This is a genomic window from Oryzophilus luti, from assembly GCF_059726245.1.
Genome location: NZ_AP040874.1, coordinates 3,540,021 through 3,597,691, shown reverse-complemented (window position 1 = coordinate 3,597,691; position 57,671 = coordinate 3,540,021). Strand labels below are relative to the sequence as shown.

42 protein-coding genes and 4 tRNA genes are annotated in these 57,671 nt (G+C 57.9%); 17 read left to right on the top strand and 29 right to left on the bottom strand.

From position 1 onward, the window contains the following. Window positions 1–126: 126 nt before the first annotated feature. From tuf to AC6IZO_RS15305, 6 genes are all read right to left on the bottom strand, one after another. Window positions 127–1,314, bottom strand: a complete 1,188-nt coding sequence (gene tuf, locus AC6IZO_RS15330) for an elongation factor Tu (protein WP_497804975.1) — start codon at window positions 1,312–1,314, stop codon at window positions 127–129. 349 nt (window positions 1,315–1,663) lie between these two features. Beyond that, window positions 1,664–1,739: transfer RNA gene (locus AC6IZO_RS15325), tRNA-Thr, on the bottom strand. A 37-nt stretch (window positions 1,740–1,776) separates the two neighbouring features. Next, a tRNA-Gly gene (locus AC6IZO_RS15320) sits at window positions 1,777–1,851 on the bottom strand. Window positions 1,852–1,872: 21 nt separating this feature from the next. Beyond that, a complete protein-coding gene (locus tag AC6IZO_RS15315) occupies window positions 1,873–2,097 on the bottom strand; it encodes a hypothetical protein (RefSeq protein ID WP_497806161.1) in 225 nt (74 codons plus the stop codon). Window positions 2,098–2,106: 9 nt separating this feature from the next. Then, window positions 2,107–2,194, bottom strand: a tRNA-Tyr gene (locus tag AC6IZO_RS15310). Window positions 2,195–2,467: 273 nt separating this feature from the next. Further along, window positions 2,468–2,543 (bottom strand) — tRNA-Thr (locus tag AC6IZO_RS15305). Window positions 2,544–2,812: 269 nt separating this feature from the next. Between AC6IZO_RS15305 and AC6IZO_RS15300 the strand changes: the two genes are divergently transcribed. Then, the gene (locus AC6IZO_RS15300) at window positions 2,813–3,880 is read left to right on the top strand and encodes a hypothetical protein (protein ID WP_497806159.1); all 1,068 of its coding nucleotides are present in this window, start codon (window positions 2,813–2,815) and stop codon (window positions 3,878–3,880) included. 82 nt (window positions 3,881–3,962) lie between these two features. Here the strand turns inward: AC6IZO_RS15300 and AC6IZO_RS15295 are convergent, their stop codons facing one another. The 3 genes from AC6IZO_RS15295 to AC6IZO_RS15285 all read right to left on the bottom strand — a co-directional run bounded on the left by AC6IZO_RS15295 (window position 3,963) and on the right by AC6IZO_RS15285 (window position 8,585). Continuing rightward, window positions 3,963–6,035: a M13 family metallopeptidase gene (locus AC6IZO_RS15295; RefSeq protein ID WP_497806157.1), complete on the bottom strand. Its 2,073-nt coding sequence runs from the start codon at window positions 6,033–6,035 to the stop codon at window positions 3,963–3,965. 115 nt (window positions 6,036–6,150) lie between these two features. Further along, a complete protein-coding gene (locus AC6IZO_RS15290; protein WP_497809976.1) occupies window positions 6,151–7,062 on the bottom strand; it encodes a M23 family metallopeptidase in 912 nt (303 codons plus the stop codon). Window positions 7,063–7,283: 221 nt separating this feature from the next. Continuing rightward, window positions 7,284–8,585, bottom strand: a complete 1,302-nt coding sequence (locus tag AC6IZO_RS15285; RefSeq protein ID WP_497806156.1) for a hypothetical protein — start codon at window positions 8,583–8,585, stop codon at window positions 7,284–7,286. 198 nt (window positions 8,586–8,783) lie between these two features. On the opposite strand from AC6IZO_RS15285, the gene thiL reads away from it, so the two are divergent. After that, entirely contained in the window at window positions 8,784–9,803 is a 1,020-nt protein-coding gene (thiL, locus tag AC6IZO_RS15280) for a thiamine-phosphate kinase (RefSeq protein ID WP_497806155.1), read from the top strand. A 78-nt stretch (window positions 9,804–9,881) separates the two neighbouring features. Here the strand turns inward: thiL and AC6IZO_RS15275 are convergent, their stop codons facing one another. From AC6IZO_RS15275 to AC6IZO_RS15230, 10 genes are all read right to left on the bottom strand, one after another. Further along, window positions 9,882–11,507 (bottom strand): hypothetical protein, encoded by a 1,626-nt coding sequence (locus AC6IZO_RS15275; protein WP_497806153.1) that lies wholly within the window; start codon window positions 11,505–11,507, stop codon window positions 9,882–9,884. Between the two features lie 121 nt (window positions 11,508–11,628). Continuing rightward, window positions 11,629–12,831 (bottom strand): thiolase C-terminal domain-containing protein, encoded by a 1,203-nt coding sequence (locus AC6IZO_RS15270; protein WP_497806152.1) that lies wholly within the window; start codon window positions 12,829–12,831, stop codon window positions 11,629–11,631. Between the two features lie 27 nt (window positions 12,832–12,858). After that, window positions 12,859–14,409 (bottom strand): class I adenylate-forming enzyme family protein, encoded by a 1,551-nt coding sequence (locus tag AC6IZO_RS15265; protein WP_497806150.1) that lies wholly within the window; start codon window positions 14,407–14,409, stop codon window positions 12,859–12,861. After that, complete coding sequence (locus tag AC6IZO_RS15260) at window positions 14,406–15,353, bottom strand: alpha/beta fold hydrolase (protein WP_497806149.1); 948 nt, start codon at window positions 15,351–15,353, stop codon at window positions 14,406–14,408. Before AC6IZO_RS15260 ends, AC6IZO_RS15265 begins: the two co-directional genes overlap by 4 nt. 55 nt (window positions 15,354–15,408) lie before the next feature. Beyond that, window positions 15,409–16,398 carry a 3-oxoacyl-ACP synthase III family protein gene (locus AC6IZO_RS15255; protein ID WP_497806147.1) on the bottom strand — a complete coding sequence of 330 codons (990 nt, stop codon included), beginning with the start codon at window positions 16,396–16,398 and terminating at the stop codon, window positions 15,409–15,411. Window positions 16,399–16,419: 21 nt separating this feature from the next. Continuing rightward, window positions 16,420–17,202, bottom strand: coding sequence for a beta-ketoacyl-ACP reductase (locus AC6IZO_RS15250; RefSeq protein WP_497806145.1), 783 nt, complete (start codon window positions 17,200–17,202; stop codon window positions 16,420–16,422). A 96-nt stretch (window positions 17,203–17,298) separates the two neighbouring features. Then, window positions 17,299–20,592, bottom strand: a complete 3,294-nt coding sequence (locus AC6IZO_RS15245; protein WP_497806143.1) for a TonB-dependent receptor — start codon at window positions 20,590–20,592, stop codon at window positions 17,299–17,301. After that, a complete protein-coding gene (locus AC6IZO_RS15240; RefSeq protein WP_497806141.1) occupies window positions 20,589–21,269 on the bottom strand; it encodes a TetR/AcrR family transcriptional regulator in 681 nt (226 codons plus the stop codon). The genes AC6IZO_RS15245 and AC6IZO_RS15240 overlap by 4 nt, the downstream gene beginning before the upstream one ends. 265 nt (window positions 21,270–21,534) lie before the next feature. Next, window positions 21,535–22,059, bottom strand: coding sequence for a hypothetical protein (locus tag AC6IZO_RS15235; protein ID WP_497806139.1), 525 nt, complete (start codon window positions 22,057–22,059; stop codon window positions 21,535–21,537). Next, a complete protein-coding gene (locus AC6IZO_RS15230; RefSeq protein ID WP_497806137.1) occupies window positions 22,049–22,858 on the bottom strand; it encodes a hypothetical protein in 810 nt (269 codons plus the stop codon). The genes AC6IZO_RS15235 and AC6IZO_RS15230 overlap by 11 nt, the downstream gene beginning before the upstream one ends. A 369-nt stretch (window positions 22,859–23,227) precedes the next feature. Here AC6IZO_RS15230 and AC6IZO_RS15225 point away from each other — a divergent pair, with 369 nt between their 5' ends. Next, window positions 23,228–23,917, top strand: a complete 690-nt coding sequence (locus AC6IZO_RS15225; RefSeq protein WP_497806135.1) for an aquaporin — start codon at window positions 23,228–23,230, stop codon at window positions 23,915–23,917. A 73-nt stretch (window positions 23,918–23,990) separates the two neighbouring features. Here the strand turns inward: AC6IZO_RS15225 and AC6IZO_RS15220 are convergent, their stop codons facing one another. The 4 genes from AC6IZO_RS15220 to AC6IZO_RS15205 form a co-directional block, all read right to left on the bottom strand. Next, window positions 23,991–25,421 (bottom strand): glutamine synthetase family protein, encoded by a 1,431-nt coding sequence (locus tag AC6IZO_RS15220; RefSeq protein WP_497806133.1) that lies wholly within the window; start codon window positions 25,419–25,421, stop codon window positions 23,991–23,993. Window positions 25,422–25,630: 209 nt separating this feature from the next. Continuing rightward, entirely contained in the window at window positions 25,631–26,902 is a 1,272-nt protein-coding gene (locus tag AC6IZO_RS15215) for an ABC transporter permease (RefSeq protein WP_497806131.1), read from the bottom strand. Beyond that, complete coding sequence (locus AC6IZO_RS15210; RefSeq protein ID WP_497806129.1) at window positions 26,899–28,146, bottom strand: ABC transporter permease; 1,248 nt, start codon at window positions 28,144–28,146, stop codon at window positions 26,899–26,901. Before AC6IZO_RS15210 ends, AC6IZO_RS15215 begins: the two co-directional genes overlap by 4 nt. A 112-nt stretch (window positions 28,147–28,258) precedes the next feature. Beyond that, window positions 28,259–28,597 (bottom strand): DUF309 domain-containing protein, encoded by a 339-nt coding sequence (locus AC6IZO_RS15205; protein WP_497806127.1) that lies wholly within the window; start codon window positions 28,595–28,597, stop codon window positions 28,259–28,261. Between the two features lie 78 nt (window positions 28,598–28,675). On the opposite strand from AC6IZO_RS15205, the gene AC6IZO_RS15200 reads away from it, so the two are divergent. Together AC6IZO_RS15200 and AC6IZO_RS15195 are read left to right on the top strand one after the other, a co-directional pair. Next, window positions 28,676–30,310 carry a M20/M25/M40 family metallo-hydrolase gene (locus tag AC6IZO_RS15200; RefSeq protein ID WP_497806125.1) on the top strand — a complete coding sequence of 545 codons (1,635 nt, stop codon included), beginning with the start codon at window positions 28,676–28,678 and terminating at the stop codon, window positions 30,308–30,310. Between the two features lie 822 nt (window positions 30,311–31,132). Next, on the top strand, window positions 31,133–32,599 hold the full coding sequence (locus tag AC6IZO_RS15195; RefSeq protein ID WP_497806123.1) for a hypothetical protein: 1,467 nt from the start codon (window positions 31,133–31,135) through the stop codon (window positions 32,597–32,599). A gap of 399 nt (window positions 32,600–32,998) precedes the next feature. Here the strand turns inward: AC6IZO_RS15195 and AC6IZO_RS15190 are convergent, their stop codons facing one another. Beyond that, window positions 32,999–34,165: a dipeptidase gene (locus AC6IZO_RS15190; protein WP_497806121.1), complete on the bottom strand. Its 1,167-nt coding sequence runs from the start codon at window positions 34,163–34,165 to the stop codon at window positions 32,999–33,001. Window positions 34,166–34,365: 200 nt separating this feature from the next. On the opposite strand from AC6IZO_RS15190, the gene AC6IZO_RS15185 reads away from it, so the two are divergent. Together AC6IZO_RS15185 and AC6IZO_RS15180 are read left to right on the top strand one after the other, a co-directional pair. Then, window positions 34,366–35,766 (top strand): 3' terminal RNA ribose 2'-O-methyltransferase Hen1, encoded by a 1,401-nt coding sequence (locus tag AC6IZO_RS15185; protein ID WP_497806119.1) that lies wholly within the window; start codon window positions 34,366–34,368, stop codon window positions 35,764–35,766. Then, a complete protein-coding gene (locus AC6IZO_RS15180; protein ID WP_497806117.1) occupies window positions 35,763–38,324 on the top strand; it encodes a polynucleotide kinase-phosphatase in 2,562 nt (853 codons plus the stop codon). Before AC6IZO_RS15185 ends, AC6IZO_RS15180 begins: the two co-directional genes overlap by 4 nt. A gap of 173 nt (window positions 38,325–38,497) precedes the next feature. On the opposite strand, the gene AC6IZO_RS15175 is transcribed toward AC6IZO_RS15180, so the two are convergent. Then, window positions 38,498–38,731, bottom strand: coding sequence for a hypothetical protein (locus AC6IZO_RS15175; protein ID WP_497806115.1), 234 nt, complete (start codon window positions 38,729–38,731; stop codon window positions 38,498–38,500). A gap of 392 nt (window positions 38,732–39,123) precedes the next feature. Here AC6IZO_RS15175 and AC6IZO_RS15170 point away from each other — a divergent pair, with 392 nt between their 5' ends. The 4 genes from AC6IZO_RS15170 to AC6IZO_RS15155 all read left to right on the top strand — a co-directional run bounded on the left by AC6IZO_RS15170 (window position 39,124) and on the right by AC6IZO_RS15155 (window position 44,123). Continuing rightward, window positions 39,124–39,585: a hypothetical protein gene (locus tag AC6IZO_RS15170; RefSeq protein WP_497806113.1), complete on the top strand. Its 462-nt coding sequence runs from the start codon at window positions 39,124–39,126 to the stop codon at window positions 39,583–39,585. 585 nt (window positions 39,586–40,170) lie between these two features. Then, window positions 40,171–41,586, top strand: coding sequence for a tyrosine-type recombinase/integrase (locus tag AC6IZO_RS15165; RefSeq protein ID WP_497806111.1), 1,416 nt, complete (start codon window positions 40,171–40,173; stop codon window positions 41,584–41,586). Beyond that, window positions 41,583–42,929: a tyrosine-type recombinase/integrase gene (locus AC6IZO_RS15160; RefSeq protein WP_497806109.1), complete on the top strand. Its 1,347-nt coding sequence runs from the start codon at window positions 41,583–41,585 to the stop codon at window positions 42,927–42,929. Before AC6IZO_RS15165 ends, AC6IZO_RS15160 begins: the two co-directional genes overlap by 4 nt. Before the next feature lie 9 nt (window positions 42,930–42,938). Next, a complete protein-coding gene (locus tag AC6IZO_RS15155) occupies window positions 42,939–44,123 on the top strand; it encodes a tyrosine-type recombinase/integrase (RefSeq protein WP_497806107.1) in 1,185 nt (394 codons plus the stop codon). 351 nt (window positions 44,124–44,474) lie between these two features. Here AC6IZO_RS15155 and AC6IZO_RS15150 read toward each other — a convergent pair whose 3' ends face one another. Next, window positions 44,475–46,787, bottom strand: a complete 2,313-nt coding sequence (locus AC6IZO_RS15150; RefSeq protein WP_497806105.1) for an ATP-binding protein — start codon at window positions 46,785–46,787, stop codon at window positions 44,475–44,477. Beyond that, the gene (locus AC6IZO_RS15145; protein ID WP_497806103.1) at window positions 46,784–48,244 is read right to left on the bottom strand and encodes a metallophosphoesterase family protein; all 1,461 of its coding nucleotides are present in this window, start codon (window positions 48,242–48,244) and stop codon (window positions 46,784–46,786) included. The genes AC6IZO_RS15150 and AC6IZO_RS15145 overlap by 4 nt, the downstream gene beginning before the upstream one ends. Before the next feature lie 419 nt (window positions 48,245–48,663). On the opposite strand from AC6IZO_RS15145, the gene AC6IZO_RS15140 reads away from it, so the two are divergent. Genes AC6IZO_RS15140 through AC6IZO_RS15130 form a run of 3 tightly spaced genes read left to right on the top strand, consistent with a single transcriptional unit; the run spans window position 48,664 to window position 52,309 of the window. Then, window positions 48,664–49,827, top strand: a complete 1,164-nt coding sequence (locus AC6IZO_RS15140) for an ABC-three component system protein (RefSeq protein WP_497806101.1) — start codon at window positions 48,664–48,666, stop codon at window positions 49,825–49,827. After that, window positions 49,827–50,333 (top strand): three component ABC system middle component, encoded by a 507-nt coding sequence (locus tag AC6IZO_RS15135; RefSeq protein ID WP_497806099.1) that lies wholly within the window; start codon window positions 49,827–49,829, stop codon window positions 50,331–50,333. Before AC6IZO_RS15140 ends, AC6IZO_RS15135 begins: the two co-directional genes overlap by 1 nt. Next, the gene (locus AC6IZO_RS15130; protein ID WP_497806097.1) at window positions 50,333–52,309 is read left to right on the top strand and encodes a DUF3732 domain-containing protein; all 1,977 of its coding nucleotides are present in this window, start codon (window positions 50,333–50,335) and stop codon (window positions 52,307–52,309) included. The genes AC6IZO_RS15135 and AC6IZO_RS15130 overlap by 1 nt, the downstream gene beginning before the upstream one ends. Window positions 52,310–52,336: 27 nt before the next feature. Here the strand turns inward: AC6IZO_RS15130 and rnhA are convergent, their stop codons facing one another. Further along, window positions 52,337–53,137, bottom strand: a complete 801-nt coding sequence (rnhA, locus tag AC6IZO_RS15125; protein ID WP_497806095.1) for a ribonuclease HI — start codon at window positions 53,135–53,137, stop codon at window positions 52,337–52,339. 306 nt (window positions 53,138–53,443) lie between these two features. Here rnhA and AC6IZO_RS15120 point away from each other — a divergent pair, with 306 nt between their 5' ends. Continuing rightward, the gene (locus tag AC6IZO_RS15120) at window positions 53,444–55,126 is read left to right on the top strand and encodes a GmrSD restriction endonuclease domain-containing protein (protein WP_497806093.1); all 1,683 of its coding nucleotides are present in this window, start codon (window positions 53,444–53,446) and stop codon (window positions 55,124–55,126) included. 151 nt (window positions 55,127–55,277) lie between these two features. Next, window positions 55,278–56,129, top strand: a complete 852-nt coding sequence (locus tag AC6IZO_RS15115) for a DUF4238 domain-containing protein (protein ID WP_497806091.1) — start codon at window positions 55,278–55,280, stop codon at window positions 56,127–56,129. 306 nt (window positions 56,130–56,435) lie between these two features. Here AC6IZO_RS15115 and AC6IZO_RS15110 read toward each other — a convergent pair whose 3' ends face one another. After that, entirely contained in the window at window positions 56,436–57,200 is a 765-nt protein-coding gene (locus AC6IZO_RS15110; RefSeq protein WP_497806089.1) for a ParA family protein, read from the bottom strand. A gap of 133 nt (window positions 57,201–57,333) precedes the next feature. Here AC6IZO_RS15110 and AC6IZO_RS15105 point away from each other — a divergent pair, with 133 nt between their 5' ends. Continuing rightward, on the top strand, window positions 57,334–57,603 hold the full coding sequence (locus AC6IZO_RS15105) for a helix-turn-helix domain-containing protein (RefSeq protein ID WP_497806087.1): 270 nt from the start codon (window positions 57,334–57,336) through the stop codon (window positions 57,601–57,603). The last annotated feature ends 68 nt before the right edge of the window (window positions 57,604–57,671 follow it).

Genomic DNA, 57,671 nt, shown 5'->3' with positions numbered 1-57,671 from the left:
CGGCGTTGGCGTCCCTGGCTGGTGGCGCGATCTTGGCCCCGCCGCCAGGCTCCCCTTAGCCGGCCTTTCGCCGGCGGTTAGTACCACAGACGGGGCCGCACATGCGGCCCCGCCCACTGAATTCCGTTACTGCAGGATCTCGCTGATGGTACCGGCGCCGACGGTGCGGCCGCCTTCGCGGATGGCGAAGCGCAGGCCCTTTTCCATGGCAACCGGAGTGATCAGCTCAACCTGAAGCTGCACGTTGTCGCCCGGCATCACCATCTCGGTGCCCGCCGGAAGCTCCGCAACGCCCGTAACGTCCGTCGTGCGGAAGTAGAACTGCGGGCGGTAGCCCTTGAAGAACGGAGTGTGACGTCCGCCTTCTTCCTTCGACAACACGTAAACTTCGCCCTTGAACTTCGTGTGCGGCGTGATCGAACCCGGCTTGGCCAGAACCATGCCGCGCTCAACATCTTCCTTCGCAATGCCGCGCAGCAGAAGACCGGCGTTATCCCCCGCCATGCCTTCATCCAGCTGCTTCTTGAACATTTCGACGCCCGTCACAACCGTCTTGCGCGTCTCGCGGAAGCCAACGATTTCGCACTCTTCGCCGACCTTCACCTTGCCGCGCTCGATACGGCCCGTCACAACCGTGCCGCGGCCAGAGATCGAGAAGATGTCTTCGATCGGCATCAGGAACGGCTGGTCAACCGCGCGCGCCGGCAGCGGTACGTTCTTGTCCACCGCTTCCATCAGCTCGTCGATCGACTTTTCCCACTTCTCTTCCCCGTTCAACGCGCCCAGCGCGCTGCCACGGATCACCGGCAGATCGTCGCCCGGGAACTGGTACTTCGACAGCAGTTCGCGGACTTCCATCTCAACCAGGTCGATCAGTTCCGGATCCTCAACCGCGTCGCACTTGTTCAGGAACACGACGATGTACGGAACGCCAACCTGGCGCGCCAGCAGAACGTGCTCCTTCGTCTGCGGCATCGGTCCGTCGGTGGCCGCAACCACCAGAATCGCGCCGTCCATCTGCGCCGCGCCGGTGATCATGTTCTTGATGTAGTCGGCGTGGCCCGGGCAGTCCACGTGCGCGTAGTGACGGTTCGCCGTCTCATACTCCACGTGCGCCGTCGCAATCGTGATGCCGCGCTCCCGCTCTTCCGGCGCGTTGTCGATCGAGTCGAACGAGCGGAACTTGATGCCGGGGTTGTGCTTGGCCAACACCTTCGTGATCGCCGCCGTCAAGGTCGTCTTGCCATGGTCAATATGACCAATCGTGCCCACGTTCACGTGCGGTTTGCTGCGGTCAAACTTCTCTTTCGCCATACGCTTATACCCTAGTAGTTACTGTAAATTTTGGCCCGCCGGAACATGAAACCCACCAATTGGCTCCACATTCTGGCCTTGCTCAATGTCGCGAATACGCCATTCCGGCCGAAGCCGGACTCCGTACTGCCGCGCCCACGAGGAGCGCACTTCCTGCCTTGTACTGGGATCCACTGCCAGATACGAGACCCGACCGGAGACTTTTCCAAAGGGCAGTGCCAATCAGACAGGCGTAGACAGGACGATCACTCGCCCTGTCTCGCAATTGCCTATCGGCATCAATCCACGTTTTCAACCGCTGACCGGCGGAAACCACACACGCAACAGCCACAGATGAAACCGTTGAAACTGGAGCTGATGACCAGGATTGAACTGGTGACCTCTCCCTTACCAAGGGAGTGCTCTACCAACTGAGCTACATCAGCTTGCACAACCGGCGCCAAACAGCGCCGAAAACTTACATGGAGCGGGAGACGGGAATCGAACCCGCGACCAACAGCTTGGAAGGCTGAGACTCTACCACTGAGTTACTCCCGCCCGAACTCCGCGCGGCACATCTCAATCACGCTGCCCATCCTGCCGCGCCAGACGATCTCTCATCTGTTGCCGCCAGTGGGCCAGTAGAGTTAATACCACAAGCACGGCCAAGACAGCCAGCGCTAAGCTACGAGGTGTGGTGACAAAATTTCCGCCGGCCAGCGTAATCCGCTCATCGCCGAGGGTATTCCACTCCAGCACACCCAGCACCGCGTAGGCGGCAAACGCCTTCGCAAGACGTTTCACTTGAACTCCTGGTGCACAGGGGAGGATTCGAACCTCCGTAGCTCATTAGAGCGGCAGATTTACAGTCTGCTGCCATTAACCACTCGGCCACCTGTGCACGCTGAAACTTTTTCGTTATTCGCCCGGCCGAACCTTCGCATCCAGCCCCGCGCTCTATTTGCAAAGAACCAGCCCGGCACATTTACGGCCGAAGCACACCGCAAAACCGGCAACTACCGCCGGTTACAGACCCAAGTGCGTTCTCGTGAGAGGTTCGCGCTGCGGGACTCATGGGCACGCCTGAAGCGCGCCGGAATTCGAGAGCTTCAACCACTCATCGCATGCGCCCTGCCACCAATCGGCGGCCAGCGCTCTGCGCTCTCGTTCAACTTGGAGCTGGCGAAGGGATTTGAACCCCCGACCCTCTGATTACAAATCAGATGCTCTACCAGCTGAGCTACGCCAGCAATGTGGGAGCCGCCACAGACGGCCTCACTTGGAGGCAGACCGCTCCTGACCATTCCCGGCGTTCGGCACCGTGCTCAAAACTAACACAGGCATTTCCGCCACGCAAGCCAACCTTGCAGCCCTTGCCCCGGGAACGGCACCACCGAATACGCTGCGCGACGAACCGCCCGCGCGAATGCTATGATTCGGCACCGCAGATGATTTTACAGGAAAATTCTTCGACTGGCTACTGCGCGCGGACCGCTCCCGCCGCCCCGTGCAAACACGCATGAAACTACGCCGCCGTTACTGGGCTTTGATCTTCGTCCTTGTCCTTGTGGCAGCTTTGGCCGTGGTGGTGGCAATGCGCCGCCACGCCCTGCCGGAGACCGTCCGCCTGCTGCCCGAGGCCGACACGGTCGCCTACCTGAACCTGCGCAACGTGCGCCTGCTGACCAGCTTCAGCACGCAATCGAGCGCCGACCGCGAACCGGCCTACGACCGCTTTGTGCGCGACACAGGCATTGTGTGGGAGCGCGACCTGGACGAAGCCGCGCTGGCCGTTCACGCAGGCCTTGCCAATGGCGAAAACCGCTACTCGGAGCTTCTCGTCGGCCGCTTCAATCACGAGAAACTCGCAAACTATCTACGCTCCATCTCGCGCTCAACCGAGAGCTACCGGCAGGTCGATATTTACTCGATTCCGGTGGAGAACCGGATGCTGCGCGTGGCGCTGATCGGCGTTGATTCCGTCGCGGCCTCCAACGTTGACGATGCTTCGGTCATCCACGGCGTAATCGACCGCTACAAGGAGTCTGCGCTTCCCCTGGGCGGCCCCAGCTTGGTGCGCGAACAGTACAGTCATGTGCCCTTCGGCAGCCTCGCGTGGATCATCGGACGCGTGCAGGCCGATCCGCGAAACCCGCGTCAACAGCGGACACTCTCACTCCCCGGCGGCATCGACGTCTTCGTCCCGGCCGAGAGCAACTACGTGGCAAGCGTGCGCGTGCTAACCACGCTGCGCGCCCGCTTTGAGCTGATTGCTCCGAGCGAGGATGAAGCGCAGAAGTTCACCGCGCAGGCCAACACTCTGCTCAACCTGTTTGAGAGCCTGCAACAGGGCATGAACCTTTCCGGCGACGACGCCGAGATGAAGTCGGCGCTCACCAGCCTGAAGGTTGTGCAGGACAAGAAGAGCGCGGTGCTCACCGCGGAAATTCCCGTGAACCTGCTGAAGAAGCTGTTTGCCGCCGCTCCCAGCTTCAACCAGCCCGCAACGCCAGCAACGGCTCCACAGGCTGCACCCGCGCCGCAAACCAAAAGCAAGAACGAGCCGAAGATTTCGCCCAAGAAATAGCTCGACAACAACACACGAAAAACAAACCCCACTCAAGCGGTTGAGCCTGAGTGGGGTTTATTGTTCCTGTCTGCCGTGCCGCCTACCAGATCTTTACGCGGTCAGCGGGGGCGAGATACAGAGCGTCGCCGGGCTTCACGTCAAAGGCCGGGTACCAGGCATCGATATTGCGCACCGTGTAGGAGCGCCATTGCGCGGGTGAGTGCGGATCAGTCATCACCTGACGGCGCAGCGAGGCCGGACGCACCTTTGACGCCCAGTTCTGAGCAAAGGCGATGAACAACTGCTGCTCGCCGCTGAAGCCCTCCTGCACCGGCGCGGGCTGGCCTTTCAGCGAAGCTCGCCAGCCGTCATAGGCCGCCGAGATGCCGGCCACATCGGCGATGTTCTCCGCCAATGTCTGGCGGCCGTTGATGGCCAAGTCCGGGAAGGGCTTGTAGCCGTCATACTGCGCGGCCAAGCGGGCGGTGGCGGCCTCAAAGTGCTCGAGGTCTTCCTTGGTCCACCAATTGCGAACACGGCCCAGAGAATCGAACGCCGCGCCTTCGCTGTCGAAGGTGTGACTGATTTCGTGTCCGATGACGCTGCCGATGGCGCCGTAGTTGGCCGCCGCCGGAGCTTCCGCGTCAAAGAACGGAGGCTGCAGGATCGCCGCCGGGAAGTTCAGCGCGTTCTGCAAAGGCAGATTCACGGCGTTGACCGTCTGCGGCGTCATCGACCACTCGTGGCGATCGACCGGCTTGCCCAGACGCGCCAGTTGCTCCTTCAGGTCGAACTGCTCGGCGCGCCATAGGTTGCCGAACAGATCGTCGGCCTTCACCTCGTAGCTCTTGTAGCTGCGCCAGGTCTCCGGGTAGCCAATGCCAACGTAGAGCGTATCGAGCTTGGCTTTGGCTTCCTTCTTGGTCTCGGGCGCCATCCACGGAAGCGCGTCAATACGGAGGCGGAAGGCCTCAATGATGTTGGCCACCATCTCCTGTGCGCGCTGCTTCGCTTCCGGCGGGAAGTAGCGCTTGGCGTAGAGCTGGCCCACGGCGTCACCGAGCAGCCCGTTGACAATGTTGACGGCGCGCTTTTCACGCGGACGCTGCTGCGGCGTGCCGGTCAGCGTCTTGCCGAAGAAGTCGAAACGCTCGTCGGAGAACGCCTTGGGCAGCGCTCCGGCGTAGTTCTCGATGAGGTGATAGGCAAGCAGGTCCTTCCAGGCCTCAAGCGGCTCGGAGGCCACCAGCGCGGACTCGCCCGCGAAGGCCGAGGGCTGCCAGACGTCAAAGGTCTTCTGCTTGGCCAGACCGGCGGCCTTGAAGTACTCGGCCCAGTCGAGGCCCGGCGCCTTCTTGGCAAAGTCGGCCTGCGACCACAGGTTGTTGGCGTGGTGAATGTTCTCGTTGTCAGCCAGGCTCAGGTGTTTGGTAGCAATGGCGTGCTCGAGGTTAAAGACACGCTCGGCGCGCGCTTCCGGCTCGCTCAGCCCTGCCAGCTCGAACATGGCCGCGATGTGCAGCTTGTACTTGGCGCGCACTTCCTTCATGTGCTCGCTCCCGGCCAGGTAGTATTCGCGGTCGGGCAGCGCAATGCCGCCCTGGAGCAGGTACGGCGTGTAGTGCTGGTAGTCCTCAAAGCCCGGCGCCACCCAGATGCCGAACAGGTTCATGGTGTGGTAGTTCGTGTTGTTCAGAGGGTCCACGTCGGCGCGCAGGCTCTCGCCGAGGGCGCGCGCCAGTTCGCGGCGGTCCTTGATGGCCGCGAGCTTGTCGAGGTGCGGATTGAGCGCTGCGGTGCCACGCTTCTCCAGCGTCGCCTCGTCCATGTAGGAGTGGTAAAGATCGGCGATCTTGCGGGCGTCGGTGCCAGCCGGAGCGGAGGCCTTGGCGGCCTCGTCGATCAGCGCGGCAGTCTGCTTGGTGCTCAAGTCGTCGAGCACGGCAAAGACGCCGAGCGAGCCGCGGTCGGCGGGAATTTCCGTGCGCTTGACCCAGGAACCGTTGGCGAATTCGTAGAAGTCGTCGCCCGGTTTGGCCGAGCGGTCCATGTGGCCGACGGCGATGCCGTGGCTGGCAGGCGCGCTCTGTGCTCCGGCGGAAACCGAGGCCATCAGGCAGAGAGCAAGGATGCAGCAGAGGGCAGAGGGAGACTGCCCGAAGCAACGTGTCATCAAAAGCCTCCAAAGCTACGGGCACGATTCTATTCCAAGCAGCACGAATCCGCCGCCCGCGCGCAGACAGAGACACGAATTCCCCAGATTGGAAAAACTGAAGGCTGAACTTTGGTTAGTTGTTGCCGGCGGCCCGCGCCAGCAGAGACTTGGTCGGCGCCTCGCGCAGATACTTGTGCGGATTTACCGGGGTCTCGCCGATGCGAACTTCATAGTGCAGGTGCGGGCTGGTAACGCGGCCACTGGAACCGACGTAGCCAATGACCTGTCCGCGATGGACCTTCTGTCCGGAGGTGACGGCGAAGCCGGAGAGGTGTCCGTAGCGCGTGCTGACGCCGTTGCCGTGGCTGAGCTTGATCAGGCGGCCGTAGCCGCTCTCGAAGTCTGCGAAGGTAACGGTGCCATCGGCCGGGGCGACAATCGGTGTGCCGGAGGGCACGGAGATGTCGACGCCGCTGTGGAATGCGCCTTCTCCGCGGAACGGATCGATGCGCTCGCCGAAGGAGCTGGTCAGGCGTCCCATGACAGGCCAGAGGTTCGGAGCCGCCGCTGCGCGCGCCCAATCAGTCAGCGAAGCCACGCGTGTGCCGGTACCCAGACCTTGGGTTGCCGCGCCGCTCAGGGCCGAGCCGCGCAGGGCGTAAAGCTGGTCGAGCGATGCCTTGTACTGCTCCGGCTTCACCTGCTCGGTGGTCGGCAGCAGCTTATTTTCGTTCTTCAAACCGTAGAGGGCGGAAACTTCGCCGGCGATGCTTCCCAGCGAGGCCACCTGAATGTCCTTTTCCTTGCTCTCCTGTTCCAACCGGTTGTAGTTGGCAGCCAGCTGGTTCTTCTCCGTGCGGAGCTGATTGAAGTTGGAAACCTTTGCCAGCATGCGCACGTAGCTGCCTGCCATGCCGGTAATGGTGAACATGCCAATGATGGCTCCGACAAGGAAGACATAGAGATAGTGGAGAGGAATGGGAATCTTGCGAAGCTGGCCTTCGGAATCACGCGCAACAAACAGGATGTAGAAGCGCTTTCGCAAAATCAGGATCTCCGGTTTGAGGTCGAGGTTCAGAGCTGCCAAAACAAACTTGGCTCGCAAAACATCACAAGCCGGAGACAACCGCTGTGGAAAGCGGAATCAATCCGGCCGAACCTCAGAACTTACTTATTCAGGCTAGCAATCGAGGGGGGCAGTGTCAACCAGAAGTGTCCGCACGAAGGGGCGCTGCCCCTCCGACGAACGCAGCACTCACTTTAGTATCAATATTTTAGAGCGATGCCATCGTCCGATTTCGCGTCCTGTGGCCGCACGGCCAGGAGAAACAGCGCCAGCAACGCCATCCAGACACGAACCCCTGTGGTGTACTCCGCATCGGCAAAGGTGAGGAAGTGCGGTAGAGCGAGCAGCACCACGACCGCCACCAGCAGGGATGCGTATGGCAACCGTTTCCATCGTCCACTCCAGATTCCCCAGGCAAACACGACACATGCAGCCAGCGGAGTGAGATGCGTTACAAGCTGGCGAACCAAGAGCGGCCCGCGAGCTTGCCACCATGCGCCTTCCGAACCGTCACTCCAGCGTGCAGTCAGGTCTGTGAGATAGCACGCATAGATGCGCTGGGCCACACGGCGCAGCGTTTGGCCGGGATGCTGCCGGATGTAATCCCTGGCTCGGTCGAGGCTGTAGCGGCAATAGGCAATCTCGCCCATCTCCCGGTAGCGCCGGGCCTCGACTGGGTCACTCGCCGGGTGCGGCGGATGCAGCGGCGCCAGCACACACTCCATCGCGTTATTCCCCTGAAACAGCTCAAAGCCGCTGTTAGAGCGGAGCGGAACAAACTGGTGAAAGACAACCGCATTGCGCACCAGCCACGGAGTGATCACCAGCAGCAGGCAGAAAATGCTGAGCGCCGCCTGACGAAGGATTTGCCGGTTGGCGCGCATTCGCAGGATCGGCACCAGCAACGCGACCGCAATAATCAGCAGCGGCGTCACATTGATCAGCAGCATGACACCCGCGACGAGCCCCAGCGCAACGCTCCGGCGGCGATTCGGTTCGTCCCACCACCGCATGGCCAACAGAACGAAGCCCGCCAGCGCCGCCTCCTGCCAGACGAAGTACCAGGTCCTGCGTACATTCGAGAGCGATTCAGGCCAGAAGGTCATAAGCAGCACCACCGCCAGCGGCAACCACCGGGCGATCCTGCCGGATGCCTGCGCAACCAGCCTGCGGGCAAGCAGCCAGTAAAAGCCCACGGCAAGTCCACCGACGAGGGCCTGCATGGCATAGAGGATGGCGTTGGCTTGCTCGGGCGAACCCGCGGCGAGCAGCGCCAGAGCGTAGGCGCCGGGAACCAGCGGACACTCCCATGCGGTTGGCTCCAACCCCGGACTGAAAGGCGAGCTAAAACCGCGCCCCGCGGCCAGATTCAGGGCAATCGCGCCCATCTCATTGCTCTGATAGCTGAGCGATTCCAGGTTCTCCGGGCTGCTTTGAGCAAGCCTCACCACATTTACACCGCGAACCGCCACGGCAAGCGTCAGCACCAGCAGAAAGCCCACAAACCACCGGCGGCGGGAGAGCGCGGGGCCAATCGACCGCGAAGGCTCGGGTGCGGCGGCGCGAATGTCAGGGCAAGTAGGCATCTGTGGGTAGCAGGTGTTTGCCATAAAAGTAGCATGCGGCGGCGCGAGCGGCATCCCGCTTCGAGCGCGCCGGCAATAGTTGTCTGCCGTCCGGCTCCGCGTTACTCTCGGCACATGGCACTGGTGGAACAGGAATTGATTCGCCGCATCCGGCAGGCATCGGCGGCGGCATCTCCGCGAAAAGAGGCTGGGGCGCACGTGGTGCGCTCGATCGGCGATGACTGCGCGGTGCTGGAGGCCGCCCCCGGGCAGCAGATACTGGTTACCACCGACTTCAGTCTCGAAGGTGTGCACTTCCGCACCGAGTGGCATCCGGCAGATTCGGTTGGTCACCGCTGCCTGACGCGCGGCCTGAGCGACATTGCCGCCATGGGGGGCGAGGCGACAGCGGCCTTCCTCTCCCTGGCACTGCCCGCAAGGACGCCGAAACGCTGGGTTGACCAGTTTATGGAAGGGATGCTGCGGCTGGCACGACGCCACGGCGTCACGCTCGCCGGCGGTGACATTGCACAGTCGCCCGACGGAATCCTGGCCGACATCATGGTGCTGGGCACGGTTCCGGCAGGTAAGGCCATTCTGCGCAGCGGAGCGCAGCCGGGTGACAGCATCTACGTGACCGGCGAATTGGGCGCGCCCATGGCGCTGCTGGAGCAGATGTTTGCCGAACCGACAAGGCGCTTCCGCGCCAAGGCGTACCCCGCGCATTTTTATCCCGAACCACAGTTGGCCGTGGCGCGCGTGCTGCGCGAAAAGGGCCTGCCCTCGGCGATGATGGACATCAGCGACGGACTCTCTACGGACCTGTCGAACCTGTGCCGCGAAAGCCAGGTGGGGGCAGTACTGCGCGAGGACGCCATTCCGGTTGCGACGCTCAACCGACACGAAGTGGAACTGCGCCACGCCCTGCACGGCGGCGACGAGTATCAACTGCTGTTCACCGTGCCTCCGGGCCGTCGCGTACCCGCCCAGATTGCCGGCGTGGCGATCTCGCTCATCGGCTACATCACCGAAGGCAATGAACTGGGACTGGAGCACGAAAACGGTTACGTGACCGAGCTGGTGCCGCAGGGATGGCAGCACTTCAGCCCGCAGGCGAAGTCGACCACTCGAAAAGCACGCAAGACCCGCCTTTAGAAGCTGCGATGCGCGAAGGCCGCAGCGAACGCTGCGGCCCGTGAACTCCATCTTCACTCTGGTTTTACGCGCGGCGCGCTACTGCACCGCCACTCCGAGTTGCGTCAGGCGTGCGCGCGCCTGTTGCTGGTACGGCGAAGGGATGACTGATTCGGCGCGGTAGTTGGCCACGGCTTCATCTCTTTTCCCCTGTTGCTCCAGGCATTGCGCGAACACAAAGTGCTGTGCAGGGCGGTCTGGCGTAATGGCAATGGCACGGCGCAACGGCTCCTCGGCGGCGGCGAACTTCCCTTGGAACATCCGAACCTGACCAAGCTGAAACAGCGCGCGCGGCGCAGCTACCAGCTCCACCACATGCTCCAGTTGCCGCTCGGCCGCCGGCAGGTCTCCACGCTGGAGGTATTGGTCGGCCAGCGAGTACGCAGCGCGCGTGTTTTGGGGCGCGACCTTGGCCGCCTGCGACCACAGGGCGAGGTCGTTGGCCCAGTTCGGCTCCTGTGCCAGCAACGCGGCTGACTGCCACGCCAGCAGCAGCACACCGGCCACCACATAAGCCTTGAGCGCGTTGGCTGGCGAAACCTTGCGCGCGCCGTGCCAGAGCAGCCAACTCACCAGCAGCGCGAAGAAGGCGGAGGGAATGTAGGTGAAGCGGTCATGCACCACCACGTTGATCTGGAAAATGTTCAGGTCAAGCACCGGCACAAAGCTCGCCAGCATGGCCACTGAGCAGAAGCCCACGAGCGCACCGCCCTCGAGCTTTCGGGCAAACCAGAAGAGCACCGCCGCAACTACGATCAGCACTGACAGCGGCGCCCAGAACTGCGGCCCCGGCGAGGTGACATAACCGAGGTCATAGAACGGGCTGAGCGAATGCGGCCACACCATCATGCGGAGATAGGCAAGCAGCGCCGAGGGCCACGTCAACACCATCGTGGAAAGCGGCAGATGCGTTTCATTGCCGAAGAAACCCTGGAATGCCCGCTGCCGAAGAACCCCATACACGGCTGCGGTGGCGATGAGCGCAATGGCCGGGACGGCGTGCACACGGATGGAGCGGTCGCTTTCCTCGGCGAAGAAAAACTCATAGGCCGCAAATAGCACGGGCAGAACAATTGCCGTCTCCTTGGTCCAGAGGCCGAGGAAGAAGACGAGGCAGACCATTCCCAAGCTGAGGACGCTACGCTGGCGGCGATAGTGAAGATAGGCCAGCATGCCGCCGCAGATAGAGCAGGCTACGAGCGGGTCGGCGACGGTGGAGGCGAAGGCGACGGCCTCAAGGTGCACGGCGTGCACCGCGAACAACGCGGCTGCGATGAGCGCCACGCGGCGATCCGCACAGAGCGCCAGCGCCAGCCGGAAGAATAACGCGCAGGCCACGGCGTGCAACAACAGACTCGTCAGGTGGTATCCCCAGGAGTGCAGGCCAAAAAACTGGAACTCGAAGAACTGGACCATTCCGGTGACGGGGCGGTACATCATCGTTGTGGCATCGAGCTTTCCGGCTAGCAGCCGCATCGGCGTAGACCAGTCGCGCAGGGTCGCGTTGCCGACGATTGCAAACTGATCGTCCCAGACGAATCCATAGCCGAGCGTGGGAAGGTAGGCCAGAATGGCCAGCAAAGACGGCAGCCACGGCGCCAGGCGGTCAAGAATGGAGTGCTGCAGATCAACAGATTCAGATGCGGTGTTCACGTCGGCGTGCATGGCCCCTCGCGCGGAACAGTGTTCGCTCGCATTCTACCGGACTCCGCCGGAGATGATGCTGCCTTGCGCGCAAAACGAAGCGGGCAGCATGGCCGCCCGCTCGCAATATTCAGCTTCTGGCTCAGGCGCGGCGCAGCACCGTGCACACCGAGGCGCAGACCGGCCCGCCGATATTGAAGGTCGCGGCCAGCTTTGGATTTTTCACCTGAAGCTCCGCCGGAGCCTTGCCCAGCAACTGCCACACGCACCAGCCGATCATGGCGATGCCGGTGGCGCCCACCGGGTGGCCTTTGGCGATGAGTCCACCGCTGAGGTTGATGCCGCACTCGCCATCCACGCGCGCGCGGCCGTCCACCCAGTACTGCGCGCCCTTGCCCGGCGCGGCTTTGCCGATGACTTCCGTGCCAAGCGCACCCATGACGGTGAAGCAGTCGTGCACTTCGGCCACGTTGACGTCGGCGGCGGAGGCACCGGCCATCGCATAAGCCTTGTGCATGGCGCCCAGCGCTCCCGCCGGATGCAGAACATCGCGGCCGGCCTTCATCAGCGGGTCGGTGGCCTGCGCGTAGCCGGCAATCTCCACGCAATCCTGCTTCTTTGCCCCAAGCTTGGCGAGGCCTTCCTCGGTGGCGAGGATGAGCGTGGCATAGCCGTCGGTGATCTGCGAGCAGTCGTAGGTCTTCAGCGGCAGACCGTCGACGATGTAGCGGTTGCGCTCGCCAAGATTGGCGCACTCGTCGAGCGTCACCTTGATCTTCTGCATCTGCGCATACGGGTTGCGGTTGCCGTTGGCGTATTCCTCCGAAGAAATGGCCGCCAGGTCGCGCTCGCTGACGCCGTAGGCCGCCATGTAGTCGCGCATGATCTCCGCGAACAGGTGCGGAAAGATGTAAACCTTGCCCTCGCGCTCGCCGGGATGCGAGAAGACGCCGAGCGACCGGCCGACCAGCTTGCCATCCATCTTGCCTTCGGCGTCACGCATCTTTTCATAGCCAAGCGCAAAGCCCACGTCGCCCCAGCCAGCCTGCAGCTTCAGAATGGTGGAGAGCACAGCCTGTCCGCCGGAGGCGCAGGCGTTCTCCACCGCCTCAATCGGCTTGCCGCCCAGCCCGGGCACCATGGCCACCAGCCCCGAGCAGAGGCCCTGCTCGTTGAGCGAGATGTTGCAGGCCGCGCCGACGGCACCCACGTCAAGCACAGAAGGTTCGCAGCCGACATTGGCGCAGGCTTCGGTGATGGCGTTGCTGAGAATCTCCGGCACGGTCATGGCCATCAGCTTGCCGAACTTCGATTGCGTGTATCCAGCGATGTAGATCTTCTTCATGGTTGTCCTCTGGTTCGGAATCCCGCGTCAGGTGCGCGGTGCGAGCTCGGGATGGCGCTCGCGGTACATCTGTTGCAACTGCGGCTTGACGACCTTGCCGAGCGCATTGCGCGGCAGTTCCTCGACGAACACATAATCCGACGGCAACTTGTAATGCGCGATCCGCGCCTCCAGCAGCACGTTAAGGCTTTCATGTGGGGGCGGCGCACCGGGGCGCAGCACAAGAAAAGCCACGCCCGACTCTCCCCACTTTGGATGCGGCACGGCGACGACCGATGCTTCCTGCACGGCCGGATGTTGCAGCAGGAGGTTCTCGATCTCCGCCGGATAGACGTTCATGCCGCCGCTGATGAACATGTCCTTGGAGCGCCCGGCGATGTAGAAGCAACCGTCGCGGTCGCAGCGCGCCTGGTCTCCGGTGTGGAACCAGCCCTCGGCGTCGATGGCGGCGGCGGTGGCCTGCGGGTTGCGCCAGTAGCCGAGGCAGACATGCGCACCACGCAGTTGAAGTTCGCCAATCTCATCCGGCGCACACGGTGAGCCGTCGGCGCGAACCACGCGGGCTTCGGTCATCAGGAACGGCACACCGACCGAGCCGGGCTTTTCGCGCGCGGTCTCCAGTGTCTGCGCAAAGCAGTTCACGCCGACCTCGGTCATGCCGTAGCCCTGTTTGAAGTGGATGCCGCGCTGTTGATAGGCCTCCAGTAGATAAAGCGGCAGGGGCGCGCCGCCGCTGATCATCCAGCGCACACGCGACAGGTCGGCCTGCGCGAAGGACTCGTGCTCGATGAGCATCTTGAAGATCGTAGGTACGGCCATCGCCACCGTGTAGCCGTAGCGTCCGAAGGCCGCGCTCAGTTCGGCGGGGTCAAAGCCACGATGCAGAGCGATGGTTCCTCCGGCGGCCACGAGCGGCGTGAGAAAGACGAACAGGCCTCCGGCATGACACATGGGCAACACCACGGGCGCAATATCCGCGGAACTCAACTCCCAGCTCAGCACGGTGCCATAGGCGTTGGCCATCACCTGGCGGTGCGGAATCATGACTCCCTTGGGAACGCCGGTGGTGCCGCTGGTGTAGAGCATGCAGTAGATGTCGTCGGGTGCGGCGCGATGGACGACGTAGTTGTGCGGCTCGAAGCAGGCGCAGGCCAGCGCGTAGCGCACATCGGTAGGTGCCTTAGCTTCGTCGAGGGCGACCCAGTGACGCACAATGCCCGAGGCACGAATGGCGGCCAGTTGCGGAGCGCAGGATGCCTCGTAGTGGATGGCGGATAGCTCGGCGTCGCGGGCAATCTGTTCGAGTTCGGCGGGGGCCAACCGGTAGTTGAGCGGCACAAGAATGACACCGCTCTTGCCAGCGGCAAACAGCGCGTCCACATACTCCATGCGGTTGCGCGCGATGATGCCGACGCGCTCTCCGGCCGCAATACCGAGCTTGGCCCAGAGCTGTGCGCAGCGCGTGGCGCGTGCGTCAGCCTCGGCGTAGGTGTAACTTGCGCCGTCGGCCACGGAAATGAAGGCCGTGCGCGAAGGCGTCAGCCGTGCACGCGCGCCGAGCAGGTCTCCGGCATTCACGCCTTCGTCTCCTGTTGCGCATGGTTGGCAGGCGCGGGCACCTCCGCCAGCAGCAGTTGGCGCAGCGCGCTGGCGTAGGCCTTGGGATGCTCCTGCTGCGGAACGTGTCCGGCATGTGGAATGGTGGTGAGGCGGCTGGCGGGCAACTCCTGCATCATGCGGCGCGCGACCGTCAACGGCACCAGGCGGTCACTCTCTCCCCACAGCAGATCGACCGGCACGCGCATGCGCCAGAGCTGGCCGTCGAGCAGGTACTGCGACATCTCCTCCTTGCCGACCATTGCAAGCCTGCCCACCGGCCCTTCGCGCAACTGGCGCGCAAGGTCATCGAGCACAAAGCCCGCGGGCTTGGGTGTGGCTGCGTCCATCGTGGCCTCAAAGAGGCGAATCATCTCCTCGCGGCTCTGCGGAATCTCCACCAGATCGGGACGCTCGCCACGCACCGCGCCGCCGCCAGTGGCGATCAGCCGCGCCACGCGCTCGGGATGATGGAAGGCGTAGTACATGCCCACCCACGCGCCAAGCGAATTGCCGACGATGATCAGCGGCGTTCCCGCGGCCTTGGCGGCAATGACGGCATCCAGCCCCTGAAGGATGGAGCCGACGTGCAGCGGGCCGCTGGAGGGAGCGCTTTCGCCGTGTCCGGCGAGGTCGGGGACGATGACGTGGTAACTGCTTGCAAAGCCCTGCGCCACTTTGGCCCAGGTCCCGGCGTGGTCGCCCGCGCCGTGCAACAACAGCAGGATGGGGCCGGAACCGCTCTCAAAGACACACTGCGGCCCGGCACCGCTCTCCACGATGGAGCGCACAAAGCCAGCGTTTTGCAGCGCGCGGCGGTCACGACGGAAGAGCATGGCGATGGGCGAACGCCACATGGACACCATGGTAGGCACTACGGCAAACACCACGAACACGACGATCACGAGCAGGACCAGCTTGAACATAATTCCCCCGTGAGACGGTGAGGGGCGATGCTGCCTGCATCACCCCTCGCAAGCATTACGGCATGCGGAAGGCCGCCGCCGCCTGGTTATAGCCGACGCCGGAACCGACCAGCAACACGAGGTCGCCCTGACCGATCTTCTTCTTCTCGATCGCATCGTCGAGCGCCATGCCCACGCAGGCCGAGCCGGTGTAACCGTATTCGCCCATGATCATATGCGCGCGCTCAATGGGCAGTTCGAGTTTCTGCATCACCAGTTCGATGGTGCCCTTGCGGACCTGCGTGAAGATGATCTGCGTGACCTCTTCGAGCGAGAAGCCAATATCGGTCTGGAGCTTGCGCACCAGCCTCGGCCAGCCCTCGTCGTTGATCTCCGGCGGATAGCGGTCATACATCCTGACCTTGGTTCGGCCGTTCTCCACGTTGGCGACCGTGGCGGGTTCGGCGGTACCACCGGCGGCGATCATCCACTTGTCGGCGTAGCTGCCATCGGCCTGGAAGGCGGAGCCGAGGTAGCCCGGCCTGTCGGAGGGTTCAAGCACGGCCGCCCCGGCTCCGTCGCCATAGAAGAAGATCATGGGGTCATGCGGGTCGGCGAGTTTGTGCATCAGGTAGACGCCGACCACGAGCACGGTCTTGATGGAAGGATTGGTGGCAATCAGGCCCGCGCCCGCGGAAAGCCCCGTGGGGAACGAGGCGCAAGCACAACCCACGTCGAAGGTGCCAGCGTTCTTCGCGCCCAGCTTGTGCTGCAGCACCACGCTGGTGGAGGGCGTGATGTAGTCGGGCGAATCGGTGCCGAGGATGATGAGGTCGACATCCTCCGGCTTGCGTCCGGCGCGCTCGAGCGCCAATCTTGCGGCGGGCAACGCCACGTCGCTGGTGGCCCAGTCGTCGGGCGCGTAGTAACGCTGGCGGATGCCGCTGCCGGCCTCCATCTTGTCGATGAATTCCGGCACGTGCGCCAGTTGCGGGCGCATGTCGTTATTCGTCACCAGGCGCTCGGGCACGTATCTTGCGGTGGAAACAATGGTTGCGTATCGCATGCTTATCTTCTCCGCTTCTGGTTATGTCCCGACCACAAGCGCGCCGTCGACCGAGAGGCAGGTTCCGCTGACGTAGGCGGCCTGATCGCTGGCGAGCCAGCAGTAGGCGTTGGCAATGTCCTCGGGCTTGCCCATGCGGCCAAGCGGCGTATGCTGCTTCATGCTTTCGATGACTTTTTCCGGCATAGCGCTGAGAATTTCCGTGGCGATAAAGCCCGGCGCAACCGCGTTGACGCGAATGCCGAACTTGCCCAGTTCGCGCGCCCAGGTCTTGGTCATGCCAATAACGCCCGCCTTGGTGGCCACGTAGTTCGTCTGGCCAAAGTTGCCATAGAGGCCCACCACCGACGAAGCACTGAGAATGACGCCCGCACCCTGCGCGATCATGACCGGCACCACGGCCCGCGTGCAGAGGAAGACGCCCTTCAGGTTCACGCCGAGGACCGCATCCCACTGCTCGTCCGTCATGGTGGAAACCACCGCGCCATCCTTGAACTTCACCAGTTGCGCGTCGCGCACAATGCCCGCGTTGTTCACCAGTACGTCCACCCGCTGCCAGCGCGAAACAACCTCGGCGACGGCGGCTTCAACCGCGTCCTTCTCTGCGACGTTCACCACCTGGAACAGGCACTGCCCGCCCGCCTGCTGGATGGCCTCGGAGAGATCCGCGGCGTTCTTGTTGTTCACGTCCCAAGCTGCAATGCGTGCGCCTTCACGGGCGAAGCGCAGCGCCGTGGCCTTGCCGATGCCTGCCGAGGCGCCGGTGACGATCACAACCTTGTCACGCAATCCGAACTCATTCATGGTTCCGGTTCCCCCGTCTCCAACATGGAGACCTGTTCGGGCGGTCCTGTCCGGTGAACCTGCACGAAGCAGGCCCACCGGACGGATGACGCCGGGTTAGAAGTTGTACTTCAGCGCGAACTGCGCCACGCGCGGTCCCGTCGAGGTGCGGATGACGTGGCCGAACGTTGTCCCATAAACACTGACCGGGTTGGCAAAGTTCGTGTGGTTGAAGATGTTGAAGAACTCACTGCGGAATTCGACCTTCTGCGTGTCAGTCAACGGGAAGAACTTGACCACGGAGAAGTCCCAGTTGGACTGCCCCGGCCCGCGCATGACGTTGCGCAGCGGATTGCCATAGGTGTAGGCGGGAACCGTGGTGAAGGCCGTGGTGTCGAAGTACGAATTCAGCCGGCTCATGACGTCGCCATGCTTGACAGCCGAATCCACGGTGCGTCCGCTGGCCAGTTGACCGAAGACGCTGGAGAAGGCCGAGGCCGAGCCGACGATGCTGAACGGCGTGCCCGTCTGGAACGTGGTAATGCCGGCGATCTGCCAGTTATTGATGAGGCTGGCAGCCGTCTTGTTGGCACCACGATAGAGCTTCGGCACGTCGTACATGTAGCTGACGATGAAACGGTGGCGGCGGTCGAAGTCCGACGACGCGAAGTAATGCAGCTTCGTGTTGCCGGGCATGCCCACCAGGTCGTTCACATCGCCGCCCGAGTAGTCGTCGATGGAGTGCGACCACGTGTAGCTGGCCAGGAACTGCAAGCCGAACGAGTAGCGCTTGGTCACGCTGGCCTGCAGCGAGTTGTAGTTCGACTTGCCGGTCGTCTGCTCAACATAGGTGCCGAGCACCGGACTGACGAAGTTCGACATGGCGCCCAGATACGGCTGCTGCGCCAGCGGGTCGGTGATGGTGTTGAGGCTCACAAGATGCGTGAGCTTGCGGCCGCTGGAGCCGACATAGCTGATGTCGACGAGCCAGGTGCGCGCCGGTTGATACTGCACGCCCAGGTTGTACTGCTCTGTGTACGGCGTGCGGAAGTTGTGAATGTCCGGGAAGATGCCGCTGCCGGGCTGCGCGGTCGCCGTGTATCCGTAGAGCGGAGAGCCCGGCAGATAGTACGGCAACGAGGCCGTGCTGAGCGGGAAAGCGCTGGGCAGCGGCACGTTCACGAACGGCGCCGCCAGGTTGATGATGTTGGTGGTGAAGTTGGAGACCGGGCTGACGGCAACCATGTCATACGGCGTGTTGAACACCTGGCTGTTGAACAGACGGGAGTTCATGCGGTCGTAGTAGATGCCGGCGCCGCCGCGGATGACCATCTTGTCGCTGGCCAGCGGCCGGAAGCTGAAGCCGAAGCGCGGCGCAAGATTGTTGCCGTCGAGTGAGACGAGGCCGTTGGTCACCTTGGGCACGCCCTCGAGGTGTCCGTTGCCCGCCTGCACAAAGCCAGCGGTCATGGTGTAGGTCGCGGCGTCGTAAACCACTTTGTTCGGATCGAAGCCGACAAAGCGGCCCTTGGTCTCATAGAACGGACCGAACAAGTCGTAGCGCAGACCGAAGTTCAGGGTCAGGCGTGAGTTGACGCGGTAATCCTCCTGCAGGAATGCCGCCCAGTCGTTGGCGCGGTTTTCGCGCGAAGGATCGCCGGAGCCCATGATGGTGAGCAGCGGCATGCCCATGGCCATGGTGGCGTAGTTGTAGAAGTAAATCTGGCCGCGGGTGTAAGCGTTGAACGTCAGGTTGATCTCCTGCCGCTTGTACTCGGTGCCGAGCTTGATGGTGTGCTTGCCGCGAGTGAGCGTCAGGGTGTCATTGACCGAATAAGTCTTTGTCTGGCTGAACTGGTCGGCCAGCGGCGAGGCGTTCAGGTCAATGGAGTTGCTGACCTCGATGGTGGGCGCGCCGGGGAAGATGCTGGCCAGCGGCGAGGTGATGCCCCAACCGGCCGCCGTGAACGGCTCGTCGGGCCTGCCGGCAGCGGTGATGACGTTGCCTCCCAGACGAAAATCGTTGACCGCCGTGTTGGAGATGACGTGCGTGTCATTGAAGGACAGCACGCGGTTGTGAATGTCGACCTCGGTGGCCGCACCCGGAGCCTGCAACGGGTTCTGCACACCGGCAAAGCTGTACAAGCCCTGCTTGGTCGGGTTGTTCGCCCAGAAGAACTTGGCGCTGAGGCGGTTCTTGGAGTTCACCTGAAAATCGATATTGGTGTTGAACTGGTCTTCCTGGAACTTCGAAGTGGTAGGAATGGTCACCGTTCCGCTGCCGTTGATGGCCGACGGAATCAGGTACTGCCCGTTGGGTAGCGTGGCCTGGAACATCTTTAGCGCGATGGCGTTGACGTAGAGCGCCGAGGGCAGTCCCACGGCAGTAGCTACACCGGCCGCCGAGCGATCGCTGGTCAATCCGGCAGGCACCGTCACCGTCGACAGCGAGTTCAGCAGCGAAGTGCCGTTGGTTTCGCGCGTTCCCTGATACGAGAGGAAGAACCACGCTTTGCCCTTCACGATCGGTCCGCCCAGGGCGGCGCCGAACTGATTGCGCTTGTAGACCGGGCGATCGGTTCCCTGCTGCTTCAGGAAGAAGTTGTTGGCATTGAGCGCGTCATTGCGCAGGAACTCATAGAGCGAACCGTGATACTGGTCGCTTCCGCTCTTGGTGACGGCCGCAACCACGCCGCCGGTGCTGCGTCCCTGCGTGGCGTCGTAGAGGCTGGTCTGAACGATGAATTCCTGCAGCGTGTCGGTGGCGGGCACAGCAAGGTTCGGCGTGGCACCGGTGCCAATGGAGCTGGCGTCCATGCCGTTGATGACCACGGCGTTCGACGTGGTGCGCGAGCCGTTGACGCTGATGACCGCATCGCCACGGCCCAGTTCGCTGCTGTTGGCGAGCGAGCCGCTGGTGCCCGGCGTGAGCGTGAGCAACTGCGTGAAGTTGCGGGTGGGCAGCGGCAACTGCGTGATGGTCTGCTGCTCAATGACCTGTCCGGTGGTGGCGTTCTCGGTGTTCACCTGCGCGGCTGAGGCGCTGACCGTGAGCGTTTCGCTGCCGGCAGCCGCAACCTTCATCGACAGGTTGATCAACGCGCTTTCGGTGATGCGCACGGACACCTGCTCCACCTTTACGCGGGAGAAGCCCTTGGCCGAGCACTCAAGCGTGTAGAGGCCCGGTGGCAGCAGCGGAAAGGCGTAGTGGCCGGTGGCGTCAGTGGGCACCGTGCGCTTGACGCCGCTCTCATTGACCAGCGTGAGGTTGGCGGTGGTGACGACGGCGCCCGAGGGGTCGGTGACTGTGCCCGAGACCTGCCCGGTGGTGGCGGTCTGCGCCAGCAGTTGGCCTCCGAGGACCAGCACGAGCGCAAGGCAAAGGATCCAGTGGATGCGTGTGGACTTCATTTCTTCCTCCTGTGTCGGCTCCCGATCAAACGATCCGCCCGGCGGGGCGCGAGGGGCGCGCTCCGCTTCGGCGTCTGATTGCCGCAACCCTGGGTTGCAACCCGTATGAAGTGGGCGATCGCTTCTGATTCCGGAACACCGAGGTGGTCATGGCCACCAAATAGCGTCTCAACGAGGTAGTAAAGAAAGAACTGCAGGTACACGGCCGCAAAGGCCAGCGCCGGATCCACACCCTTGGGACTCTTCTTGGGAAACGCGTTGGGGCTCATGGCCCGCAGCGCCGAAGGAAGGTCCTGGAAAATGTGGCGGAAATGCTTGTTGCCGAACTCGACGACGTCGATGTACATCAGGCGCCAGTAGTCGGGGTGGTTGGCGACGATCTCGCGCACAGCCTGCGCCAGTCGTCCGAGGTTCTCCTCCGACATGGACCCCAGCAGCGGGGTCAGGGTCTCAGCCTGCACCTGGGCCATGCGCAGCCCATAGCGGCGGACGAGGCTCTCGAAAATCTCTTCCTTGGTGCGGTAGTAGTTGTAGATGTTTCCGAGCGAGATGCCGGCGGCCTCGGCGATTTCCCGCACACTGGTGCCGTGGTATCCCTGTCGGGTAAAGATGGCGAGCGCAGTGTCCTCGATGTGGATCTGGTTGCGCTCGACGGTCTCGCCTTGCAGTTTGGGCATGGCCGTGGTCTCCGAGGGGTGGAAATCCGGTCTTTCGGGTACCCAATAAAACGAACGTCCGTTTTCTTTGCGAGGCCCACAATCCCCGACAGCAAAAACGAAAACGAACATTCGCTTTTACCGCCGGGCAGCCCGGAACTCTACCCACCGCCCCTCAGGCTGTCAAGCTAATTCCGCCATAAGAAAAACAGGATTCAGTCGTTCATTTTGCAGAGAGAAACACATGCAGACGTTCGTTATGGAGGAAAAGTAGAACACTCTGTTCTTACAAGGTGAATGGCAATAATGCAGAGTTAGGGGTATCTACCAATAATCCATATTCGGCCCTAATGAACTCATGTCCCACGAACAACAGAAATGGATCATATGTAGTCAATTTCGTGGCTTTATATATGATTGCCGTTGCGAGAATTTCGGCATCTTTTGATTTCAGGCGCTTCTGATCTGAGGGACAACCATGATCAATGGCACGAGCCAATATCTCGGGTGAGTTCCGAAAATCGAATCGAAAACCCAAACGGCTTGTAAGAAGACCGACGTCTCTGTTGTTGTTTAACTGCTGGACAAAGGGATAATCGAGAAAAGCAGAGAGTACGTGTTCCGCTGGCTGGTCATTATTGACTCGAACAACTTCTCCCAGGACTGCCGTAGGAATGCCGATAATACATCTATGGTTTTCGCACTCGCTCAACTCGTAGTTTAAGCCTGGAAGTTTATCTTCCTCCTTATTAAAGAACCCAAGTAAACAACATGTATCCCAAACAATAAGTTGAGGAGCCTTAGTCGGCATCGCGTAGTCTCCTCACGAATGCAACGGAATCTAATCCCTCCGGTAGACGCAGAGCCCCTTCAAGGGCTTCAATGCTTAGAGATGGAGTTTCAGGTAGCTGCCTCACATTCTCCACATTTACTTGATAGGGCCATGGATCACCAGAACGGTAGTAGAGCAGCCCTGACACATCCAGCAGGTGTTCAAAAGTCTCCCCCAACTTCCCAATAAATCCTTCGTCAGAATAGAAACACTTCACATGTCTCTCGGGAGCCAGTGGAAGTTGTAATCTAAACCAACGCTCTTTTGGATTCCAGCTATTCAGAACCGCGAGTCTACCCCTAATAATTCCTGGCATTGCATACTCTTCTGATGGGAGAGATGCGACGGCCTCATTCATCCTTTTTTGCGTCAATACCGTGATTGGTCTTGGTTCACTACTATCAATTCTTGAAACTGAAACGTTCAGGTTGGTCGTAGCATTGCCAAAGTCAGCCAACGCGTTGATTACAGTGCGCTTGACGCCATCAGGAGCCTTGCCTGTATGCTCTATTTCGTCAATTACAGCATTCCAACGCTCAACAATGCCGCCAGCGATGACACCCGTCTGTGCATCTACAGGCTCTACCTCGAGAATGGCTGAGGAACGCTCCAGTGCGGTGATTTCCCACCTCACTTGTTTCCCTGTTGACAATGCCAGTTCCGAAAGAGCTGTCAACCACTTCGAGGCTGTCGTCAAAAAATCTTGTGCATCCACAGGATGCTGAGGGTCCTCTGCCGGTTTTACGGTGAGCCTGATTCTTGGTTCCAGACGCTTCATAGTTTCAATCTTAGACTTGCGTTGGACCTCCGAGGAGACCCTTCGATCTACTGAGATGATCTCGACCACCGTTCCTGTTTCGCGCAGCAGCTTAGCGCGGAAACGAAGCAAATGGAACTGAATTCGCAGAACGCACCGGCATGAGCGGGGCGTTCGTTTGGTAGAGCAGAATCGAAGAAACAAATTTCAGAAGCGCGGTTACAGTCACCAGTGAAACAAGGGCGGATGGAGTATCAAAGCAAGACACCGTCGCGCAAACAACTATCGCTTGCGCGATGCTGGCCGCCGGTTGAAAATGCTGGGCAACATCAGAAGCCTGTTCCCCCACGGTGCCAACAAGTAAGACACATCTGCTCCAGGAGGCGCGCAATGAAGAAGTACCTGGCTGAGTTCATCGGAACCTTCACGCTGGTGCTGTTCGGTTGCGGTACGGCCGTGGTGGCCGGAAAGAGTGTGGGCGTACTGGGCATCGCGTTTGCATTTGGCTTCGCGCTGATCGCGATGGCCTATGGCATCGGGCCAATCTCGGGATGCCACATCAACCCTGCGGTCAGCCTCGGAGTGTTCGTGGCTGGGCGCATGAGCATTGGGGACATGGCTGGCTATATCGCCGCGCAATTTCTCGGCGGCATTGCCGGAGCTGGTGTGCTGTCGGTGATCGCCACCGGGCTGCTCACGGGCTACACAACCGGCAGCGGACTCGGCCAGAACGGCTGGGGCGAAGGCTACGGCGCAGGCTACGCGCTTTCGGCGGCCATTACCTTTGAGTTCGTCGCCACGCTGTTGTTCGTCATCGTTATTCTTGGCTCCACGCAGAAGGCGGCGCCCGGGCAGATGGCGGGGCTGGCCATCGGTATCACGCTGGTCGTGATCCACATCTTCGGCATCAACATCACGGGCGTCTCGGTGAACCCGGCGCGCAGCTTTGGCCCGGCCCTGCTGGTTGGCGGACACGCGCTCGCGCAGGTCTGGCTGTTCTTGGTGGTTCCGAGCCTTGCGGGAGTAGTGGCCGGACTGCTCTTCCGCAATGGACTGCTGGAGACTTCGCCGCAGAAGTAGCGGCTTGACGTTGCAGGCAACGCAAAACGCCCCGGCCATGGCCGGGGCGTTCGCTTGATGCGCGCAGAGCAGACTAGAACATGTTCCAGAGGCTCTGGTTGTAGACGAAGTGATGGAACTGAACTTCGCTGGGCTTGACGATGGTGCCAAGCAGGCGCGGGCAGCGGTCGGCCGAGTTCTGCTTCAGTTCGGCAAAGCGCTCCTTCACGTCGGCACCGAGCAGTTTGGTGGCCCACTCGGAGCCGCGGAAGTTATCCAGCGCGGTGTAGATGTTGTCGGGCAGGTAGCGCTCGGCCTGGCGCAGGTTCTTGATCTTGGCGATCTGACCTTCGAGGCCGGTCTTGAAGACCGACAGCATGACCATGTACGGGTTGGCGTCCGGACCCACCGAACGGACTTCGACGCGCATGGAGCGCTCGTTGCCGATCGGGATGCGCACCATGGATCCGCGATCGGTGGCCGAAGCCTTGATCTGGTTCGGCGCTTCAAAGTGCGGATCGAGGCGGCGATAGGCGTTGACGCTGGCGTTCAGCATCAGGCACAGGTCGTTGCCGGCGGTCAGGATGCGGTCGGTAAATTCCCAGCCGAACTTGCTGAGCATCTCCTGGCCCTTCGGATCCCAGAACAGGTTCTTGCCGTTCTTGCTGACCGAAACGTTGGTGTGCATGCCGCTGCCGTTGACGCCCACAACCGGCTTGGGCAGGAACGAGGCGCTCATGCCCATCTTGGTGGCCACCTGGCGGCAGATCAGCTTGTAGAGCTGGATCTGGTCGGCGGCGGTCAGCACGTCGGCATAGCTGTAGTTGATCTCGAACTGAGAGGGCGCGACCTCGGGGTGGTCCTTCTCATTCTCAAAGCCCATGGCGCGCTGCACTTCAGCCGTGGTGTCAATGAATTCGCGTAGCGGCTCGCCCGGCAGCGAGTGGTAGTAGCCACCGGTATCGACCAGTTCGAACTTGCCGGTCTCATGGAAGTGGCGCTCGGCGTCGATGCCATTGAACAGGAAGCCTTCAATTTCGTTGGCTGCGTTCAGCGTGTAGCCGTTCTTGTCATACTGCGCCTGGGCAAAGTGCTTGAGCACGCCGCGGATGTCGGCCGAGTAGGGCGTGCCGTCCTTGTCGATGACTTCGCCGAAGACCATGACCTTGCCGGGCGCAAAGATGTCAGCCGGCACCCAGTAGAAGGATCCCCAGTCGATGGCGAGGCGAAGGTCGCTCTCGCGCTGCGCGGTAAAGCCGCGGATCGAGCTGCCGTCAAAGGTCAGGTTGTTATAGGCGCCAAGAAGGAACTTCTTGTCATAGTCGAGCATGTGCAGGCGGCCTTCGAGGTCGCTGAACAGCACGGTAACGGCCTTGATCCGCTTCTCGTCGGTCAGGTACTTCAGCCGTTCTTCACGAATCTGATCGGTCGGCACGCGCTTTTTGCGCTGCTCTTTTGCATTCAGGTTAAGCTCTTCCAACTCCGCGTAGGGGAGCTCGAGAAAATTGCGCAATTCCGTAGACATGAACCTCCTTGCAAGGGTCGGTGGACGCTTGAATAGATATTTTGGACAGACCGGTACGTTCAGGTTAACGTGACGCGGGGCCATCGGCTAACACAATGTGCAACACAGCTTATCGAAGTTTTTTATTGGGTCTATAAAGCGCGGCTATCGCTCTTACCGAGCTTGCAGACCGGGCTTTATCTGCCCGGAAAGTGCGTGTTTTCCGCGGCTTACTCGTAGCGGAGCGCCTCCACCGGGTCCAGCCGCGAGGCCTGCACCGCCGGGTAGACACCGAAAAAGATGCCGGTGCCGACCGACATCAGCATGCCGGCCGCAATCGCCCACAGCGGCACCGTGGGGTTCAGCGCGGGCATCGCCGCGCCCAGCACCGCGGAGACCAGCAGCGAGACCGCAATGCCAAGCACACCGCCGATGCCGGTAAGCGCCACGGCCTCCGATAGGAATTGCAGAATAATGTCTGCCCGACGCGCGCCCAGTGCCTTGCGCACACCGATTTCGCGGGTGCGCTCCGTCACCGAGACCAGCATGATGTTCATGACGCCGATGCCGCCCACCAGTAGCCCCATGCCGCTGAGCGCAATGGAAACCAGAATGACCATGCCGGTGATCTGGTCAAAGTTCTTGATGACCGAGTCGGCGGTGGAGATGGAAAAGTCGTCCTCCACCCCAAGCGGCACATGCCGCAGGCGGCGCATGGCGGCCCGTATCTCTTCGATGGCGTCATCGCGGCGGCCGGTCATGGCGTGCGCGGTCAGGAAGAAGTTATCGGCCTGCGGATAGCGCAGCCGCAGCGTTTCAAGCGGAATCGTCACCTGGCGGTCGAGGCCGTTCTCTCCGAAGAAGCCGCCCTTGGCCTTGTCAAAGACGCCGATCACCGTGTACTCGGCGCCATCAATGACGACCTGCTGCCCAATGCCATCGCCGTTCGGGAACAAGGCGTCGGCAAGGCTTGCGCCAATCAGCGCGACCTTGTCGGCGCGCTTGGCCTCCTGCGGAGTAAACAGCCGGCCGGCGCGTAGCGCACGCGGAGAAATGTCGAACATGTTCGGCGTCTGGCCGGTGATGGAGATTTCATCCGACTCGAACCCCGGCACCTTGGCGGTCATCAGTTTGCCCGCCGGAGGCAGGTAGTAGAGCGCAATGCCGACATCGTCAATGGAGCGCACCACGTTCTTCAGGTAGTCGGCGTCCTCGGGCCTGAGCGGGCGGCGTTTGAACTCGCGCGGCGGAGCGTTCATGCCGCTGGGGTCGCCACTCAGTCGGGCGACAAAAACGCTCTCCGGGCCGAACTCCTGAAAGAACTCGACGATCTTGGCGCGCACGCCGGTCAGCAGCGCGGCCACGGTCACCACCGTGGTGATGCCGATGACAATGCCGAGCACGGTCAGGCCGGAGCGGAAGCGGTGCGTCCACAACGAGCGCCCGGCCATGCTGAAGGTCTCATTCAGATTGATGCGCATTGCCGCCGAGGTCGTCTTCATGACTCGGCCCTCAGGGCGGCAATGGGGTCGAGCTTGGCGGCACGGCGTGCCGGATAGATGCCGGAGATGATGCCGACCGCGAGCGAGACAAAGATGGCCAGCACCACATATCCGGCGGAGACGTGCAATGTAAGCCCGAAGGCCAGCGAAGCCAGCGCCGCGAACGCTGCGCCCAAGGCCACGCCCAGCGCGCCTCCGGCGAGCGAGAGCATCATCGACTCAATCAGAAATTGCAGCAGAATTTCCTGCTGGCGCGCGCCGAGCGATTTGCGAATACCGATCTCACGGGTGCGTTCGGTCACCGAGACCAGCATGATGTTCATGATGACGATGCCGCCAACCACCAGCGAAATGCTTGTGACCGGCACCACGATGGCCGAGATAACGCCCAGCACCTGATCCACAAACGAGCGCACCGAATCCGGCGTCAGCACGTCGAAGTTGTCCGGCCTGCCGGGCGCGGCGTGGAAGCGGACGCGCAGCGCGGAACGCGTCACGTCGAGCGACTGATCCATGCTCATGCCGCTGGCACTGCGCGGCTTGGCAAAGAAGGCGAGGCCCGTGTTCGCCCCATACATGGCTGTATAGACCGAACTGGGGATGTACACCGGATTGTCGAGCGTGCGCCCGAATGAGGAGCCCTGCGTTTCCAGCACGCCAATGACGGTGAACTCGCGTCCTCCGGCGCGGATGGTCTGACCGAGCGCACTCACGTTCGGGAACAGCTTGGCGCGGATGGCCTCGCCGATGATGGCCACCGGCGCGCGCATCTGCTCTTCAGTCTCGCTGAAGAATCGCCCCTGCTCCACCGGCACATCGCGGATCTCCGGCATGCTGGAGGAGACACCGATGAGGTTGCCTGCCTCGTAGACCGTGTCGCCGCCCTTGATGTCCTCGGTGCGCTGCTGGTAGGGCGAATAGAGAATCTGGTCGCCGGTCTCGGTGCGCAGGTAGGCAACATCGTCCGGCAGCACGCGCTTGTTGTAGCGCAGCTTGGCAACGCGCTCTTTGGCCGTCAGGCGCCCGACGGCCGCCACCTGCGCAATGAGGTAGCTGTCCGTGCCGAAGGTCTTGGCCGTCATGCGGTCGGCGTAAACGCCAAGGCCGTCAATGGCTGCGCCGACCAGAATGACGCTGGCAACGCCAATAATGACGCCGAGCAGCGTGAGAAAGCTGCGCAGTTTGTGCGCGCGTATTGCGTCCAGCGCCAGACGGACCGCCGTGACCAGGCTGTAGAGATTCAATGGCTCCCGATTCCCGCGTTCAATAGGTATCAGCTTCTTTATAGATGAACCGGAGGCCGCGCGAGCATCAGATTGTGCGCTTTTCCGATGGCACTCAAGATATGACGCGCGCTCAAGGCTGTTCGCGTCGCGCCTGCAGCTCGCGCTGCATCGCATCGGCATCGCAAAGGAAGCGCGCCGCATTGGCGCCCGTCAGCGCTGGCGCTTCCTTCTCCAATCCACTTTGCGCCTTTGCCAGCAGAGAGGCAGCCCCCGCGAGGTTGCCGCGCAGAAGGTGATGCCGCGCCGATGTGAGCTGAATGAGCGCCTGAAGGTAGAGTTTCTCCGGCGTCGAAAGCTTGCCCATTGCGAGCCATGCGTGCTCCCAGTGCTCGTGCGCCGCATAGAACTCGCCGCGCCCGTAGCATGCCAGCCCGGCGGCCAGCGTTCCGCATGTGAAGTCCAGTGGCATGGTGTCGCCACAGGGTACATCATCCGTGGTGTTGCGTTACCATCAATGCAAGCTGTTCCTCAGGAGATTCCAGTGCAAATGTTGCGTGGTGCAGTACTCGGTCTTGTGTCGTCGCTGTTGGTGGGCGCGGCGCTTGCACAGCCGGCGGTGCCTGCTAAGGTTGCCACGGGCTACAAGGCCATCCGCGAAGCGGACCTTCGCGCCGATCTTGGCTTCATAGCCTCCGATTCGCTCCAGGGCCGCATGTCCCTGACCGTGGGCGATGAGGTTTCCGTGCAGTGGGTTGCCGCCGAATTGGCCAAGACCGGGCTGAAACCCGCGTTCAACGGCAGCTACCTGCAAAGGGTTCCGATGATCGAATACCGCGCTGACCGCGCGCAGAGTTACGTAAAGCTGACGCGCAACGGACAGGAGAAGAAGCTCCAGCCCTCGGAGGCCTTCGGCGCCTTCAAGCACGCCGTCGACATCAGCGCGCCAGTGGTCTTTGCCGGATTCGGCATCACTGCACCCGAGCTTGGTTATGACGATTACGCCGGGCTCGATGTGAAGGGAAAGATCGTTCTGGTCTTCGACCATGAACCGCAGGAGACCAACGCGGCCTCGATCTTCAACGGTACCGGCAACACGCGCTACGCCACCACGCGCGTAAAGGCCCTGATTGCGCAGCAGCACGGCGCCGTCGCACTGCTGGTGGTGGCCGAGCCGAACCGCAAACACATCACCAACGAGGAGCGACGGCTGAACATTGGCGGCTCCGCCACGCGCCACCTGCCGCCGGCTTCGCAGGCACTGGTGGACGACGAATTGAAGATTCCCATTGTCTCCGTGAATGACGCCGTGGCCGCCGAGATGATGCAAGGCTCCGGCCACTCGCCGGCCGAGACGCAGACCATCATCGACCGCGACTTGAAGCCGCAGTCGCGCGCGCTGCCCGGCACGAGTGCAGAGATACACCTGCGCAACCAGTATGAGAAGCAGGACGTGAGCTGGAACATCGGTGCCATCCTCGAAGGCAGCTCGCCCACGCTGCGCGGGGAAACCGTCATCATCAGCGGACACCACGACCACGACGGCATCACCGAGGAAGGTATCTGGCACGGTGCCGACGACAACGGCTCCGGCACGGTCGGCGTTGTTGAGCTGGCGCGCGCCTTTGCCGCCAACCCGGAGCGTCCGAAGCGCAGCATCCTCTTCGTGGTCTTTGCCGCAGAAGAGCGCGGCCTGCTCGGCGCTTACTACCTAGCCGCGCATCCGGTAAGCCCGCTTGAGACCACGCGCGCGATGATCAACTTTGACATGATTGGCCGCAACGAAGCACCCAGCCCGCAGACCGACGGACTCATGACGATCCCGGCCGACACCACCAACCGGCTCAACCTTATCGGCAGCATGTACAGCCCCGAATACAAGCACACGGTGGAGGAGCAGAACAAGAAGGTGGGGCTGGTACTCGACGACCGCTTCGATCATGAGTCGGCGCTGAACGTCTTTTTCCGCAGCGACCAATTCCCGTTCGTGCTGCACAACGTGCCGGCCTTCTGGTGGTTCACGGGCTTCCACCCGGACTACCACCACATCACCGACACGGCCGACAAAATCAACTACCCGAAGATGGCGAACATCCTGCGGCTGGCGTATCTCTCCGGCTGGGCCTTCGCCGACGAAACTCATCCGCCGAAATTTGTGGAAAATCCGAAGGGCAAAGCGAAGTAACCTCGCAGCGCATTTCGGTAGAGACAAGCACGCCCGGAGCACATGCCCCGGGCGTTTCTCTTTCTCAAAGCTTCGTTCGTCTCGCGCTACTGCACCACCTGGTTGTTGTCGCGCGACCAGATGCTCTCGAACGTCTGTTGGAAGGCTTTGACTTGTGTTGGGTCGGTGGTGAAATGCGCGTTGTTGTCCTGCCGCTTCTCGCCTGTGGGTTATGAGACACTTCACATAACCGAGTTTATGTGAACTCGTAAATTATGCTAACCAGCCGAGCTAAAATCCCGCTGTTAGTACAAATCAGCGCGAACCAATTGCACATAATTCGGCACTCGTAGAAGCCTCAGAGAATCAGCCTTGGTCGGATATGGGTACTCGCACCAACGCTCGACCCGACACTTTAGACTTACTCGATTCGAAATACGGGCCCGCTCAGCGTAAACGGAAGCTGAGATCCGCATCAAGTCCTCAGGCGCCAGTTGGCTTCCAAAAAAGTGAAACGCATGGCAGGCCGACAGCGTCAGGCGAATTGTTGGACGATGGAGGGCCTTCCGATCCCAGGCGCACCGGTGCGACGTTCAGCAGGAAGTCGGCAAGGGCCTTTGGCGTAACTGTGGTCGCAGAGTTCATTTCATCGTGATTATGGGCGGAAGTTTCAACATAGCCCGGTGAATTCTGCCGCACTTCGCGTCTCGACGCACGATAGTAACTTGCGGGACTACGTGCTGCAGAGACACCCTGTATGGTATGGATCGCAAACGAAGCCTCGTGAGAAGAACAGCCGGTCTATGCGTCTTTCTTATCTCCCTACTCCTGATACTGACGAACATGTCGCTGGCACAAGACAAGGGATGCGACGATGCCTGCGGAAAACCAACTGCTTGGGATGAGTTCAACCGTTTTCAGTTGAAAGTGACTGGATTCGGAAATGCCGGGTACTCCCTTTGGAAAGGAGAGTTCGACCCCACCTCGAACGACATTCAGATCGATGTCGAGAACTTCGATGGCTCCAAAACCGAAAAAGGGAGAGTTCTCATGGTTGGCGGTCGCGTCCTCGCGATCCATGGAAAACTTGCTGAGCCGGGCTACGAGATAGATGCGCTGGACGGACCGGTACTCGAGTTGCAATTACTCCGTCGACTGCTCGGCGCATCGTTGCCGAAAGGGCCCGTAGAAGTACAAGGCATTAGAAAGATCGACTTCACCAGCGAGAAAACCGGGATTCAGTTTGCGACGCCCAGCGCAGAGGGATATATACCTGCACCTTGGCATGTGCGCGGGCAGGTCCGATCCATTTCCGGCGATGTGTTTGAGTACGAGCTAACTCTAAGTTTCACCGCAAAGCAAAAGCCGTCCGATAAGGGAACGAAACAGGAGGCCGTTTTCTCTGGCGAGTTGTCGAAGTCTTTCAACGCCAGGATAGACGACCACATGTCGCTTGAAGGATGGAATGTGTTTGGTCTCGGCATCCAGACAAAAAAGGACGGCGGTGCAACCATGTACGATTACGGCGCTGGCCCAACAAAGTCCGAGTATCGGACCGTTGCCGACATTCGCAACGAGATTGCCAAGGCTGCTTACGTTGGAGAGGCTGACTCAACCAAAGATTTCACGGGCTTCTGGAAACAAAAGTGTGAACAGCCGTTCGGATTGCAAGTTATGCATTATGGAACGGACGGCAAATACTCAATCGTGTTCTGTGGTCCCGGTGGCTGCGGGAAGCCCGAAGAAGGACGACTCACGTTCATAAACAAGGATCCCAATTTCAAAGTGGTGAGCGAAGACGAGATTCAAGAACGCAGCGGGGACGGCTGGGAAACCCATTACAGATGCACCAAAGACACCCATCCGATCTTGAAGTACGAGGAAGATTGCGTGGAGGTAAAGGGCGTTTCGCTACCCGACGCTTCTTCACTCGCAAAGCGTGCCCATGCGAGTGGAGCCGAGTGGGAGTTGGTGCGATCTGTTTCTAGCCAGTACTCAGGACCGATTCACCTCGTGCTCGTGCCTGATACGAAACAGCACGATCGTGAGTATTACAAAGAAATCGGCGAAGTATTGTGCCCTCCTAGGACCCAATGCAGCGTTGATTTTTGGACCGACCGCAACCACATCCCGGACTCAGAATGGATGCCGGTAGCGGATCTTGCGGTCATGACAGCGCACTTCAGTACGGGGCCCTGTCAAAAGGAATCAACGCTACGTCTTGCGTGTTGGCTTTATCCAACGAAGGCGGTGGGAGAAGCCGATCATTGCGAATATGAACCTGGAGCGAAAGTGCCGCCGGAAAAGTAGAGGTCATCCGACATGAAGCTACGAGGATTGCAAATCCTTTGCATCATCTCAATCGTTTTCTCCGCAACTGCTCTGGCAAAACGAATACCGCCAAAGCCAGTCACTCCCATCGTCGCGGACGGAGTCCGTTATTCCGCAAGTGGAGACGGAAGGGATCAATACTTGGTCGCAACGGACATCGCGACTGGTAAGGAGAAGTGGAGAACCAAAGTGTTTCACACTCGGGTCGAGTTTTGGAAAGAAGAGGATGTTCAGTGGGTTTTCATAACCAATCTGAAACTTGTGGACGATTCGATCTTCGTCAGGGACGAAAAATCGCGATGCTACTCGGTCGGTCGGAATACAGGAAACGTTAAACGGCAACTCTGTGGCAATGTTTTCGGGCTTGATTGAATTTCGCTACTCCGGCAGGGTCTGCGAAAGCACTCGCAATACGTTCTCGCCCTCAATTAGACGGATGTCCCGCTCGGAAACTCCAGCCTTTCTAAGTTCTTCGGTGATCATTGGGATCCCGGTTGCGTCAAACGGCATGGTGGTCGCGCCATCGAAATCCGAACCTAAAGCCACGTGTTCCACACCAACGACCTTCGCGACGTACTGAATTGCTCTTGCGATTGACCGTGCATCGCGACCGCAGACGGCTGTTTCCCAATAGCCGATGCCGACAACGCCTCCTGTTCGTGCAATAGCACGCAGTTCCTCGTCAGACAAGTTCCGGTTGTTGTCACACGTCCCTCTCACCCCCGTGTGAGAGACAACGACCGGCTTTGTCGCAATCGCAGTCACATCTCGAATTGTTCCCGGCGAGGCATGCGCCAAATCGATAAGCATGCTCTTCGATTCCATTGAGCGGACCCACTTGCGGCCAAGGTCGGTTAGACCACCTCTGCGCTGTCCTGAAGCCGATCCAGCAATATCGGTGTCCGTGAAGTGGGTCGGCGACATCATTCGGAATCCGGCAGCGTATAGCGAATCGAGGTTCTCAAGTCTGCCTTCCAGCGGCTGTGCACCTTCTGCTCCAAGGAGTGCCGCCACGCGGTGCGGCTCCCGTGTTGCAACAAAGCTCGCCAGGTCGGCCCGTGTCCGCAGGATGAGAAGTTGGCCGCCAGATCTTGCCTCAAACTCGCGCAATTGGCTCGCCTGGTAAAGTGCGCGTTCTTTCGGACTGTTCCAAGTTCGCGGCGGCCAACCTTCAGCAACGGCCAAGTAGCGGACCATGTCTGAAGAACCATCGTTCCGCTGAATGTTCAGATTACGAGGTATCGTCGTGACGACGGTGAACGCTTGCAGCGAGACGTGAGCTTGTTGAAGTCTCGGAACATCGACGTGTCCGGTGGTATTGCGGTGCAGTAAATTTCTGCCCCAAAGCAGCGAATCAGAGTGAAGGTCAGCAATAAAAAGCCTCTGCTGCAAGTCCGCGGTGCTATGTGACACGACGTATGGCGGTTGTGTCCTGACGCGGTTATACTTGCCCTCGATGACGGTCGACGTCGCGTAGACTACTGCGACGAGGGCAAGGCACAACACTGCGAATATCAGTACGGTCTTGTGGCTGGACATGTACATGGATTATGCCCCGCTGAAGCCGCACAGTCTATGTTTGGCAAGGCAACGTGGATTGCAACCTGCTCACCACGTCCGCGTGGCGCGCCAGCATCCGAAATCAGTACGCGTGTAGTTCCGCCTCGCAATTTCTTGTTGCCGCCGGCGCTCTGCAAACAAGAGTTCATTTGAGTTTCGCGATTTGTGCGCGATACTTCCTGTAGATGCTGCTGACCATTACCAGTACACGCCCACCAGCTACGGATTTGGGATACCTGCTGCACAAGAACCCCAATCGGATACAGTCCTTTGATCTCTCATTCGGAAAGGCGCACGTCTTTTATCCAGAAGCGAGCGAGGAGCGCTGTACGGCTGCACTTCTACTCGATGTAGACCCGGTGGGACTGGTCCGGACAAGACGGGGTCCTGCGGGAGAGGGCGGAGCGCTGGAGCAGTACGTCAACGACCGTCCTTACGTCGCCTCCTCATTTATGAGTGTTGCGATTGCTCGCGTCCTGGCGAGTGCGATGAGCGGCGCTAGCAAAGGCCGGCCAGAGCTCGTCGATGAACCGCTTCCATTGAAAGCAGTGATATCGGTTCTCCCTTGTCGAGGCGGTGAAGACCTGTTGCGTCGGTTGTTTGAGCCGCTCGGCTATGCGGTGCGGGCTCAGCATCACGGGCTTGATGAGAACTTTCCTGAGTGGGGTGAGGGGCCGTACTACACGGTCGAGATTGAAAAACTCGTGCCGTTGAAGGATTTGCTGACCCATCTGTATGTGCTCATCCCGGTGCTCGATTCCGACAAGCATTACTGGGTGGGGCAGGATGAGGTCGAGAAGCTCTTAAAGCGAGGCGAAGGGTGGCTGCAGTCGCACCCCGAGCGCGAACTGATCGTAAAGCGCTACTTGAAGCACCAGAAACGCTTGGCAACTGAGGCTCTTGAACGTCTGATTGGCGAAGAAGAGCCTAGCGCAGAAGAACAGCAGGAGAAAAGGGCGGAGCAGGAAGAGGCAATCGAAAAACCGCTGTTGTTAAATGATATGCGCCTGTCTGCCGTAACAGAAGCCGTGAAACGGACCGGCGCCGCGCGAGTAATCGATCTTGGGTGTGGTGAGGGGAAACTTCTTCGCGAGCTACTGAAGGAGAAGCAATTCGTTGATGTAGCCGGAATGGATGTCTCTCACCGCAGCCTTGAGGTAGCCAGCGAGCGGTTGCATTTGGATACCATGCCCGCGAAGCTCAAGGAGCGTGTGCGCCTGTTCCAGGGATCGCTCATGTATCGCGACAAGCGCATCGAAGGTTTCGACGCAGCGACGGTCATTGAAGTGATCGAGCATCTTGATCCACCGCGCTTGGCGGCATTTGAGCGTGTTTTATTCGAGCACGCGAAGCCAAATGCCATCGTTCTGACGACGCCCAATTCGGATTACAACGTGAAATTCGAGACACTGCCGGCAGGCCAGTTCCGTCACAAAGATCACAGATTCGAATGGACAAGAGCGGAGTTTCGGAACTGGGCGAACGGGCTTGCGAATCGTTTCGGCTATTCGGTCAAGTTCCTTCCTGTTGGGAATGAGGACCCTGAACTAGGCGCACCGACTCAGATGGGAGTGTTCACACGATGAAGATCACCATCCCGGAACTCTCCCTGGTTGTTTTGATCGGTCCGTCCGGATGTGGCAAATCTACTTTTGGGAGGACGCATTTCAAACCGACTGAAGTGCTTTCCTCCGACTACTGCCGAGGCTTGGTTTCTGACAACGAAAACGAACAGGCGGCAACGAAAGATGCATTCGAGGTCTTGCACTTCATCGCTCGAAAGCGGCTCGCCGCTGGCAAGGTGACGGTAATCGACGCCACGAACGTGCAACCAGACGCACGCAAGCCTCTGGTCGCCTTGGCGCGCGAATTTCACGTTCTACCGGTTGCACTTGTCTTCAACTTTGCGGAAAAGATCTGCCAAGAGCGAAATCGGAATCGGCCGGATAGAGACTTTGGGCCGCACGTGATTCGTAACCAAGCACAGCACTTGCGGCGCTCTCTTCGCGGTTTAGAGCGGGAGGGTTTCCGCCATGTTCATATCTTCACTGCCCCCGAGGAACTAGAGGGCTTACAGATCGCGCGGCAGCCCCTCTGGAACAATCTGAAGCACGAACACGGCCCGTTCGACATCATCGGCGACGTCCACGGATGCTTCGACGAACTGTCGGCGCTCTTGCGCCAACTTGGCTACTCACTCGAACAGGGGAACGGGGCATGGCACGTCATCCCGCCGACGGGCAGAAAGGCTGTATTTCTTGGTGATCTAGTCGACCGTGGTCCGCGCATCCCCGACGTCCTACGACTTGTGATGTCCATGGTGAGTGAAGGTAGTGCGTTCTGTGTGCCTGGCAATCACGACATGAAGTTGCACAAGGCGCTTCGCGGCAAGGACGTGAAGATGGCACACGGCCTCGCAGAATCCATCGCGCAACTCGACGCCGAAGGGACTGAGTTCAAGCAAAAGGCGGCCGATTTTATCGATGGCCTTGTCAGCCACTATGTGCTGGACGACGGCAAAATCGTCGTGGCGCACGCTGGCATGAAAGAGGAAATGCAGGGACGCGGATCGGGTGCTGTTCGCGCATTCGCGTTGTTCGGGGAGACGACGGGAGAAACCGACGAATACGGACTTCCAGTTCGCTACAACTGGGCGGCCGAATATCGCGGTCGAGCCATGGTTGTGTACGGACATACGCCTGTAGCTGAACCGGAATGGCTGAACCGCACAATCAACATCGACACGGGTTGTGTCTTTGGCGGTAAGCTTACAGCTCTGCGCTACCCGGAAAAGGAACTGATTTCGGTTCCTGCTGCGCGCGAGTACTACGCACCAGCCAAGCCGTTTCTTGCTGAGGTGACTGCGCCGAGCCCCTCACTTACCCATCAACAGCAGCTCGACGATTTGCTGGACATCGATGACGTGATCGGGAAACGCATCATCAACACGCGGCTTCATGGAAACCTAACGGTTCGCGAGGAGAACGCGATCGCCGCCCTTGAGGTGATGAGCCGTTTCGCCGCCAATCCGAAATGGCTTATCTACTTGCCGCCAACGATGTCGCCTTCCGAAACGACGAAATTAGAAGGACTGCTAGAGCATCCGGCCGAGGCATTCGCATACTTCCGGAGAGAACACGTGGATCAAGTTATCTGCGAGCAGAAGCATATGGGGTCGCGAGCGGTCGTGATTGTGTGCCGCGACCGCGATGTGGCTCGCAAGCGGTTTGGAGTACTGGAAGACGAAATCGGTGTCTGCTACACGCGCACGGGCCGCCGCTTCTTCAATGAGCCAGCGCTTGAAAGCGAATTTCTCACTCGGATCCGAGACGCGGCAAGTACAGCAGGGCTGTGGGATGAGTTGTCGACCGATTGGTTGTGCCTTGATTGTGAGTTGATGCCGTGGTCAGCCAAGGCTCAAGAACTGCTTCGGCTGCAGTACGCGCCGAGCGGTGCGGCCGCACGCGCCGGACTGGCACAGGCAATCTCCGCGCTTGAGCAAACAGCACGGCACCAATCTGACGCGCAGGATCTCTTTGCCCGCTATACGCAGAGGCAGGAGATGGCTGAGAAATACATCGAAGCTTACAGACGGTATTGCTGGCCCGTGCATTCGCTTGCTGATCTCAAACTCGCGCCTTTCCACCTGCTGGCAAGTGAGGGTGCGCTACACACCGACAAGAATCACTTGTGGCACATGGAGATTGCACAGAAGCTCTCTGCCGCCGATGCCGGCCTGATCCTCGCGACACCGTTTCGCGTCGTATCGCTTGCGGACTCAGCCAGTGAGTCCGAGGGAATTGCATGGTGGGAGGAACTCACTGCTGCTGGCGGCGAAGGAATGGTCGTGAAGCCACTCGATTTTGTCGCACGAAATCGACGTGGGCTGATTCAACCAGCCGTGAAATGTAGAGGCCGTGAATACCTGCGGATTATCTACGGGCCTGAATACACAGCCTTCGAAAACCTTGATCGCCTACGCTCGCGTGGGCTTGGGACAAAGCGCTCGCTTGCGCTGCGCGAGTTTGCGATGGGTATTGAGGCGCTGCAGCGCTTTGTGGATAAAGAACCGTTGCGCAGGGTTCATGAAGGCGTGTTCGGAGTACTCGCCCTTGAGAGTGAGCCAGTAGACCCAAGATTGTAACTTCGGACTGGTCATTCTTAATGGTTGCCTAAGATAAGCGTCCGGCGAAGTCCGTCCGGACGGATTCATCTTGAAGCAGGCATTCTCGACCTGTGTACGTGCTTGATCGCGTCCCGGTGAGGCGAGATGGAGAGCGTAGACGCTCCATGTGAACTGAACTCGGCGAACTGAAACTACTCCTTGCTCTCACGCTGTACTTTTCTGATAGCCCTTCGCGATCGCTGGGTAGGATCGCAATGGATTCCCTTGGCCGCATAAGCCGCCACCGTTGCTTCCCACACTCCAAGGAACCGCTCCTCTGGTGTGCGACTTTGCCAATAGCGAAGCGTTTCCAGTTCCTGCTCTTCATTGCTGGCAAAACGCCGGATTGTTTTGTCGATTGGCTTAGGTGGGACGAAGTCCGACATGGCGCCCTCTAATACCGTTCTTTGGCTCCAAGGAGTGAAGAGCGAGGGGTGTGCCCGCGAAGGCGCCACAGCAGAGTTACTCGCGCTCACACAGGAGGACTCCCGGTTGGCTCAGCTCCTCGAAATCCAGCCGCCACTTCCCAGGCGGCGCGGCTTTCTCACGCCAATTGTACCGAGCTCTTGCGCATGGCACATCCAACCGTCAATTTCTCGCGGTCGACGGCCTTCATAGGAGCCGACCTTAGAACCAAAACCAACTTGAGATGATATGCTGGCACAATCGAATGCTACGGAAAAATAAGGGCTCATTTCTTCTACTCCTAGTTGCAGTCACCGTAGTCGTCTTCCTGTTCCTCTTGTTCCTAAAGCCAACCCGTCAGCAGGGGAAACAGGTGTCCAACCTGGTGTACAGAAACCGGGTTGGGGCGGCGGCACTTTATCCGCCCACCAATAATGCTGGTAAGGTGGACTCGCAAGTTACACAGGAGAACATTAACTCAACCATTTGCATGCACGGCTACACTGCGATGGTCCGCCCACCCGAGAGTTACACATACAGAATCAAGCGTGAGCGGATGGTATCGATTCCTTTGGCTGGCAAAATGTCCGACTATGAGCTTGATCATGTCGTTCCACTAGAGCTTGGTGGATGCCCTGACTGCGCTGAAAACCTCTGGATGCAGTCGTATACAGATGCTAGGGCTAAGGATAAGGACAGGGTGGAAAATTACCTGCATAAGGAAGTTTGTAGGGGACAGATGTCTCTCCAAGAGGCGCAAAGACTGATCACCGATGATTGGTATGCGGTTTTCCTGCAAATCAATCAAGCTCGATCCGCAGGTGCTGTGAAATGATCGCTATCGCTACCCGGCACTTGGCGTACATGCTTGTTCTCGAAACGCTCTTCATGATCTGTGTGACGAGAGTGAGTTTTCGCCGGCGGTTGTGATTTCGTACCGCGCGTGAGCACGCTGGCGCTTCTCTCATTGCTCTTCACAATCGCAGGCGATCCGGAGTGCTAGAAACCCTACCGAGCCTCTTTTCGCCGTCCCAGCCTTCCCTCATCAATTCAGGAACTTTATCGACGACTGTGGCGTTACCAATGAGTAATCTGATTTGTGCTTCTGATCTTCCTCCATCGAATTGCATGCGCCCTCATTGCGTCTGTAGTTTCGTGCTTTATTCGCCGCTAGCCATAGTGAGATTATTCTCGATATTGCTGAAAACACAATATGTTACGCAATTGATAACGATATTGACATATCGCGAGATTATGTCCAGGATTTGCCCCCGCTATGCGAATGCGTCGGACAAACTTAAGCTCTGCCCCAAAAGAGACGAGCCGACCCTGGCTCCAGGTTTTGGACGAGGACCTCAAACTGGCGGGTTTCGACACTAGAACTCGAAACTCGTATTCGAAGAAATGCAAGAGGTTCCTCGTGTCTCTCGAGAGCAGGGGTGTCAAACGACATGATGTATCAGAAGCCGACCTTGAACAATACGCAACTATCTGGCTACGAGAATTCAGGAAAAGGTGTCCTGGGGCCAAAAACGAGAAACAATCACAAAGGAATGCGCTGAAGCCAATACGTCGGATGCTGCGCTTAGTTTTCGGACAGTGGCCGCGCGATTCGGAAGAAGTCGAGCGATTTCGTAAAGTCTTGGTCGAAAAGAGTTACAGGCCTGAACAGATACGGGATGCTCTTATTGTCGCTCGAAAATTGGAGAAATTCCTGCTCAAGAACGCCGCCACTCCGCAAACCGCAAATACGGAGCACATAGAAGCCTATCGGAAATGTTATTCGCGTTCATACTGGCGGAAACCAGGGAGAACAACATCGCAATTCCAACGCGCATGGGCAGCTACGGTTGCTCCGATTAGGCACTTTCTTCGAACCGTGCAAGGCGTATGGCCGCCAATTTCAAAACCAACAACACCCGAACAAATCTTCACCGAATCAATACTCAGCAACTACGTTCGATGGATGTCTCACGTCAGAGGACTTGCAGCGCGGACTATTGCAAGCAATCTCCGGCATTCCAAGATCTTCTTCCAATGGCTTGGAAATCGCGCATCCTCGGACGGAATGCGAAGGCTTGAAATCAAAGATATTGACGAATTCCAAGATTCACAAAGTGTAGGACAGGCGCGGGCAACAAAAGCCACCGTCGCAAAGACACTTCGAAATCTACTCAGGTTCCTGTATGGACAGCATTTGTTGTCCTCGAATTTCGCTGCAATGGTCGAAACCCCTTCGGGCTACGCAAACGAAGGGATTCCGTCAGCGATGAGCAATGAGGTTACATCAGCAATTCTGCGTGCGGCGAACAGAGACAAGACTGCTTCAGGTCTGAGAGACTACGCCATCCTTCTCATACTTAAAACGTATGGTCTTCGTGGAGGGGACGTGTCTGCGCTTACGTTGGATCAAATCGATTGGCATGAAAATACGATAACGATTGTGCAATCAAAGCCAGGAGTCCCATTGGCCCAACCTCTTCTTCCTGAGGTCGGCAACGCCATCCTCGCCTATCTACAAACAGGCCGCCCCAAGAGCACTAGGCGAGAAGTGTTCCTAACTTCAGTTGCACCACATGGCCCAATCAGCACCAGTGTCATCAATGGTCTAATTACTAGATTGATCAAGAAAAGCGGTGCGGTTCCTGAAGGCAGGCACGGCAGTCATTCATTGCGGCACCGCCGAGCTGTAAGCCTCTTGCGCTCCGGTGTAGACAAGAAAAGCATCGGCGATATTCTCGGCCACTCAAATCCGAGGTCGACATCCCCCTACCTGAAGCTTGCGACTGATGATCTTCGGTCGATATCGCTGGACATCGCCGATCTAATACGATGATTGCTGATATGTCCGACTTCGTCGCTCAGTATCTTCGAACGCTGTCCGTTTGCAGAAAATACAAACAGCACAGCCGATCTATACTTACGCGATTTTGCACACACTGGAACCAACTAGGTGGATCACAAACAACAATCACCGAGAGCTTTACTCTTCTTTTGAAACAACTGACAAAGGATGGAGTCACTAAACATCGGCTCGATCGCGCCTTGGTCGTATACCGGTTTCTTGATTGGATGGTAGCCAGGAAGCTCCTATCCCACAATCCACTTCGGGACCTTCGTTTCACTTGTACGCGACCTTCGCTAATAGCTGTCATGCGAGCACTAGTCAAGCCAGATCCAGAAGGTGCACTGACTGAACTGTCTCGGTACCCTCATTTCGGAAGCGCATTCGGCCCGCAATTGCGCGCGTATGTCCAACACAAGCAGGCACTCGGATATCGATATGTATTAGAGGAACATCTGTTGGGCCAGCTAGACCGATATTTCCAGCAGAATGGTGTCTTAGTTACTGAACACGTGCACCCGGCAGTTCAGAAGTGGAAAGATGCCGGACGTTCAGAGGATGCACGGTCCAAACGAGCGAGTGTCGGAAGACTAGCAACCAAGGCGTTGTTAAGGGCCGGGAACCCGATCGAACTTTATCCATTCGACTCTCGAGCTAGCCATGTTGCGGAACAACATGCACGAAAGCCTCACATCTTCTCGATCGACGAGATCAAGACTGTCATCCGGACAATTCAGAATTCACAGACTAAGCGGGCTCCGTTTCGTCATATAGTTTTTGCCACGCTAGTAATCCTTGCCTATTCGATGGGAATGCGACTTGGTGAATTGGTACGCCTTCGGCTACGGGACTATCGCTTGCAGGATAATGTCATCGAGATCATTGGGACAAAGTTCTTCAAAACTCGTCATCTTCCTGTTTCCAAGAGCACTGCGGCGGTACTTAAAGAGTACCTCCATCTGCGCGCAGAAGCTGGGATGCCAACAGACGCCACATCTGCGCTTTTCTGCCATGGCGAGGGTAAGCACTATGGGGTTGGCACAGCGAGCGCTTTTCTTAGGTCAGTTTTCAGATCAGCAGCGCTTAAGACTCGAGCCGGTTATATTGGGCCGCGGGTACACGACTTTCGGCATACTTTTGTAGTGCACCGGATTCTAACGTGGTACAAGCAAGGAATTGATCCGACTCCTAGGCTTCCGTTTCTATGGACTTTCCTTGGCCACCGCGACCTCCTGTCCACAGCCGTGTACATAACGATCACAAAAGAACTCTTGCAGGAAGGCAATCGGCGTTACCGATACTTCAATCGCCAGCTTTTACGGAATGTCAGCTGAGGATCACGCATGGCATACAGTCGAGAGCTTTCGGGACTTCTTCACAAGTTCTTCGGGTACTGGTGCACCCGCGAAAAGAGTCTCTCTACCAATAGCATTCTGTCTTACCGAGACACCATACGTATGTTGCTCAGATACGCTGCCCGTGCCTGCAAGAAGAATGTTGCGGCACTTTCTCTTGAAGATCTCACCGAAGATCGTGTATTGGCTTTTCTGGATTATTTGGAAGAAGAGCGTGGTGCTAAAGTTCGAACACGAAACACCCGGCTTGCGGCCATTCATACATTCTTCAAGTTTGTGATCGGCGAGAGCCCCACTCACGCGGCTCAGTGTGTATCCATTCTAAACATACCGATCAAAATAGGACCGAAATGGGCGCCTGTTGGGATGCGCCGACCAGCACTCGAAGCCATGCTTAAAGCGCCCGATCAATCTGGTCCGATTGGGAGAAGAGATTTTGCGCTGTTAATGTTCATGTACAACACCGGATGCCGAATATCAGAGGCAGTCGGGGTCGACGTCGAGAAAATTCGTTTTGATGAGCCCGCAAACGTCGAACTACTTGGCAAAGGGGGCAAGGTACGAATAGTTCCTCTTTGGCCGGAGACAGCTCGTCTTCTCAAGCGCCTAGCGAAAGAAAACTCCATCCAGCCTAATGAGCCGATTTTCCAGGGAAGAACTCACACGCGATTGGGTGCAGCAGGTGCCAGAGCACGCATCAAGAAATATGTTCTTCAAAACATCCGCATTTACCCCGCAATGAGAGGGCAACATATTACGCCTCACACACTGCGGCACACCGCGGCTAGCGATCTGCTCAAAGCGGGAAACGACATTACTCTAGTTCAGCAATGGCTCGGTCACGCAAGCCCTGCTACTACGTATCTGTACGCTCAGGCGGATCTTGAAATGAAGCGGCAGGCGATCGAAAAGGTGGACAAGCCGAAAATCTCAGTGCAGCCCAAGTGGAATAAGAATCCCGATGTCCTGGAATTCCTCGACGCGCTCGGCAAGCTGCCGCTCACAGTTCCGAGTGCGGACGCCATGAGCCATCGCAAACGGAGTCGACCTTCGAGCAGTAAAACAGAGGTTCGAAACCCTGAGTTGAAAGTCGGTGACAAGGATGTGAGATCGAGCATAGCACGTGGTTCAGCGAAACGTTCCTGGAATCTTCGAGCGGTTGACATCGCGTAAACTGCTGCATGATCTATTCGGCCATTTTCTTGGGGTCAACGCAGGCGGACCAATCCCTCCCGCGAACAGTCTTTGTGGTCCAGTTAGTGCGCCCTGCGCAGACCGCCAGGCGCTATCGCCGATTAGGACTCTCGGTGTCACCAATGTTGCAAGAACCTGCGCACCCGCCGCCTGTAACCGTAGCGACACTTAGCCGCCCACCGGCCTGCAATAAGCTGGGTGATTGTATTCGATTCTCATACAACTACCGGCGATTGCATTTTGGGGCCAAAGTGAGGAAGTCCACGATGCGCGCAAAGCCGCCGATGGCGTCCTGCGCGATAGTGCCGAACAATCGCCCAATGTCGGCCTTTAGTCCGAACTGTCTGTCCGCAGGATATCCGCTCGCACTTCAAATCGCTTACGTTCGCCCTGAACTGGAACGAAACTAGAACGGATCGCGTCCGGAATCGGAATGAACAGACGATCTTTTAAGACGATTGTAGCGGTAGGAAACGGGCCGCCTCCGGCTGGGGCATCCACAGGCTCCTTGGTCTGAAGGTCATAGTACAGCCCAAACTGCCCGGAATGATGCAGAAAGATGAACAAGGTTTTCTGTCCGCCCCAGACGATCGACGTGCGATGAGGCTGTAAGAAGAATTCGCCCATTTCCTCTCGTGCCTTGTCGGTGATTGCCAGAAAGCAGCGGTAGCCGCGCAACGCCGGTTCGCTATCGTCGATCACTAGCAGCTTGGCCGGTGTCGTGGCCTCCTGCCTCGTGATAGCTGGTGCTGGGTCTAAATTGAGGGCGACCTCGGCCGCGGCATTCTGCAGGACTTGTTCGTTCTGGATCACGTCTGGGACAACGTCCCGCGCGCTGGCCGCGTGATCGACCACTTGAACACTTGATCGTACCGCCGTTCGTGACCGCTCCACCGCTTGGTCGAGCGTAATCCTTCCATCGTTGTAGTCGGCCCAAATGGTGGGAAGACTTCCCAGGTCGTCATCCGCGTACTCAAATAACTCGCGGGGACGGCGGATAGCCTTCAAAAACGCCTCAGCCCCTTGCCGCGTGCTGCTCGGAACATAGTCGGCGACGCGCGGGAAGATTACGGTCCGCACGAAATCTTTGGCCATGCTTCCGAATGCAGTGAACTCAGAATCATAGAGGCCAAGAAGCAACCTCACCGTTTGGCCGTCCGGATTGAGGGTGATTCTGACGCGTTCTTGTTGCTTTTCCGCGAGGACAGGAAGGCCATGGCTGATTGCCCCGAACTCGACATCGGAAGTCAGAAAATAGTCCGACTCCAGAATCGTCTGGACGCGAAACGCCAACCCATTCTCGGCCAAACTCATCTGGCTTATCCCGCGTCGTCCCTTGACAACCGGGTGATCGGAAATTGCGGTCACTTTCGCATGCAAACGAAGGTAATTCTGCTCGCATCGCCGCCTAGGGTTGTTACGCGCGAGGATAAGCAATGGGGTATCCTCGCTGGCGTGCATCTTGATCACTCCCTGGTCAGCTCCCTCGTAGAGCATCATCGGAACCGCCTTAGAACGTTCGCTCACCTCGCGGAGTTCGATTTTGTCGCCTGGAGTCAGCGTCATGCGGAGACGACCGCAAAGATCGAACCGATTGTGTGCTAACACCCAGTTCATGAACGGAGTGCTAGCGTCTGCCTCATCCCTTTCGGATAGCAGTCGCGACGCAAAGGCGTCGATTTCAGTCATCATCGACTGCAGGAACTGCATTCCATCGACAGTGATAGCCTCTCGGCCTGCTGTAGGTTCGAGCAATAGCAGATCTACAATTCCCCCAAACTGATAGGTGGAGGTCACGGAAGCTGTTGCCAAGCCAAAGCCGCTCCGGAATGTCCGCAAGGTTGGCTGGCCTGTGCGCAGAACGATACGGCCGGAGATTTGTTTCTGCGCCCAGACAATATTGGTCAACTTAAGCCAGATGTCCGCATTGTTGGAGAGGACCAGCTCCAAATCAGCAGTTAGCCTTTCCCCGAACTTCTCCGATGTGCGATTCAAGCGCCAAGCCTCGGGAACGGCAGGCACTGCCTCATCGATAGGCCTCCGGCTTACAAGTTCGCCATTGACATAAACGGGCACTTCCACAAGTGATACGAACTCCGCGATGTAGTTGCGGGCCTGTTGAACGTTTATGTGTGAGTCGGCCGCGATATGAGCGATGATCGTCGTCCCAGGCTGAGCTTGCGATGCAATGACCTCGCGCTCGATGCAGTCGTCCTTAAGCGACAATTTAGTCTTTTGAGCCCGACAGATAGTCCGTTCACCCGTGATCGCACTCTCCGTCTCGATTGTGAGAGCATCAGCTATGCCAAAGTTGGCCATGGCGCCGATGCCAAAAGTGCCAACAACCCCCGCCGCGCGCGCCGCGTCATTATTCTTGCTGCTGCTGCCAGCGGTCCAGTAATGCTGTTTGAGATCGGTTGGCGTCATGCCAATTCCGTTGTCCGAAATCGTGACCCGATCGGGCGCCAACTGGATGTCGATCCGCGGCGAAAATTCCACGTCAAAAGCCATTCTTTGGCGAACAGCGTCAAACGCGTTTTGAGCGTTTTCCCGCAAGAGGGCCAAAGGTGACTGATATATCTGCTTGGCCAATAGTTGAATGACGCGTTGCGCCTCAATTTGGAACGGGATTAGGTCAGTCATCGGCCCCTCATAGCTTTCTTAGCGGCTACTCGGTCCCGAAGGGACTGAAGTGTGGCCGTGTCTAAGTCAGTCGCGTTTTCAAGGATTGACGTCGCCTTGCTGAACTGATCAAGCTCTATCAAGGCTGTGACGAGAAATACCGTTTCCTCGACAGTCTCAGGCGATCCGATCGCCTCGCTCAGTCTTTTCCAGTCTCTGCTTCGCTGAAACGCATCGATGGCAAGCTTGCGCTGATAGGAGCCGGGAGCGAGTTTCATATCGCGCAAGAATCCGATCGCATCATCCAAGCGTCCGGCATGAAGGGACTTCTCCGCTTGAATGATGGAGGCACTGTCATTTGCCTTGGCAGCGTCGACGGGACGGCCGGCTATGTCTGTTGCCACTTGCCAAGTGAGTTCTGAAAATCCCTGCAGGAAGGCACCGTTCCGCTTGGCGCCAAACTGTTCTCCATCTGCTAGCTCACGGACGTGGACCCTGGCGCGACGCAATGCATCGTCGATCACGATCAGGTTGTATTGGCGGTTTACGCCACGCGGCAGTTCCCGTGCTCCGGCACACAACGAACCTGCTGAAGCCACGCCCATCGATTGGGTCTCGTTGACATAGATGAATTGAGTGGTCGCCTCTGCAACATGCTGGTGTCCATGCATTCCGAGTTGGAATCCCAATCCAACCATCTCACGTACCTGACCAGCTTCCATATAGTCTTCCCTCTTAGGCGGGCCTTGGAAGCTATGGTGCCAGACTGCGGCCCGGAGGGCATACCGATGCAGGCTGTCGCGCAGATGGAGGTTGCACCGAGCGACAGCACCGCGAGGGATCGCGCCCGAATAGCTGAAGCAATCGTTGCGATCGACGGACTCAAACGCTGCGACGACGATCTTTCGATCGAACAGCTCAAAGAGCTGGTAGCCACGGCTTCGATCAATAGGGAGAGGGAGGGAAATGCCTTTGTAAAAGGCCTCTACAAAGTCCCAGTAGAACTCCATGCGCTTGGCATAGGCGCTGTGATCACAAACGCGGTACAAGGCCCGCTCGCGCCAGGACCAGCGATAGTCACTGTCGGGTTCGACCAGTGCCGAGTGAACATTCTCCGGCCATTGATCCGCCGGAACACGTTCCATTGCTGCAAAGGATGTGTTCCAACAGACATCATGGTTGCCAGGAACGATGATGATCTTGCTGCGATCTCCCGCTAGAAACCGCTTGGCCAACTGGTCGAGAAACGCTCCGGCGACCTGATATTGGTCGCGCATGGAGTCCAACCATTTATCCGCACCGACACCCACTCCTTGAATCAGGTCGCCACTGACCACGATCGCGCCGGGCTGCGGGATCGGCGGTGCGTCTCCTAGGTAACGGTCGCTGTCGCCAAGTAGCGCCGCGATCAAAGAGTCGTTATCGATCGGCTCTTCGCGCGATCGGTGCAAGTCGGAAATATGTAGAATCGTGAACAATTAGCCCCCTCACGTCGGGTCTGCAACTCAATCACACCTTTGATTATCAGCTATTTCGATCACCAGTCACTCTCGAAACACCTATTTTAGATCGTTGGAAGCGAAGGTCCAATGTAAACCGTCAGGCTTAGGGATGGTGCCTCGCCACCTCTGCGCAACCTGAAGGTGTAATGAAGCATTCTTCACTATGGAATCTTGAGCGAGCCTGCGGACATCGGTTATAACTTCTCATCACTTATCCAAAATAAAACGCAGCTGTGAATCTGCATATCGCGAAATGCCCAGGCATCGCGGTCTGCCGATGGGTTCTGGTTGCAGCTAAGGTTGACCTTGCAGAAGTTTGATATCACGAGAGGTTGACAGCAATCTAATTCGTTGCATTCATTACTGGATCTGAGTAGCATTACACTCTCGAAAAAATGCCTGATCAATCAACCCCGTCTTCCGCACCAGGCCAGCTACTTGGATATTCGCTGCAGGTTTCCGAATTCGTTCGGCAATTGTTGATTGCTGATCCCGGAACCGTGGTCAGCCTTGAAGTATTCGAAGACGTGGGCACAACTTCCGCAACCGGTGAACATCTGGCTATCCAGACAAAGAGTGTGGGCGACGATGGGAATCCCATTGCCGATCGTGCGCGTGATTTCTGGAAGACATTTTATAACTGGGCTTCTGATGTTCAAGATAAACGACTCGACCCTTCGAACACGACGTTCCGTATACACGTCTTTTCGCACAGGTCTGGGAAAATCGCCGAATCATTCGCAAATGCAACAACGGAGCGAGCAGCCAAGATAGCCTTGAATTCAGCCGAGAAGGCGTTGGGACCGGTCGACGCCCTGCCGAACAGCATCAGAAAATATGTAACGTCATTCTTCGAGAAGGATGAAAAGGTGCTGGTCGATATCATCAAGCGCTTCCAATTGAGTTTTGGCAGCGGACTTACCTCGAATGATCTTCACACCGCGTTGCTTTCCAAATGGGCGCCTGCCGAAGCACTCGAGGACGTACTGCATAAAGCCCTTGGATGGGTGAAACAGAAACTCGATGACTCGATTCAACAAGACGGGCCTCGCAGCATAACAGCGGACGACTTCAACCGCGAACTCAGTGCCTACGTGGGCAGACTTCAGATGCGCACCTTCTTGAATGATTTTGCCAGCGATCTTAGCGCGGGCGACATTACCCCACACCGTTTGAAGAACTACGTCCGGCAACTAGAGTTCGTGGGCGAAGAGGATGAAGACATTCTGCGTGCGATCAATGCATATCTTCGCTCGGCGCAGAATCGAGTGGAATGGGCGAATCGGGGGATGATTTGGGAGAAGAGTCTTGACCCTTTCGAAGAGGCGTTGCTTACATTCTGGAGAAACACCAAGAAGCAGCAGTCGCTAGACCACTGCTCAGAGGCCCCGGAAACGCAAGGTCAGAGACTTCTGCTCGAGTGCATGAAGCACCGAGCTTTACTAGAAGGAAAGACGACCCCAGACGACTTTACGCCCGGCAGTTTTCATACGCTTGCTGATCACCTGGAGCTTGGCTGGCATCCGGACTACAAAAGTAAGATCTCGGAGAAGAAGTGATGGGCGTACTCTCTGGCGAAATTCGAGCAATTCAGAACCCTGCCCTCGGGGCCGTGTCGCTCTGGAACTTTGCGGATGAGTACTACGATTCCAGCCCAACCCACGATGCCCCTCCTTTACAACTGCTGTTTCTTGTACTGCCCGTCGTTCTCGACGAGGACATCCGTAGTGCGGCACTCAGCACAAGGAAGAGTTCTGGACTTCGAGCGTTCACTGAAAAGCTGGCAGCGTCCAAGGTTGGAAAGTCTGACCGGATTCTGGCTCTTCAATCGCGCGTGTTCGCGTATCGGGGTTTGACTCTGGAATCGCTACGGTTTCTGCTCCGGGCCAAGATGGGCACGGTCGATGTGTCCAAGGGACAACTAGTTCCTTCAAAGACACGAGGACTAAAGCAAGAATTGCCCGAAAGCGTTGAACCACTTCTTAAAGCCGCAAGACATCTCGGTCATTGGACAAGCGCTATAACTCTTTATGAAACATCAGTGATATTGAGGCTTTCTTTCTAATGAAATTCGACATTGAAGCGGTCATTCTGTGGCCTCGAACGGGAGAATTCGCGCCGAGAGTCGTGCGCTTTCAAAAAGGCGTTGTGAATGTCATAACCGGCCTTTCCCGCACGGGGAAATCAGCGATGATTCCAATAATCGACTACTGCCTCGGTTCCGATAAGTGCACGATCCCGGTGAATACAATTCGAGACCATTGCGAGTGGTTTGGCGTACTGGTCGCAACATCGCAGGGACAGAAACTGTTCGCTCGCCGCGAGCCCGGTAGCCTGCGCGCTACGGGTGATATGTACGTTATCGAGGGCAAGCAGATCGAGATACCTCATCGGATTTCGGGAAAGAATACTAACGTAGATATCGTTAAATCACAGTTGGACGATCTCGCCGGCCTTACTTCGCTAGACTTTGCAGTGGAAGGCCAGATAGGGTTTCGTGCCCGTCCGAGCTTCCGTGATCTGATGGCGTTCACTTTTCAACCACAAAACGTAATTGCGAATCCCACAACGCTTTTCTACAAAATCGAATCGTTCGAGCATCGAGAGAAGCTCAGGACGATCTTTCCGTATGTGTTAGGAGCAATAACACCTGCGATGCTCGCCAAACAGCACGAACTCGAGGACCTTCGCCGACAGCTTCGTCGCAAACAACAGGAATTAGAGAGTGTGAAACACGTCTCTGAGCGATTCCTGGGGCAGTTGCAGACATATGTAGATCGTGCGTTGGAACTCGGGTTGGTTACGGAAGAAGAAGTGAGGCCGTTTTCTCGTGAGACCGCATTGCCGGCACTAAAGAGGATAGTGACATCCGAGCAAAGCACTCCAGCAGTAACTGCAAAGACCATTGAAGGCGTCGCTGACGATCTGGTTGCACTCAGACAAAAGGAATCTTCTTTGTCGACTGAAGTGGCGCAATTGCGACAGCGCTACTTCGAAATGACTGAGTTGAGGAAGTCGGCGGCAGATTATCGTTCCGCGCTTCTTGCACAACGCGACCGACTTGCTATTGCACATTGGCTGAAGCAGCAGAGCCATGACGAAAGTGACTGCCCGGTTTGTGGGAACTCGCTCACGAGGGAAGACGAGCGGATAGACAAACTTCTCAGCTCACTAGAGGCTTTAGAAACCAGTTCAGGTCACTTCGAAGCTTTGCCGGCGACTTTCGACCGCGAATATCAGCGCGTTCGTTCTGAGATGAGCCGACTCTCAGAGTCCTTGGCCGCGACTCAGTCGCGTCTTCAGGCATTGTCGCAGGTATCCGATATCGAAAGGCGACGGCGATACACTCAGCTCGGTACTTCACGATTCATTGGGAAGCTTGAGTCGGATTTGGCAACTCTAGAGAATGTCGGTGTGGACAGCAAGTTGCAAGCCGAAGTGAATGAGCTTGCAAGACGCCTCAGGTCGCTGGAGGAGGAAGTTGCTACGAACAAGGTCAGAGCCCGCCTTCAGCGAGCTCTCGCGCAATTAACTGCGATTTGTAGCCCACTGGTGCTGGAACTCGATGTGGAGCGTCCAACGGATCCAGTGAGTCTGTCGATCACTGATCTCACCGTGAAGGTAGGTTCTGTAGATCGCGAAGATTACTTGTCGGAAATTGGCAGTGGTTCCAATTGGCTTTCGTACCATCTCGCCATTTCACTAGCACTTCAGCTTTATTTCCTGCAACAGGATGACTCACCGGTTCCGGCGTTCCTCGTTTACGATCAGCCCAGTCAGGTTTACTTTCCACAGAGGTTGGGAGAATCTGAGAGCGACAATCTGGAAACAGTTAGTAATCTGCCTGACGAAGATGTCCAGGCTGTAAATCGTGTTTTTAGGGCCTTGTCTCTAGCCGTCGAGCAAAGCCAGAATCGACTTCAATGCATCGTCTTTGATCATGCACCCCAATTTGTTTGGGAAGGTGTTCCCGGCGTCAACCTCGTCGAGAACTGGAGAGATGGCGTGAAACTCGTTCCACAAGAGTGGATCCGGAGATAATGTCTCCATCAGGCATCATCGTTCCAGCTAAGATTTAGCGAAATCGTCGACCGTGAAGCGGATTTGTGGGGTTTCCTGAGACGCTCTTTTAGCGGCAGCTTCGGCGAGAATATCGCAACGTTCGTTCTCGGCTGTGCCCGCGTGACCTTTGACCCAAATCCACTCAACATCGTGAGCTTGGCGGGCGGCATCTAGGCGTTGCCAGAGATCAGCGTTTAGCACTGAGCAACTTCTAGCTTCGTCTTTTGCTTTCCAGCCTTTGCGGATCCAATTGTGTCGCTTCCAGCCGTGTATCCATTTCGTTATTCCGTCTATAACATATCGACTGTCTGAGTGTAGATGGACGTCGCACGGTTCCTTCAGGCTTTCGAGGGCGCTGATGGCCGCCATAAGCTCCATGCGATTGTTTGTCGTAGCGGAATCTACCCCGTCGATTTCGCGGCGATGCTTGCCGTAGATCAGCACCGCTGCCCAACCTCCGGGACCGGGATTGCCAACGCAGGCGCCGTCGGTGTAGATCGTGATGCTCTTGGCGCCGATCAGCTTTTTGGTATTGCTGGGGACCTCGACACGGCTGTCCGGTGCGACTTCAGAAGCCGCCCCACTAGCTCGAAGGCCACACTCCACTTGCAACCTCTTCAGCCAGCCCTTGGGTGGAGGCCAGGTAACTCCCCAAGATGCCAACTGCTTGCTTGTGAGTCCCTTTAAGAGAAACTTCCCTTCTGGAGTGATCCTCGCGGCTAATTGCGCCTTGATTTCCTCTAGTGATAGGAGCATGGACTCACCATAACATGCGCCCTCGGCTATTCCCGATTGCAATCGCAGCATAGCCATCTCGTGGAGGCACTGGCTGACCACATCTTTGTTCCTCACGCCGTCCCTAACAGCCGCACCGAGATCTGTGCGAAGAACCGCGTGCCGCCAGAAAGCAGATCCTGACTACAGGTGATATTTTGACTTCGAAAGCTTGATGAACACAGCCCGGGCTAGGGTAATGTCACCTTCACGTGTGATAAGGATTACTGCTTTCTGTAACTTAGCGGCCTCATGCTTCTCATTCCTCCCCAAGTCGCACCGCGATTCAAGACGCAGAGGCATCGCGCAACTGTAGAAAGACTGAGGGCCGCAGCAGATATGAAAGACGTACCTAAGCAAATCGTCACGTTGGCACAGCAGCTGAACCCGGGAGAATTGTCCAGACGATACAGAGTGCGAGGAATTCTAAAGTGGTTTGGTGCTTCGCGCAGAGGGACGAAGGTACTCGACGAGATTCAGGCGACGCTGAAGCACTTTGATATGGCAAGCGAGCCGGGGATTGAAGCCGCTGATATAGATGACCAGGTGCGCTTCATGCTGCTGGCGCCAAGTTCCTCTGGCGAGGAAGCTACCATCAGCTCAGATAAGACCGCCGTGAATACTGAGTCCCAGCCCGCAAAGACCGAACTCGCTGAATTAACAGAGAACTCAGTTTCCTCGGAGGACGAACTCGAACCGGAGAACGGCGATGAGGTGACGACTTCCAAGCCAGATGACAGGCCGATTACGAGTCAGGTGTGCGATTGGACAATCTCTGCACTTAGAGACAAGCTCGAGCGCGGGCAATTGGATCTTCAGCCCAAGTTCCAAAGAGAATACGTCTGGGCCCTTCGCCCAGAATTACCGTCGCGACTGATCGAGTCCTTACTGCTCGAGATTCCGATTCCACCGATCTACTTCGGGAAAGTTGCAGAAGGTCGGCTCGAGGTGATCGATGGGCAGCAGCGTTTGACGACACTGGTGAAGTACGTAACAAACCAGTTTGCGCTGCGGAAGCTACGGCGAATGAGTAGCTTAAACGAGAAATGCTTCAAAGACTTGACCAAAGAACAACAGGAAAAAATCCTAGATACGCCGATACGCAGCATTGTTATTGACGCGGCCGGCAATACGGAACTGCGCTTCGAGATATTTGAGCGACTCAATCGCGGTTCGATGGCCCTGAACGAGCAGGAGCTTAGGAACTGTGTTTTCCGCGGGCCATTCAATGAACTACTAGCCGAACTTGAGAAAGATCCGACTTGGCGCAAGGTCAAAGGCGGCATAGAGCCGGAAGGACGATTCAAGGAGCGCGAGATAATCCTGCGCGTCTTTGCGTTTGCGAATCGACTCCCACAGTACAGCGGCAATCTCAAACAGTTTCTTAACGATTACATGGGACAGTTTGCTCCTAAAGACGAGCAGCAGCTTAAGGTTCATGCAGGTCTTTTCAAACAGACAGTACAGAACATATACGCCGTTTTTGGCGACAAGGCTGCGCGACTGTACGACGTCTCGAATCGAAGCACCCGAGGTGACTGGGACAAGAAATTTTCGGTGACGGCTCTCGACATTCAGTTCTCTGCTCTGATGAACCGCCCAACAGGTAAGGTTCAACAGGCTGCGGAACAGATCAGAGAACTATTTATGTTTACGATGCTGACAGATCTGGAGATGCAGGACGCCATCTCTAAACGCACCGGAAGTACAGCGCAGACTCTCATCAGATGGCAGAAATTCCGTAAACTTGTCGACCCGATCATTGCGGGGACCCTCATAGAACCACGTTTCTTCGACTACCAGTTTCGGAAAGGCCTTTTCGAAAAGTCGAGCGTCTGCGCAATTTGTAACAACCAGATACACTCCTTCGAGGACAGCACTGTTGATCACATAATTCCGTACAGTAAAGGCGGAAAAACTGTTCCGGAGAATGGACAGATCGCACATCGCGCGTGCAATGCCAGAAAGAACACGCAGCTGCCCCCAGACCAGGCAGAAGCAATAGGTGCGGGCAAGAACTGATCTCTCCGGGGCTTTCGACGAAACTCTCTCCGGCGGATCGTGGCACGTACGGGTTTTCACACCATCCCGGCGAGTTGCACTGCGCAAGGAGGACGGGAGGAACATCTGTGTATCTTCGGGTGGTCGATACAGTTGATTGTCGCGGTGTGAAATGAGTAAGAAACAGTCAGGCCAGGTTACGCAGACCCGTAACAGAAAGGACCATTGGTTGCCGCAGGGTTACATGCGCGGATTCATCGGTCCATCTCGCGTCTCAAGATTCAGGCCGCTGTGGTGCTATTTCACCCACAAGCAGAGATGGGAAGAGAGGAGTACGAGCGAGATTGCCTACGGTAAGGGATTCTACGATTATGCGGACGGAACTGACTATTCCAGTGCTACTCACCCCGATTCAGCATTTGCCATCTTGGAGCGCGAGTTCCCGATGCGGCGTGAAGAACTAATTGCCGCTCGCTTCGAGAATTGGGAACAACATAAAGACTTCTTGCTAGAGTTTATGCAGATGATACGCGCGAGGTCCCCGCTTGCGATGCAACAGCAAGAAGCATATGCACGCAGCCTTCGGGGCGCGACCATCACCAAAGTCCATCCGGATGGACATACTCTCGAAGTAGATTCCCTAGAGTTGCGACCGTTGCCAGCGCGTGGCGTTCGAAACATAACCATCTCAAGGGTGTTGGAAGAGGTCAAAACTGGAGCATCTTGGATGCGCCCGCTCGATTGGTGCCTTCGTTACACCGAGAAAGAAGACGATCCCTTCTGTACAACCGACCAAGCGCTATTCCTGCTCGGGAACGTAGAGGACCCTCAGATAACGATTGAGTTCTTGAATCACCCGGATTCGGTGCTTGTCTTCCCATTGTGCTGGCAAGCATGCCTCTTTGGAAGCACACGGAAGTTCGATAAGCCTTATGACAGTGCTCACCCCGTACAACTCGCGAGCCTGCGCAACGACCAAAAACGCCATGCGGACAGGTTTGTCGTATCGACCATACCATATTAGTTAGAGCACTCTGGAGCCGAACACTTTGTAGTAAGTGGCACCCGCCTTGAGGTGACCGTTGCCTCCGCAGGTGGCGTCTGGCCGATCATGCCGCACTACGTAACGACCATCAAATGGTCTCCCGGCCTTGCGACAATCAGTGCCGTTGGATTGTTCGCGGTTGGTCGAGTCAGGCCCGAGCACTACCCGAATTTGTTTGTGTTGACGACTGCCCTACTCTGCTTCAGGGTGATCAACCTGTTCAGTTGAATCCTCACTCATTAGGCGAGATATCTGTAATCCACCTGGCACTTTGCCAAATGTCCGTCATGAGTTTTCGGCCCCTCGATCGAGTTCCTCTAAGATTGATTCTGCAGCCCGCTTGTAGTCGGACAGCACTCCATCCGAAATGCGATCAACAAAACTCGCGTTGGTAGACCTAAGGGTTGTGTCGTCTCGAATTGCCGGGAAAACCACAGATCCCATGTTTTCCGCAATACGCTCTATCATTCCTACTGTTGTTTTGGTTCGCTGACGCGTGGAATCAGTCATCACGGGGAGCCATCCAATAATGCTAACGCTGCTACCGACGACGTGATCAACAGCGTATTTCTGTCCGAGCACCGAATAGGCGCCCTGCACTCCTAAAGTGTCCGTAGTGACAGGAACGAGCACCTGTTCTGTGTATGCAAATGCGGCTGTCTGGAGCCATGAAATAGACGATCCCAAATCGAAGAGGACAATGTCGTAAGAATCTTCGGCTCGACGAAGAGTGTATTTAAATACACCGTCCGGAAAGAGGTTCTGTCCGATTTCCTCCTCCAGGCGCAAACAAGCACGGCTTGAACACATTACGTCGATGTTTGTAGCGCCGGGAGTGATGCAATATTGGAGCGCGAATCGGTTCAGAAGAAAATCGCCCAAGAAAGCAATCGGCTTTAGGCCGAGTAGATTCGAGATTCTCGGGGCATTCGAGTCTGCATCAATCAGCAGTACCTTTCTTCCGGTTTCAGCGAAGAATCGTGCCAGCATGATGGCCGTCGTCGTTTTTCCAGTTCTTGTTCGCGGGTTATACACTGCCAGTTTAATCACGGGTAATTCACACCTTAAACATGCACGGACGAAACCCAGGCGCGCCTTACAAACTGTGTTCCCCGTTTTGCTGTTTCATTTACACACTATAGGTGGGTCGCACAATTGTGGTCAATGAAGCCATTGTGATGATGTGCGAACGGGCAATGATCGACTCTCATCGCGAAAATCAGGACCGCAGAAGTATTTTGGAGAAGTACTCCGTCAACTGAGAACCAAGCAGGGCTACTCGCAGGATTCGTTTGCTCATGCGACTGGGTACCACCGTAATTACATAGGACAACTAGAACGCGGTGAAAAGAGTCCCTCGCTGAAGGCGATTTTCGATCTTGCGCAAACTCTCGGGCTTCGGCCTTCGCTATTACTCCGAAAGGTCGAGGACCTCAACGAGCGCCGTCGGTAGAGCCAGGGGCATTAGGCTGCCCGATTCTCAGTAAATTATGTGCATGGTGGCGCTGACAATCAGCGCAT

Bases quoted from the DNA above. Each gene is read 5' to 3' on its own strand.
- AC6IZO_RS15115 (WP_497806091.1), top strand. From the start codon at position 55,278: ATGAGTAAGAAACAGTCAGGCCAGGTTACGCAGACCCGTAACAGAAAG.
- AC6IZO_RS15295 (WP_497806157.1), bottom strand. From the start codon at position 6,035: ATGACACGTTGCTTCGGGCAGTCTCCCTCTGCCCTCTGCTGCATCCTT.
- tuf (WP_497804975.1), bottom strand. From the start codon at position 1,314: ATGGCGAAAGAGAAGTTTGACCGCAGCAAACCGCACGTGAACGTGGGC.
- AC6IZO_RS15225 (WP_497806135.1), top strand. From the start codon at position 23,228: ATGAAGAAGTACCTGGCTGAGTTCATCGGAACCTTCACGCTGGTGCTG.
- AC6IZO_RS15120 (WP_497806093.1), top strand. From the start codon at position 53,444: ATGAAAGACGTACCTAAGCAAATCGTCACGTTGGCACAGCAGCTGAAC.
- AC6IZO_RS15250 (WP_497806145.1), bottom strand. From the start codon at position 17,202: ATGAATGAGTTCGGATTGCGTGACAAGGTTGTGATCGTCACCGGCGCC.
- AC6IZO_RS15200 (WP_497806125.1), top strand. From the start codon at position 28,676: ATGTTGCGTGGTGCAGTACTCGGTCTTGTGTCGTCGCTGTTGGTGGGC.
- AC6IZO_RS15220 (WP_497806133.1), bottom strand. From the start codon at position 25,421: ATGTCTACGGAATTGCGCAATTTTCTCGAGCTCCCCTACGCGGAGTTG.
- AC6IZO_RS15175 (WP_497806115.1), bottom strand. From the start codon at position 38,731: ATGTCGGACTTCGTCCCACCTAAGCCAATCGACAAAACAATCCGGCGT.
- AC6IZO_RS15160 (WP_497806109.1), top strand. From the start codon at position 41,583: ATGATTGCTGATATGTCCGACTTCGTCGCTCAGTATCTTCGAACGCTG.
- AC6IZO_RS15140 (WP_497806101.1), top strand. From the start codon at position 48,664: ATGCCTGATCAATCAACCCCGTCTTCCGCACCAGGCCAGCTACTTGGA.
- AC6IZO_RS15195 (WP_497806123.1), top strand. From the start codon at position 31,133: ATGTCGCTGGCACAAGACAAGGGATGCGACGATGCCTGCGGAAAACCA.
- AC6IZO_RS15240 (WP_497806141.1), bottom strand. From the start codon at position 21,269: ATGCCCAAACTGCAAGGCGAGACCGTCGAGCGCAACCAGATCCACATC.
- AC6IZO_RS15205 (WP_497806127.1), bottom strand. From the start codon at position 28,597: ATGCCACTGGACTTCACATGCGGAACGCTGGCCGCCGGGCTGGCATGC.
- AC6IZO_RS15255 (WP_497806147.1), bottom strand. From the start codon at position 16,398: ATGCGATACGCAACCATTGTTTCCACCGCAAGATACGTGCCCGAGCGC.
- AC6IZO_RS15180 (WP_497806117.1), top strand. From the start codon at position 35,763: ATGAAGATCACCATCCCGGAACTCTCCCTGGTTGTTTTGATCGGTCCG.
- AC6IZO_RS15150 (WP_497806105.1), bottom strand. From the start codon at position 46,787: ATGACTGACCTAATCCCGTTCCAAATTGAGGCGCAACGCGTCATTCAA.
- AC6IZO_RS15190 (WP_497806121.1), bottom strand. From the start codon at position 34,165: ATGTACATGTCCAGCCACAAGACCGTACTGATATTCGCAGTGTTGTGC.
- thiL (WP_497806155.1), top strand. From the start codon at position 8,784: ATGGCACTGGTGGAACAGGAATTGATTCGCCGCATCCGGCAGGCATCG.
- AC6IZO_RS15235 (WP_497806139.1), bottom strand. From the start codon at position 22,059: ATGCCGACTAAGGCTCCTCAACTTATTGTTTGGGATACATGTTGTTTA.
- AC6IZO_RS15130 (WP_497806097.1), top strand. From the start codon at position 50,333: ATGAAATTCGACATTGAAGCGGTCATTCTGTGGCCTCGAACGGGAGAA.
- AC6IZO_RS15275 (WP_497806153.1), bottom strand. From the start codon at position 11,507: ATGCACGCCGACGTGAACACCGCATCTGAATCTGTTGATCTGCAGCAC.
- AC6IZO_RS15215 (WP_497806131.1), bottom strand. From the start codon at position 26,902: ATGAAGACGACCTCGGCGGCAATGCGCATCAATCTGAATGAGACCTTC.
- AC6IZO_RS15245 (WP_497806143.1), bottom strand. From the start codon at position 20,592: ATGAAGTCCACACGCATCCACTGGATCCTTTGCCTTGCGCTCGTGCTG.
- AC6IZO_RS15185 (WP_497806119.1), top strand. From the start codon at position 34,366: ATGCTGCTGACCATTACCAGTACACGCCCACCAGCTACGGATTTGGGA.
- AC6IZO_RS15300 (WP_497806159.1), top strand. From the start codon at position 2,813: ATGAAACTACGCCGCCGTTACTGGGCTTTGATCTTCGTCCTTGTCCTT.
- AC6IZO_RS15260 (WP_497806149.1), bottom strand. From the start codon at position 15,353: ATGTTCAAGCTGGTCCTGCTCGTGATCGTCGTGTTCGTGGTGTTTGCC.
- AC6IZO_RS15135 (WP_497806099.1), top strand. From the start codon at position 49,827: ATGGGCGTACTCTCTGGCGAAATTCGAGCAATTCAGAACCCTGCCCTC.
- AC6IZO_RS15155 (WP_497806107.1), top strand. From the start codon at position 42,939: ATGGCATACAGTCGAGAGCTTTCGGGACTTCTTCACAAGTTCTTCGGG.
- AC6IZO_RS15230 (WP_497806137.1), bottom strand. From the start codon at position 22,858: ATGAAGCGTCTGGAACCAAGAATCAGGCTCACCGTAAAACCGGCAGAG.
- AC6IZO_RS15270 (WP_497806152.1), bottom strand. From the start codon at position 12,831: ATGAAGAAGATCTACATCGCTGGATACACGCAATCGAAGTTCGGCAAG.
- rnhA (WP_497806095.1), bottom strand. From the start codon at position 53,137: ATGCTGCGATTGCAATCGGGAATAGCCGAGGGCGCATGTTATGGTGAG.